Source organism: Paenirhodobacter sp. (assembly GCF_041916475.1).
Lineage (GTDB): Bacteria > Pseudomonadota > Alphaproteobacteria > Rhodobacterales > Rhodobacteraceae > Rhodobacter.
Window position 1 is genome coordinate 1 of the sequence record NZ_JAYRZN010000031.1, and the last position, 40,649, is coordinate 40,649.

Here is a 40,649-nt window from a genome sequence, read left to right on the forward strand (position 1 = left end):
CATCGGTTCAAGCCCGATGGCGAAGGCCGATTTGCAGCGTGCTGCCGATCGCCCCGCCCACCTCTTATGAACATCTGGCGAGGCGGGCCGATCCGGCGCTTTGTGAGAACGGCGGTGCGAAATTCGACCACGGTAGCGGCGGCATGATGCTGCTGCGGGCGGCTTAAAAGTCGTCCAGTTTTCCCTTTCTGCGGTTGCAGGGAGGGCGTGGGGATCTACAGCGTGGAGCTATATCTGAGAGTTCGTCAGGCTTGTGCGGAGGGCATGAGCCAGCGGGAAGCGGCGCGTGTATTCAACGTGTCGCGGGACACGGTTCGGAAGATGATGTCATTTTCGGTTCCGCCGGGCTATCGACGGACGGTCGAAGTCCGGCGCCCCAAACTCGATCCTTTCATTCCGATTATCGAGGGGTGGCTGGAGGCGGACCGGACCATGCCGCGCAAGCAGCGGCATACGGCGAAGCGGGTGTTCGACCGGCTTCGCGATGAGTGTGGCTTCACCGGCGGCTATACGATCATCAAGGGCTATATTCGTGATCTGGAACGTCGCGGTCAGGACGTATTCGTGCCGCTGTCGCATCCGCCGGGCCACGCTCAGGCCGATTTCGGCGAAGCCCTGGTCCGGATCGGCGGGGTCGAGCAGAAGGCACACTTCTTCGTGCTGGACCTCCCGCACAGCGATGGCTGCTACGTCCGGGCCTATCCCGCAGCGGTGGCCGAGGCCTGGGTGGATGGCCACATCCATGCCTTCGCGTTCTTCGGCGCGGTTCCCCAGTTTGTGTTCTACGACAACGACCGGTGCCTGGTGGCGAAGATCCTGCCGGATGGAACCAGAAAGCGCGCCTCGCTGTTCAGCGGGTTCCTGTCTCACTACCTGATCCGGGATCGCTATGGTCGGCCTGGCAAGGGCAACGACAAAGGGAATGTCGAAGGCTTGGTGGGCTACTCGCGGCGCAACTTCATGGTGCCAATGCCGGAGGTCGCCACCTGGGAGGCCTTCAACCTTTGGCTGGAGGAACAATGTCGCAAGCGTCAGCGCGCAGTCCTGCGCGGCGAAAGCGAAACGATCGGCGATAGGCTGCAGCGCGACCTTGCTGCGATGCGCCCACTTCCGGCGGCGCCATTCGATGCCTGCGATCAGGACAACGGCCGGGTCTCATCGCAATCGCTGGTGCGCTACAAGACCAACGACTACAACGACTACTCGGTGCCGGTAGCATACGGCCATCAGGATGTCTGGATCCGGGGCTATATCCATGAGGTGGTGATCGGCTGCCGGGGCGAGGTGATCGCCCGTCACCCCCGGTGCTGGGATCGCGATGAACTGGTCTTCAACCCGATCCATTACCTTCCGCTGATCGAGCAGAAGATCAACGCGTTGGATCAGGCGGCCCCGCTGCAGTGCTGGGACCTGCCGGAGGAGTTCGCCACCTTGCGCCGCCTTATGGAGGCGCGGATGAACCGGCAGGGTCGGCGCGAATATGTTCAGGTCCTGCGGCTGTTGGAGGCCTTCGATCTGGCAGACGTGCAGGCGGCAGTGCTTCAGGCTCTTCGGATGGGGGCGCTCAGCTTCGATGCCGTTAAGCATCTGCTGCTGTGCCGGGTGGAACATCGGCCTCCCCGGCTGGACCTCGATTGCTATCCCTACCTGCCGAAGGCGACGGTCGAGAAGACCAGGGCCGGGTCTTACATGCGGCTGCTGTCGGGTGATGCGGAGGATGCGGCATGAGTGATGCCCCGGAAATCCTGCTCGCTCATCACCTCAAGGCGCTGAAGCTGCCGACATTCCTGCGTGAGCATCAGAAGCTGGCCCGCCAATGCGCGGCGGAAGGGCTGGACCATGTCCGATACCTGGCACGGCTTGTCGAACTGGAACTGGTCGACCGGGAACGGCGAGTGGTCGAGCGCCGCATCAAGGCTGCGAAGTTCCCGCCCGTCAAAAGCCTCGACAGCTTCGACTTCGCGGCCATCCCGAAGCTGAACAAGATGCAGGTGCTTGAACTGGCCCGGTGCGAATGGATCGAACGGCGCGAGAATGTCATTGCCCTCGGCCCCTCCGGCACCGGCAAGACCCATGTCGCCCTCGGCATCGGGCTGGCCGCTTGTGAGAAGGGCCTCTCGGTTGGCTTCACCACCGCCGCAGCGCTGGTCAGCGAGATGATGGAGGCCCGCGATGAGCGCCGTCTGCTGCGCTTCCAGAAGCAGATGGCCGGTTACAAGCTTCTCATCATCGACGAGCTCGGCTTCGTGCCCCTGTCGAAGATCGGCGCCGAGCTGCTGTTCGAACTGATCTCGCAGCGCTATGAGCGCGGATCGACCCTCATCACAAGCAATCTGCCCTTCGATGAATGGACCGAGACATTCGGCTCGGAGCGCCTGACCGGCGCGCTTCTCGACCGGCTGACCCACCACGTCAGCATCCTCGAGATGAACGGCGAAAGCTACCGCCTCGCCAGCAGCACTGCCCTCAAGCGGCGCTGATCAATATCCAGACATCTTACAACTACCGGCCCTGACGGGCCAGCGCGCCATGGCGCGCATCCTCACAAACGGGCCTGGTTTTGCACCGCCGTCATGGCCGACTTTTGCACCGCCGTTGACAGCGGGCCCATCGAGATAGCCGCATCAAGGCGACATTTCTTACCGAGATCCAGGCCATCTCAACGGCCAAGGCCGCCTCAGCGGAATGCGACCCTGCGCGAGAAAACCGGGCCAAGTTTCGAACCTGAACGGGTGCGATTGATCTTGCCGAAATACACCGACACTTCCGCCACCAACGACAGACGAATATGCCCGCGCGACCCGGCGTCTGGAGAGTGCAAGGATCTGCCCCACTCACACCGCGCAGGCAGATCAAGCGCCTTGGGCCTTCGTCTCAGCTTGCTTCAGGCCAATCCGGAGAGACCGGGCGGGCGTCGGTATTCGGCCCCCTCCTCATGATGGACGCCAACAGCATGGGCCACCAATGCTCCCGCAGGGTGCATGTCTCCGAACCGACGACGCCCCCGAGACCAGCACGAGCGTTCCGAACCGGGTCACGAACGTGCCGGAGAGAGGTAGCATGCGGGGCTGTTACTTCCAAAGCGACCTATTAACAAAACCGCGACAGGTCGCACCGGCCAGGATGACCAGGACATGCGCCTCTAAAGATCCATCCGGTCCGCGGTGCAGCGTGGGCCGGACAGATCGAATCCTCTTGATCACTGCGCCGCGATTCGCGCGGCTGCCTGCTGGCGGGAATTGTGCACCACCACGCGCGGCGACAGCGCCAGCGCCGCCTGAAGCCGCACCATATCCACCCCGTCTCCGGAAACCGCCTGCGCCCGCAGCCGCGCCTGCGCCGCGCTCAGCCGTGCGAGCGCAATATCACGCTGATCCGCGCGATAGGCACATTCAATCGGCAGGGTTTCTTCGAATGAAGCAAGCTCGCATTCCAGCGTCCGCACGGACAGACGCAGATCTTCGCACTCGGGCTGTGCCGCGATCTCCGCACGGCCTCCGGCCACAGCGCCACGCAGCGCCGCGATGCGCGATTGCGCCATCGCTTCGGCCAACTCACAAAAGGCGATCTCGCGGCAAGCGCGCTCGATCTGGCGGAGATCCGCCTCCGCTCCCGAGCGGGGCTCTTCCCGCCCGATCGCAATCACATTGCCCGCACGTTTCCAGTTCGCAGTCTGCACCATGACGACATTCCTTCCATCGAACACAGGAGGAACATGCCAGAACACGGTGAACAAGGAGTGAACAAAACCGGACCTTACCGCGAAATCCGGCAGAATTCAGGCGGTTTCGCGGAGGATTTTGCACATCGGCTCGAACATTTCCGCATTCGACGCGATGACCGCACCAGATTCGAAGATGTCCCGGCCCTCGCGCACCGGCCCGAAGAAGCCGCCGGCCTCCTTGACGAGAATCAGCCCCGCAGCCATGTCCCACGGCTTGATTCCGCGCTCCCAATATCCTTCGTACTTGCCAGCCGCCACATAGGCAAGGTCCAAGGAGGCCGCGCCCCAGCGCCGCACCCCCGCACAAACCGGCATCAGCCGCGCCAGATCTTGCAGCGTCGCGGGCAGGGTCGACTTGCCGCCGAAGGGCACGCCGGTAGCGAAGATCGACTCGATCATCCGGTTGCGCCCCGACACCCGCAGCCGGGTCTCGTTCATATAGGCACCCGCGCCCTTCTCGGCCCAGTAGAGCTCGTCCTTGGCCGCGTCGAAGACCACACCGGCGACGATTTCGCCTTTGTGTTCCAATGCGATCGACACCGCCCAATGGGGCAGGCCGTGCAGGAAGTTCGTGGTGCCGTCGAGCGGATCGACGATCCAGCGCCGGGTCGGGTCCTCGCCCGCGTCCTCGCCGGTTTCCTCGCCGAGCCAGCCATAAGACGGGCGCGCGCCGCGCAGCTCTTCCTTGATGATCCGCTCGGCCTCGCGATCGGCCTTGGACACGAAGTCCCCCGGCCCTTTGGACGAGACCTGAAGGTTCTCGACCTCGCGGAAGTCCTTGACCAGCGCACGCCCCGCCTTGCGGGCGGCCTTGATCATCAGATTGAGGTTCGCGCTGCCTTGCATCTCTTCCGCTCCATGATTCAGGCCCGTGCCTTACACGCGCAAGGCCCGGAATCCAAGGGGTCAGACGCCCTGGACGAACTCCTTGCGCTTCGGCAGCAGCACCGTGAGGATGCCGATGACGGGCAGGAAGGAGCAGATGATGTAGACGGTGCGGATCCCGTACCAGTCGGCGAAGACGCCGAGGAAGGCCGCGGCGATGCCGCCCATGCCGAAGCTGAGCCCGAAGAAGATCCCGGCGACCATGCCCACCCGCCCCGGCACCAGCTCCTGCGCGAAGACCACGATCGCAGGGAAGGCCGAGGCGAGGATCAGCCCGATCAGCACCGTCAGCACGCCCGAGGCCGCAAAGCCCACATGCGGCAACGCCAGGGTGAAGGGCAGGATGCCCAGGATGGAGATCCAGATCACCGTCATCGGGCCCCAGCGGTCCGAAATCGGCCCGCCCAGCACCGTACCCGCAGCCACCGCCCCCAGGAACAGGAACAGCATGATCTGCGCCGTGCCGGTATCCACGCCGAAAGTCTCGATCTGATAGAAGGTGTAATAGGAGGACATGGAGGCGAGATAGATGTTCTTGGTGAACATCAGCAGCGTCAGCACCACCAGCGAGAAGATCACCCGGCCGCGGCTGAGGGGCAGGGTCTTGTCCATCGGCTTGCGCGCCCGCGCGGTGAGCACGCCTTTGTACCAGCCGCTGACCCGGTACAGCACGACCCCCGCGACCACCGCCAGAATGCCGAACAACGCCACAGAGCTCCGCCCGAGGGGCAGCACGATGAAGGCCGCCAGCAGCGGCCCGATCGCCGTGCCGAAATTGCCGCCGACCTGAAAGACCGATTGCGCCATCCCGAACCGCCCGCCCGAGGCCAGACGCGCGACGCGGCTGGATTCCGGGTGGAAGATCGCCGAGCCGAAGCCGATCAGCACCGCACCCAGCACAACCATGTGATAGCTGGGCGCGAACGCGAGCCCCAGCAGCCCCGTCAGCGTCAGCGCCGAGGCGACCGGCAGCGTCCGCGGCATCGGGTGCTTGTCGGTATAGATCCCGATCACCGGCTGCAGCAGCGACGCCGTACCCTGGAACGCCAGCGTCAGCAGCCCGACATGCCAGTAATCCAGCCCGAAATCCGCCTTCAGCATCGGATAGATCGCCGAAAGCAGCGATTGCATCACATCGTTCAGCATGTGGCACAGGCTGACGGCGATCAGGATCGGATAGACTGTGGCACTGGCCGAGGCCCGCGCGGTCTGGGGAATGGCGGTCATTGTATCGGTCCCGGAAGTTTGTTCCGGTCTAGACCTGCCACCCAGCTCCGTCACGCATTGAATTGTGCCGATACATCTAGGCGCGCTGCAGCAGCAGCGGCTCCGTCCGCGCCAGCTGCAGGAAATGCGCCATGTAGGGCGCGCCCACATCCTCCGTCCGGGTCGCGGCATACATCTTCTTGCGCAGCCCGCCCTGTGTCACCGGGCGGGTGATGTAGTCGGGCTGGTACTTCACCTCGCGCAGCACCCAGTCGGGCAGCACCGCAACCCCGCGCCCCGCCGCGACCAGAAGCAGGATCACCGCCGTCAGCTCCACCTGCCGATGCACCCGCGGCTCCACCCGCGCGGGCGTCAGCATCAGCGAGAACACGTCCGACCGCGCCCGGTCGATCGGATAGGTGATCAGCGTCTGATCGGCGAAATCCTCGGCCACCACGAAGGGCTTCGTCGCCAGCGGGCTCGCCGTGGAGGCGATGAAGGTGGGCGAATAGTCGAACAGCGGGTTGAACACGATGCCATCCATCTGGTTCGGATCGGAGGAGATCACCAGATCCACCTCCTCACGCGCGAGCGCCGGCAGCGCGTTGAAGGCCAGCCCCGCGCGGATATCGATATCCACCTCCGGCCAGGTGCGGCGGAACTTCTCCAGCACCGGGAACAGCCAGTCGAAACACGCATGGCATTCGATGGCGATATGCAGCCGCCCCGCCCGCCCCTCGCGCAGCGCCTCGAACTCCGCCTCCACCGTATCGATCTCGGGCAGGATCCGCTCGGCCAGCCGCAGAAGCTTCATCCCCGCCGCCGACAGCCGCAGAGGCTTCGAGCGGCGCACGAACAGCTCCACCCCCGCCTGCTCCTCCAGCCCCTTCACCTGATGGCTCAGCGCCGATTGCGTGATATGCAGGATGTCGGCCGCCCGCGCGAGCCCGCCGGCATCGTGGATCGCCTTGATCGTCCGCAGGTGCCGGAATTCCAGATGCATCTTGTGGCCCGCCTCATGACCTTCTTGAGGAATATGAATTTGTCTCACATCGCCAAATCTGGCACAAGGAGCGCCGAAAGGAACCGCCATGACCAGACCGACCGATCATACGCCAGATGCGACACGGCCGACCGTCAGCTTCGAATTCTTCCCGCCGCAGACGCTGGAAGCCTCGTTCCGGCTGTGGGAAACCGTGCAGGCGCTGGCGCCGCTGAAGCCGGGCTTCGTCTCCGTCACCTATGGTGCGGGCGGGACCACGCGCAAGCTCACCCATGACGCCGTCACCACCATCGGCAAGAACTACGGGCTGAACGTCGCCGCGCATCTGACCTGCGTCGATGCGACCCGGGCCGAGACGCTGGAGATCATCGAAACCTATGCTCAGGCCGGGGTGACGGAGATCGTGGCCCTGCGCGGCGACCCGCCGAAGGGCGCGGCCGGGTTTCAGGCCCATCCGGAGGGCTTCGCCTCCTCGGTGGAGCTGATCGAGGCGCTGGCCCGCGACGGCCGCTTCACCATCCGCTGCGGCGCCTATCCGGAGCCGCATCCCGAAGCCGCCGATACGCTGGCCGACGTGCGCTGGCTGAAGCGCAAGACGGATGCCGGGGCCAGCTCCGCGATCACGCAGTTCTTCTTCGAGGCGGAGACCTTCCTGCGCTTCCGCGACGCCTGCGCGGCCGAGGGCATCTCGGCCCGGCTTATCCCCGGCATCCTGCCGATCCAGTCCTGGAAAGGCGCGCGCGCCTTCGCGCAGCGCTGCGGCGCACAGATCCCGGCCTGGGTCGAGGACCGCTTCGCCGCCGCCATCGCCGACGGGCGCGAACAGGAGCTGTCGGTCGAGATCTGCGCCGAGCTGTGCAGCCGGCTGATGGCCGAGGGCGTAGAGGATCTGCACTTCTACACCCTCAACCGCCCGCAGCTGACACAGGCCGTCTGTGCGCGGCTCGGGGTCGCGGCGGCGCTGGTCTCCGCCGCCTGAGGCAAAGTGACGTGACGGAATCATCAAAAGGAGGCCCCGGCCCCCTTTTCGCTTTCCTGCCCGCCGATAGTCTGCCGCCAAAGGGAGAGAAACGATGAAAGAGCCGATGTTTGCCCAGAGCCCCGCGGATTTCCCGGCCCTTGCCGCCGTGCGCGAGATGTCGGGGCTCGACTACATGCGCAAGATGATGGCGGGCGAAGTCCCGACCACCACGTTTGCCGCCAGCGCCAATTACAAGATCACCAAGGTCGAGGAGGGGCTGGTGGAGGTCACCGGCACGCCGCTCTTTGCCCATACCAATGCCTTTGGCGGGGTGCATGGCGGCTGGTACGGGGTGCTGCTCGATACCTGCCTGACCTGCGCGATCATCACCGGCCTGCCCAGGGGCCAGTATCAGACGACGCTCGAATACAAGGTCAACATGGTCCGGGCGATCCCGGTGGGGATGGAAGTCACCGGGATCGGGCGGCTCGAGCACCTTGGCCGCTCAACGGGTATCTCCCGCGGCGAGATCCGCGGCACCGCCGATGGCCGTGTCTATGCCCTCGGAACCGCCACCTGTTTCCTCATGGGCGGGGCGGACTGAGCGGCGCAGCATCCGCGCCGCGCGGGCCGCCAGCCGCGGCCGGATCGTGAGCCACCATTCCAGCCCATGCGCGACCGCGCCCGGGTCGATGCTCTCGGACGGGTCCCGGCCGATGACCCGCGGCGCCCGGGCCAGGAAGAACTTGCCAAACCCGCTCCAGCTGCCAATCGAGGGCCCGTGCGGATTGCACGGAAAGGCCGTGCGCCACCCCTCCGGCAGCCGCAGCCCAACCGATTGCGCCGCCCCAAGCATCCACACCAGCGGCACGTTCGCCAGCGGCCGGGCCTCTTCATGCGCGCCCAGCTGCCCGCCCAGGTCCCCGTGCGTGCCGCGAAACCAGACCTGCTGGATCCGCCCCGCGCCGGTGCCTCGGCTGTCCCACAGGAGCGGCTCGAACTTCGAGCGCGTTTCCTGCAGCGCCAGGGCGTGAAACCCGTGCTCGACCGAACGGCCGAGCTTGTGGTCGTGAAAGCGGTAGCGCGGCTCGCTGAGCATCCAGATCAGCGGGAACTGAAACCCGAGCGCGCGCACGGTATCGAAGGCACCCACCATCCGGATCGGCACGGCGGCATGGCAGAACCTCTCCCGGAAGGCAGGGACGGCCGCGCCGCCCGCCTCATAATGCCGCCAGGCGAGGGTGACGTTGCGCTCCGTCGCATGCATCGTGCGCAACAGGCCAACCCGCTCGATCATCCCCGCCAGAGACCGCGCCGCGAAGGCCCCGCGCGAATAGCCGATCAGATAGATCCGGTCTCCCGGCCGGTAGCGCGTCGCGAGCCAGCCATAGGCGCGCTCGATCTGCGCATTCACGCCCCAGCCGAACCACAGATCGTGCAGATCGCGCCATTCCTGGAATTGCAGTCCGGCCCCGTAGTAGTGCGAGCCGCGCGGCACATGCAGCCGGAGGAACTCGTAGATCAGGCCGATGGATGTCATCCCGCCCGGGGTCAGCGATCCCAGCGTGCCATCGAGAAGGATCACATGGTCCACCGGCCCGCGCTGGCGGCGCACCGGCGGGGCCGCCTCGGGCAGATGCCGGCTTCCGCGCCAGGCCGCGATCAGCTTCTCGAACACACCATGCATGACCCCGCACTCCGCCCCCGGGCGCCCTGACGGGCCACCCGAAATGACAAGACCTTGCCCCAGTGTAGGGCAAGGTCCGTGACAAACGGTTTACGTTTACGCGATGTTCCGGGGAAAAATCCCCCGTGCTCAGTTCTTCAGCGAGAGAGCGGTCACGATTTCCATCTGACCGAAGCCGTTGAAACGGGTGTTGGTCGCCGAGGAATAGGCGCCCATCCCCTCGAAGGCGATGAAATCGCCCTCGGCCAGATCGCCCGGCAGTGCCAGCTCGCCCGGCAGACGGTCGACCGAATCGCAGGTCGGGCCGAAAACGATCCGCTCCACCGGAGCGCCGGTGCGGCGGATGCCCTCGGGCGAATAGACCGCGATGCGGTCGATGTTACCGACCAGCGGCAGCTCCGCGAGGCCGCCATAGACGCCATCGTTCAGGAACACATGGGTGCCGTCGCGCAGCGCCTTGACCCGGGTGACATGGGTGAAGGCATCGCCCACCAGGCCCCGGCCCGGCTCACAGACGAGCTGCGGACGCTCCGCGCCGAAGGCTTCGGTCGCGACACGGTCGATCAGCGCGAAGATGTCTTCGAGCACCGGCGCCGAGCCCTGCTTGCGGTGGTTCGGGAAGCCGCCGCCGACGTTCAGCCGGTGCGCGTGCACGCCCGCCGTCTGGCAGATCTCGGCCGCGGTGCGGATATAGGCGTCCCATGCCATCGGGTCGGTGCATTGCGTGCCCGGGTGGAAGGTCAGCGACGGGATGAACCCGGCCTCCGCCGCCCGCGCCAGCAGCTTTGCTGCCAGCTCGGCCGTCGCGCCGAATTTCGCACCGAAGTTATAGGCCGCGCCATTCACCGGCAGCTTGAACCGCACCGAGATTTCGCAATTCTCGGTCGGCACCATCTCGATGAGCTTTTCCAGCTCGGAAACCGAATCCACCGACCAGGTCTTCACCTCGGCCTTGACCGCATGGGCGATCTCGTCGCGCCCGCGCACCGGGTTGTGGTAATGCAGCGCGGCGCCCGGGGCCAGACGGCGGATCATGTCGATCTCGTAGGGCGAGGCGACGTCGAAGCCGCGGATACCGGCGGCCACGAGGTTCTGGATCACCATTTCGTCCGGGTTGGACTTCACCGCATAGGTGACGAGCCCGGGGAAGCCCAGCAGGAAGCGGCGTGCCGTCGCCTGCAGGATCGAGGGCGCAAACACCAGAACCGGGTGGTCGGGTTGCTTCGTGCGGATGATTTCGGACGGATTCGCCCAGATAGTCTTCGACAGTCCCATCGGCTTGCTCCTCGCCAACAGAATTGCAGCCACCTCTTGCCCCGGCTTTACGGGTCGGGAGACGCTTACAGCGTTTCAACCAACCAGGCCAGGTGCGTATGAGCCGCCCTTTTCCTGTCTCACTTCAGTTTGCGCCATATGGGGCACATTTTCACCGAGCAAAAGTATAGAAATGCCTCGAACAGTCGTTATAATGACGAAACGGCCGGTCAAATAGTAAGGTGCGCGGATGGACGAACTCGACAAGGGGATTCTGGGCCTGCTTTCGGCCGATGCGCGGATTTCAGTGGCCACGCTGGCGCGCCGGCTGAAGGTCGCACGCTCGACGATTCAGGCCCGGCTGGAGCGGCTGGAAACAACGGGAATCATCGTCGGCTACACCGTGAAGCTCGGCGAGGCGGCGCGCGCCGGGCGGCTGCGAACCACCGTTCTGCTCACCATCGAGCCGCGCGCGCAGGCCGCGATCCTGACCCGGCTGAAGTCTATCCCCGAAGTGGAGCGGATCCACACCACCTCCGGCCGGGTCGATCTGCTGCTGCAGCTCGCCGCCGATTCGACACAACAGATTGATACGGTGCTCGATCAGATCGGCGAGATGCAGGGGGTCAAGAGCTCCGAAAGCCTGATCCACCTTTCGACCAAGGTCGATCGCGCCGTCTGAGCTATATCGCCTCGGCCCGCACCCAGACGCTGACGCTGCCGCCGTTCACCGTGAATTCCGCGCGGCCCTCGGCATCGGTGGTGATGCATTCCTCCCGGTGGCCCAGGAAATCCCGGAACGCGGCCTCGCCCTGCTCCGGCCCGAGCTCAACCGCCTGCGCCGCCGCTTCGCCGTTCGACAGCACCACGACGCAGCCCGGCGCCTCGGCCGTGCCATGGCGGATCACGCAGAGCCGGTGCGGATCTTCGGCCAGAACCGTTTGCGCCCCATTGGCGAACCGCGCCCGCGCCGCGATCAGCTGTGGCAGCTCCGCCACCGGCGCAATCTGCACGTCATGCTCCGCGCCATCGCCGCCGGTGTCGCGGTAGTCCGCGCCGAACAGGTCCGGATAGAACACACACGGCACCCCCTCCTCCCGCAGCAGGATCAGCGCATAGGCCAGCGGCTTGAACCAGGGCTCGACCGGCGCCTCCAGCGCCTGCAAGGGCTGGGTGTCGTGGTTGCCCACAAACGTCACCGCATGGTCCGGCACGGCCGCCGCCAGCGCCCCGTCATAGAGCCCGCGCAGGTCATACTCCGCGCCCGCCAGCCCCGCCGCGTGGAAGCTGTGCACGAGCCCCACATCGAACAGCATCAGCTGCTGATCCACCAGCTCCAGATAGGCCTCCAGCGCCGCCATCTCCGGGTGCCAGTATTCCGCGACGACGAACAGCTCCGGGTTCACCCGCGTGCGCATCGCACCCACCCAGTCGCGAAAGAACCAGGCCGGAATATGCTTCGCCGCATCGAGGCGGAAGCCCGCGCAGGGGATCTGCGCCGCGATCCATTCGCCCCAGCGGGTGAGCTCCGCCCGCACCGCCGGGTTGCGGAATTCCACGTCCGCGCCCATCAGATAGTCGAAATTACCCTTCTCGTCGTCGACCTCGACGTTCCAGCCCTCGCCCGCAACGTCATTCACCAGCTTGAAGACCCCGTCCTCCTGCGGGTCCTCGATCCGGTCCACCCCGCCGAAACAGGTCCTGTCCCAGATGAATTCGGAATAGGCCCCGGCGCGCCCGGGGAAGGTGAAGCGGGTATAGGCCTGCGCGTCGAAAGCCTCCTCCTCGATCCGGGTCCGGTCCTCCGGATCCACCCGGTGCACCTGCACCGCCTCGCAGGCATCGGCGCCCATCTTGTGATTGAACACCACATCGAGGATCACCCCGACGCCACTCTCCGCCAGCGCCCCGGCCGCGCGCTCCAGCGCCGCGCGATCGCCGTATTTCGTGGCCACCCCGCCCTTCTGGTCGAATTCGCCCAGATCGTAGAGATCGTAGGTATCGTATCCGACCGATTGCCCGCCCGAGGCGCCCTTATAGACCGGCGGCAGCCAGACATCGGTGATGCCCATCCGCGCCAGATCGGGCGCGCGCTCGGCCAGTTCGGCCCAAAGCCGGCCGCTGCCGGGCATGTACCAGTGGAAGAACTGCAGCAGGGTCCGGCCGGACATGGCGCCTCCGCGGAGATGGATCGGCGGTACAGGTTTGGCGGCGCAACGCCGCAGCGCGGAAAAAGTTGCATCGCCCCGGCATTTTCTCTGCCGGTGGACAAGGCCGCGCCGCTGGCGCAGCATGCGGCCTGCCTCCGCCGGACGGAATCCATGGACCCGAAGATCACTCATCTCTCCGAACGTTTCCTGCGCAAGACGCTGGACGAGCTCAGCGAGCGCGACCGCAGGATCCTCAGGCGCATCGCCGAACGCACCCCCGTCGCGCGCGACCTGTCGCAGCCCGGCACCGAATCGCTCGGCGCGCGCGTCGCCGACCGGGTCGCGACCTTCGGCGGCTCCTGGACCTTCATTTTCCTGTTCTTCGCGGTGCTGGTCGCCTGGGTCGCTCTGAACGGCTGGCTGCTGTCGCGCCCGCCGGATCCGTTCCCGTTCATCTTCCTGAACCTGGTGCTGTCGATGGTCGCGGCCTTCCAGGCGCCGATCATCATGATGTCGCAGAACCGCCAGGCGCTGAAGGACCGCGAGGCCGCCGCCAATGATTACGAGGTGAACCTGAAATCCGAGCTGGAAATCATGCGCCTTCACGAGAAGCTCGACGACCTGCGCATGGTCGCGCTGGAGCAGCGCTTCACCGATATCGAGGCGCGCCTCGACCGGATCGCCGACAGCCTGACCCCGCCTGCGCCAAAAGCGGAACCTGACATTCCGATTTGATTGAGGTCAAAGTGCCAGCCGCCGCGGGCGGCTAGGGTCGGATCGAAGCTCAAGGAAGGAGACACAGATGTCCAACACGCCGCATACGCTCGAAGAGGAATTCCCCTTCGCCATGGAAAAGCTGCGGGCGCTGAAGGCGTCGAACACGCGGTTCGCGAAGCTGCTGGAGGAATATGACACCGCGAACGACAAGGTTCACCGCGCCGAAACGCGCGTGGATACCGTCGATACGCTGGTCGAGAGCGACCTGCGCAAGCAGCGCGCCGTGCTGAAAGACCAGATCGCCCGGATGCTGGCCGAAGCCTGATCCGGCGCGCCCGAATACAGCCGAAAGCCCCGGAGTCCCCGGGGCTTTTTCATGCGATTTCGTAAGGCAGAAGGCCGCGCTTTGCCGGATCCACCGCCAGGCGCCGTTCCAGCGGCGGCACCGAACGCTGATGGCAATTCTTGCGCTCGCAGATCCGGCAGGAAATGCCGATCGGCTGATAGGCTCGCGGGTTCGACAGTTCCATATCGTCGGCATAGACGAGGCCGCGCGCATGGCTGACCTCGCAGCCGAGGCAGATGGCATAGCGGCGCACCGGCGCGGTAAAGCTGCCGCCGGGCTTCGATACATCCCGCGCCAGGCACAGATAGCGCGCGCCGTCCGGGGTTTCGGCCAGCTGACGCAGGAATTTCGTCGGCGTCTCAAAGGCCTGGTGCACGTTCCACAGCGGGCAGGACCCGCCGAAGCGGGCAAATTGCAGCCGGGTGGCGGAGTGACGCTTGGTGATGGTGCCGGCCTGATCCACGCGCACGAAGAAGAACGGAATCCCCTTGTAGCCCGGCCGCTGCAGCGTCGAGAGCCGATGCGCGACCTGCTCGATCGAAGCGCCGAACAGATCCGCCAGCCGCTCCAGATCGTGGCGGGTTTCCTGCGCGGCCTCCAGAAAGGCGCGGTAAGGCATCAGCGCCGCCCCGGCGAAATAGTTCGCGAGCCCGATCTTGGCGATGGCCCGCGAAGTCTCCGACTGGAACCGCGCGAGGTCCAGCGTTGCCTCCAGCAGGTCGTTCTGGGCAACGAGCGCCACCTGATGCAGCAGCTGGAACGCCTGGGTCGGGCGCAGCGCATGCGCCGAAATGCGCAGAACCGTCCCCTCCACCTGCCGCAGCATGGTGGTATCGGCGAATTCGACGGAGGTTCCGCGCGCCGAGAGCGCCTCCACCGCGCGCTGGATCGGGTCCACCCGCTTGCCCTGCGGGCAGGCGAAGCGTTCGGCGGCGCGATCGACGGCGTCGATGTAATTGTCGCAATAATGGAAGAAGTCGCGCACCTCTTCCCAAGGGCTGACGACGGTATGGTCTGCGGTCCGGCCCAGCGCCTCATCGAGCGAAGCCAGCCGCTCGTGTACCTGCCGGTAGGCGCGGTGCAGCTCCAGGAAGGAGCGCGCCAGCGCCGGCGCATTGGAGGCCGCGAGCCGCAGATCCGCCAGCGGAGGCGCGCCATCGGCGAATACCGGATCGGCCAGCGCCTCGCGCATGTCCGATACCAGCCGCTCGGCATCGCCCGCAGAGAGCTCGGTCACATCCAGCCCGAACTCCCCCGCCAGCGCCAGCACCACCGAGGCCGACACCGGGCGGTGATTGTTCTCCATCTGGTTCAGATAGGGCAGCGACACGCCCAGCCGGTCCGCGAAGGCCTTCTGCGTCAGGCCGAGCCGGCTGCGGGTCTCGCGCAGCTTCACGCCGGCATAGAGCTTTTGAGTCGCCATTCCCGCCTCCCTTTGCAGAACCGATTGCTAGCTTTGCAAACAGCATCCGTCAATTTCGGCCTCACCCGGCGCGGGATTTTCACAACCGGCGAATTTTTCCTCTTGCAGCCCAGGGCGCCATCCCCTAAATCCCCGCTCACCGAACCGGCAGCGCGGGCGTAGCTCAGGGGTAGAGCATTACCTTGCCAAGGTAAGGGTCGTGAGTTCGAATCTCATCGCCCGCTCCAGTTCGGCCATATCGCTGCATGCGGGCGTAGCTCAGGGGTAGAGCATTACCTTGCCAAGGTAAGGGTCGTGAGTTCGAATCTCATCGCCCGCTCCAGCGAACCAAACGGGACCGCCTCGGCGGTCCTTTTGTTTTGCGGATACCGTGGCGCCACGTCAGCCACCGCTTTGCATCCCCCCGCCCCCGCCCTATAAGGCAGACAAACGAGGGGACACCGATGCGCACAGCCACCATCACCCGCAAGACCGCCGAGACCGCCATTGCGGTCACCGTCAACCTCGACGGCACCGGGGTCTACCGCAACCAGACCGGCGTCGGCTTCTTCGACCATATGCTGGACCAGCTCTCGCGGCACTCCCTGATCGACATGGACGTGCGCGCCGAGGGCGACCTGCACATCGACGACCATCACACGGTGGAGGACACAGGCATCGCCATAGGCCAGGCGCTGGTGGCGGCCCTGGGCGACAAGACGGGCATCCGCCGCTACGGCCATTTCGCGCTGGCGATGGACGATACCCAGGTCGCCTGCGCGCTGGACCTGAGCGCCCGGCCCTATCTGGTCTGGAACCTGGAGTTCCCGACCCAGAAGATCGGCAGCTTCGATACCGAACTCGTGCGCGAATTCTTCCAGGCGCTATCTACCCATGGCGGCATCACCCTGCATGTGGACAAGGTCCACGGGCTGAACAGCCACCATATCGCCGAAGCGGCGTTCAAATCCGTCGCCCGGGCGTTGCGGATGGCGGTGGAGATCGACCCGCGCATGGCGGGCAGCCTGCCCTCCACCAAGGGGGCGCTCTGATGCTGACGGCCCTGGTCGATTACGAATCCGGCAACCTGCATTCGGCGCAGAAGGCCTTCGAGCGCATGGCGCGCGAGGGCAATCATGGCGATGTGGTGGTGACCTCGGATCCCGCCACCGTCGCCCGCGCGGACCGGGTGGTGCTGCCCGGAGATGGCGCCTTCCCCTCCTGCCGCGCCGCCCTCATCCGCCATCAGGGCCTGTTCGAGGCGATCGAGGAGGCCGTGATCGGCAAGGGCCGCCCCTTCCTCGGCATCTGCATCGGCATGCAGATGCTGGCCACGCGCGGGCTGGAGTTCCAGCCGACGGACGGCTTCGGCTGGATCCCGGGCGAAGTGCGGCGCATCGAGCCCGCCGACCCGGCGCTGAAGGTGCCGCATATGGGCTGGAACGATCTGGAGATCGACCGGCCGCACCCGGTGCTGGAGGGTACCAGCACGGGCGATCACGCCTATTTCGTGCATTCCTACCATTTCCGCGTGGGCCAGCCCGAGCACCTGCTCGCGCATGTGGATTACGCCGGGCCGATCACCGCGATCGTCGGGCGCGACAATATCGTCGGCACCCAGTTCCATCCGGAAAAGTCGCAGGCCACCGGGCTGCGGCTGATCTCGAACTTCCTCGGCTGGGCGCCCTAACGCAGGCGCGTCCAGTCCTGCCCGGCGCAGATCAGCCCGCCGAGCACACAGCCCGAGAGCTTCATCGCATCGCCTTTGAGGGCGATCTTGCCGACATAGGTCTTGCCGTTCGAGGGCCGCCAGACCTTGCCCGCATAGGTCCCGTCGCCCGCGGGCCGCATGTCGATGACGATCTGGCGGCCGATATTGGGGCTCTGGATCGGCGCGCCGCCCCGGAACGATTTCACGATCGTGCCGCAAAAGGCCGGGCCACAGGGCGCGATCTGCACCTGGGCATAGGCGCCTTCGTCGGGCTGCGTCTGCCACAGGCCCTCGATCGGGTCCGCGCAGGCCAGGGCCGGGGCCGCGAGCAGCGCCGCGGCCAGCAGGATATGTTTCATGATGTCCTCCCTTTCCGTGCACGTCACCATGGCGCTCCGAGTCGCCGCAAGGCTGACGTGGCGTCTTGCCCGGCAGGCCCCCGCATGGCATGACCGCCCGCGAAAACAGCGCCCCAACAGAGGGAGACAGCCATGATCCTCTACCCCGCGATCGACCTGAAGGACGGCCAGTGCGTGCGCCTGCTGCACGGCGAAATGGACAAGGCCACCGTCTTCGGCGACGACCCGGCGGCGCAGGCCGCGAAATTCGAGGCCGCGGGCTGCGAATGGATCCATCTGGTGGACCTGAACGGCGCCTTCGCGGGCCAGCCGGTGAATGCGGCGGCGGTGGAGGCGATCCTGTCGCGGATCTCCGTGCCCGCGCAGCTGGGCGGCGGCATCCGCGACATGGCCACCATCGAGCGGTGGCTCTCCAAAGGCCTTGCCCGCGTGATCCTGGGCACCGTGGCGGTGGAGAACCCCGCGCTGGTGCGCGAGGCCGCGCGCGCCTTCCCCGGGCAGGTGGCCGTGGGCATCGATGCGCGCGGCGGCCGCGTGGCGACGAAGGGCTGGGCCGAGGAGACCGATGTGATGGTCACCGACCTCGCGCGCAGCTTCGAGGACGCGGGCGTCGCAGCCATCATCTACACCGACATCCTGCGCGACGGCGCGATGCAGGGGCCAAACATCGAGGCCACCGAGGCACTGGCGCGCGCGGTGACGATCCCGGTCATCGCTTCGGGCGGCGTGTCGTCGCTGGCGGACCTGACCCGGCTGCGTGATACCGGCGTGATCGCCGGGGCGATCTCGGGCCGCGCGATCTATGACGGGGCGCTGGATCTGGGCGCAGCCCTCGCCGCGCTGAAGGGCTGACTCGCCCCGCCGCAAAGGTTAAGAAGGGCCAAAGGAGTCCGTCATGCTCAAGACCCGGATCATCCCCTGCCTCGACGTGGCCGATGGCCGCGTGGTGAAGGGGGTCAATTTCGTCAATCTGATCGACGCGGGCGACCCGGTCGAGGCCGCCAAGGCCTATGATGCGGCGGGCGCCGACGAGCTGTGCTTCCTCGACATCCACGCCACCCACGAGAACCGCGGCACCATGTACGATCTGGTCTCGCGCACGGCCGAGCAGTGCTTCATGCCGCTGACCGTGGGCGGCGGCGTGCGCAGCCATGAAGACGTGCGCAAGCTGCTGCTGGCAGGCGCCGACAAGGTCTCGTTCAACTCCGCCGCGGTAGCGGACCCCGATGTGGTGACCGAGGCCGCCGACCGCTTCGGCAGCCAGTGCATCGTCGTCGCGATCGACGCGAAAACGGTGGAGCCCGGACGCTGGGAGATTTTCACCCATGGCGGGCGCAAATCCACCGGCATCGACGCGGTCGATTTCGCCCGCAAGGTCGAGGCTCGCGGCGCGGGCGAGATCCTGCTCACCTCGATGGACCGCGACGGCACCCGCGCGGGCTTCAACCTGCCGCTGACCCGGGCCATCGCCGATGCGGTGGAAATCCCGGTGATCGCCTCGGGTGGGGTCGGCACGCTCGACCATCTGGTCGAAGGCGTGACCGAGGGCCATGCCTCGGCGGTGCTCGCGGCCTCCATCTTCCATTTCGGCACCTATACCATCCGGCAGGCCAAAGAGCACATGGCCGCCGCCGGCATCCCCGTGAGGCTCGCATGACCACGCTCGAACGGCTCGCCGCCACCATCGAATCGCGCAAGGACGCCGACCCCGACAGCAGCTGGACCGCGAAGCTGTTTGCCAAGGGGCCGGAGAAATGCGCCCAGAAGTTCGGCGAAGAGGCGATCGAGGCGGTGATGGCCGTGGCCAAGAACGACCGCGCCAACCTCGTCTATGAATCGGCCGACGTGCTCTATCATCTGCTGGTGATGCTCTCGGCGCGGGGGGTGACGCTGGCGGAGGTGCTGGCCGAGCTCGACCGCCGCGAGGGCACCTCGGGCATCGCCGAGAAGGCCGCCCGCGGATGAAGGGCTACTGGATCGGACATGTCACCGTCGACGACCCTGAGGCCTATCAGGCCTACCGCACCGCCAATGCCGCGGCCTTCGGCAAATACGGCGGCCGCTTCCTCGTGCGCGGCGGCGCGCAGGAGGTGGTCGAGGGCAGCCTGCGCCCACGCGCGGTGGTGATCGAATTTCCCTCCATCGAGGCCGCCCGCGCCTGCTACGACAGCCCCGAATACCAGCGCGCGCTCTCGCTGCGGCAGCCGGTTTCCTTTGCCGATCTGTGCATCGTCGAGGGCTGGGAATGAAGGGCTATTGGGTCGCCCATGTCAGCGTGCGCGATCCGGCGGGCTATCAGGCCTACCGCGCCGCGGCGGCGGGGCCGATCGCGGCCCATGGCGGGCGGTTCCTGGCCCTGGGCGGCGCGCAGGAGACGGTCGAGGGCAGCATGCGGCCACAGACGGTGATCGTCGAATTTCCCTCGCTCCAGGCGGCGCGCACCTGCTGGCACAGCCCGGCCTACCAGGAGACGGTCGCCCTGCGTGCGCCCCATGCCGAGGTCGATCTGAGCATCATCGCGGGTCTGTAAGGGCCCCGGGCTGCCGGCCACATACACGCCCAATAGCCAGCTTGTGATCCGCCCCACTACCGCGAGGCTTGCACGCCGCGCGCCAGCCCCTAGATTGCGCCCATGCTGAAATCGTTCCTCTCCCTCTTCTCCGACCCTGCGGCGCCCGCGCTGACCTCGGGCGATGCCGAATTCGCCATCGCGGTGCTGCTGGTGCGCCTGGCCCGCGCCGATGGCGACTACGAGGAAGCGGAGCGCACGCGGATCGACCGCGTTCTGGCGGCCCGGGACGGCCTCAGCCCCTGGGAGGCGGCGGATCTGCGCGGGCGCGCGGAAGAGGCGGAGAGCCTCGCGCCCGATACGGTGCGCTTCACCCGCGTCATCAAGGACCGCATCGCCTATGAAGACCGCATCGCAGTGATCGAGGCGCTCTGGGACGTGGCCTTCGCCGACCATGTCCGCGATGCGGAGGAGGATGCGCTGATCCGCCTGACCGCGAACCTGCTCGGCATCAACGACCGCGATTCGGCGCTGGCGCGTCAGCGGGTCGAGGCGCGGCGCGCCTGAGGAGCACCCACCTCCCCGCATAATGCCCTATTTTTGGGCAATATTTCCCGCTTGATCCAGCTTCCCCGTTGCAAAGCCCCGCGAATTCGCGCCAAGCTGGGCCATCGGAGCAAGAGAGCCATCGTGTCCATCACCCCAGCCGTCATCGAGATCCGCAATCTGCACAAGAGCTACGGGCAACTCGAAGTGCTCAAGGGCGTCTCCATCTGCGCCGAGAAGGGCAAGGTCGTCTCGCTGATCGGCTCTTCCGGCTCGGGCAAATCCACGCTCCTGCGCTGCTGCAACCTGCTGGAGGACAGCCAGGCGGGCGATGTCCTGTTTCGCGGCGAGGCGGTCAAATGGGCGGGTCAGGGCGCGCATCGCCACCCCGCCGACCGCGCCCAGGTGACGCGCTTCCGCACCAACCTTTCGATGGTGTTCCAGCAGTTCAACCTCTGGTCCCACATGACCATCTTGCAAAACGTCATGGAGGCGCCGCTCACGGTGCTGAAGCGCGACCCGAAGGAGGTCGAGGCGCTGGCGCGCAAGTTCCTGGACAAGGTCGGCATCGGCAACAAGGCGGATGCCTGGCCTGCGCAGCTCTCGGGCGGGCAGCAGCAGCGCGCGGCGATCGCGCGGGCCTTGTGCATGCAGCCCGAGGCGCTGCTGTTCGACGAGCCGACCTCCGCGCTCGATCCCGAGTTGCAGCAGGAGGTGGTCAAGGTGATCAAGGACCTGGCGAACGAGGAACGCACGATGATCCTCGTCACCCATGACATGCGGCTCGCGGCGGATGTGTCGGACCATGTCGTGTTCCTGCACCTCGGCCGGATCGAGGAAGAAGGCCCGCCCGAACAGCTGTTCGGCGCACCGAAGTCAGAACGGCTCAAGCAATTCCTGTCGGCCACGATCGCGGCCTGACGGGCAATCATCAACCAAACCAGACAGGGGTATCGAATGAAGAAGCTGATCCTGACCGGCGCCATGCTGGCGTTCTCGGCGGGTGTCGCCATGGCGCAGGACATGGTGCGTATGGGCACCGAAGGCGCCTACCCTCCCTACAACTTCATCAATGACAAGGGCGAGGTCGACGGCTTCGAGCGCGAGCTCGGCGACAAGCTCTGCGCGATGGAAAGCCTGAAGTGCACCTGGGTGAAGAACGAATGGGATTCGATCATCCCGAACCTGCTCTCGGGCAACTATGACACGATCATGGCCGGGATGAGCATCACCGACGAGCGCAAGAAGACCATCGACTTCACCCAGAACTACTTCCCCCCCGCGGCCTCGGCCTATGCTGCGCTGAAGGCGGATGCGGATCTGAAGGGCGTGGTCGCGGCGCAGGTCGGCACGATCCAGGCGGATTTCGTGGCCAAATCGGGCGCGACGCTACTGGAATTCGCCACGCTCGACGATACCGTCGCGGCGGTGAAGAACGGCGAGGCGGATGCGGTATTTGCCGACAAGGACGCCCTCTCGGCCTTCGTGACCGAGGACGGCCCGATGGTGTGGTCGGGCGAGGACGTGCCGCTGGGCGACGGGATCGGCATCGGCATGCGCAAGTCGGATTCGGCGCTGAAAGAAAAGCTGAACGCCGCGATCACCAAGCTGAAGGAATCGGGCGAGCTGAACACCATGATCAAGAAATGGTTCGGCGACGAAGCCAAGACCTTCTGATGTATCCGGGCGGGGGCTCCGGCCCCTGCCCGCCAGATCCCAGCGTGACATGTTCCAAAGCTGCGCCGACCCATCCCAACTCGAGGGCCTGAGCTGGCTCCTGTGCTACCTGACATCGGGCAAGCACCTGATGTTCTATGGCTCCTTCTTCGTGGTGATCCTGCTGATGCTGGTGGTTGCGCCGGTCGCGCTGCTGTTCGGCTTCGGCGGCGCGCTTGCGGCACGCTCCGCGCACTGGCCGCTGCGGATCTTCGGCAAGGGCTACACCTCCATGGTGCGCGGCGTGCCCGACATCATCTTCTTCCTGTTCGTGCCGGTGGCGATGGACCAGGGGCTGGAATGGCTGCGGCATCTGTATAAATGCCCGCCCTCGGATCAGCCGGTCTGGGCGAATGGCGAATTCAGCGTTTGCCCGGCGGCGAAACTGCCGCTCGCGACCGCGCCGGATTTCTATCATGAGGCCTATGGCTTCGCGCTCGCGGTGGTGGCCTTCGCCATCGTCTTCGGCGCCTTTGCAGCCAATGTGCTGCATGGCGCGATGAATGCCGTGCCGCGCGCGCAGCTGGAGACGGCCGAGGCCTATGGCATGACCGCATCACAGGTCCGCCGCCGGGTGCTGATCCCGCAGATGTGGACCTATGCCCTGCCCGGCCTGTCGAACCTGTGGATGATCCTGATCAAGGCGACGCCGCTGCTGTTCCTGCTCGGGATCGAGGACATCGTCTACTGGGCGCGCGAGCTCGGCGCCACCAAATCCCCCATCTTCGACTATCCGCACCCCGACTGGCGGCTGTGGTACTTTCTGGTGCTTCTGGCCTTCTATCTCGGCATGACCCGGATCTCGGAAATCGTGCTCGGCCGCCTGACGACGCGGCTCGCGCGCGGGCAGGCGACGATGGCGGGCGAAGCAATGCGAAAGGCGGGCGCATGAGCTGCATGCAGACCATCGCCGATTACGGCCTGCGCTCGCTGGGCTATGGCGAACGCCTGCTGCCGCGGGGCGATTTCACCCTGTGCCAGCATTTCACCCTGATCGGCTCCGGCCTGATCTGGAACCTGTATTTCGGCATTATCGCGCTCGCGCTCGGGTTCTTCTTCGCCACGGCTCTGGCGGTGGCCAAGGCATCCGGCCCGAAATGGCTGCGCAAGCCCGCCGAATGGTTCATCTTTGTGTTCCGCGGCTCGCCGCTGTTCATCCAGTTCTTCATCGCCTACGAGGCGCTGGTGCGGCTGCCGAAGGCGGGGATCACGCTCGGCGGGCTGCTGATCCCGACGGACTGGACCACCTCCGCCTGGGCGGGCGCGGCACTGGTACTGTTCCTCAACACCTCCGCCTATGCGGCGGAAATCTTCTATGGTGCGCTGCGGGCGGTGCCCAAGGGCGACCTGGAGGCGGCCGATGCCTATGGTATGGCCGGCTGGACGAAGTTCCGCCGGGTGGCCTGGCCCACGATGCTGCGCCTCGCCTGGCCCGCCTATACCAACGAGGCGATCTTCCTGTTTCATGCCACGACGCTGGTCTTTTTCTCGGGTTTCCCGGCCTTCCAGCAACGCGGCGATGCGCTTTACTACGCGAAATTCTTCGCGGACAAGACATTCAACCCATTCATCCCCTATCCGATCGCGGCGTTCTACTTCATTCTGCTGACACTCGCCCTGATCGGATTGTTCGGGGTGATCAACCGCCGCCTGAACCGCCACCTTCCTGGTGCGCGTCCCAAATTGAGGGTCAGGCCGCAAATCGTCAGGTGAGGAAATGGACTGGCTGAGAGAACACCCCGAGGTGCGCACCATTCGCGTGGCTGCGGCCGATCTGAACGGGGTGGCGCGGGGAAAACGCATCCCCGCACGTTTCGCGCAAAAAGTGCAGACCGAGGGCACGCGTTTTCCCTTCTCGGTGATGAACCTCGACATCTGGGGGGAGGATATCGAGGACAGCCCGCTGGTCTTTGAGACCGGCGATTGCGATGGCCTGCTGATGCCGACGGAGCGGGGCTTCATGCCGATGCCCTGGCTGGCATCGCCCACGGCCCTCTTGCCGATCTGGATGTTCCACATGGACGGGCGGCCCTATGCGGGCGATCCGCGTCAGGCGCTCGCGCGCGTGGTGGACCGCTACAAGGCGCATGGCCTGACCCCGGTCGTCGCGACGGAGCTGGAATTCTTCCTGATCGACGACAGCGGCAAGACGCTGCGGGTGCCGCCTTCGCCGCGCTCCGGCAAGCGGCGCACCGGTGGCGAAACGCTGAGCCTGCGGGCGCTGGATGCCTTCGATGGCTTCTTCTCCGCGCTCTATGCCGCCTGCGAGGAAATGGACATCCCCGCCGATACCGCCATCTCCGAAGCCGGGCCGGGGCAGTTCGAGATCAATCTGATGCACCAGGCGGATGCGCTGCGGGCCGCGGACGATGCCTGGCTGTTCAAGATGCTGGTGAAGGGACTGGCGCGCGAGCATGGCTTTGCCGCCTCGTTCATGGCCAAGCCCTACAACCTGTGGCCCGGCAACGGCATGCACACGCATTTCTCGATCCTGGATCAGGCCGGGGAGAACATCTTCAACGACGGCACCGAAAAGGGCTCCGACCGGCTGCGCCATGCGGTGGCGGGCTGCCTCGCGGCCCTGCCCGGCTCGACGCTGATCTTTGCGCCGCATGAGAACAGCTACGACCGGCTGGTGCCGAATGCCCATGCGCCCACGGGCATCGGCTGGGCCTATGAGAACCGCACGGCGGCGCTGCGGATCCCGTCCTCCGGCCCGGTGGCGCGGCGGATCGAGCACCGTGTGGCGGGGGGCGATGTGAACCCCTATCTGCTGCTCGCGGCGATCCTCGGCGCAGCGCTGGTGGGCATTGAGGACCGGATGATCCCCGACGATCCGATCGTGGGCAACGCCTATGCCCAGAGCCTGCCGCAGCTGCCGGCGACCTGGAACCTGGCGCTGAACACCTTCGCCAACTGCCCGCTGATCCCGCGGATTTTCGAGCGGGAGCTGATCGAGAATTTCCTGATGTGCAAGCGCCAGGAGATCCACTACATGGCCGAGCTCTCGGACGAGGAACAGACCGAGCTCTATCTCGACACGGTCTAGGCTTGTGGCCTCCCGCGCCCGGGGCTACCTTGGGCGCGGAAAACTTCACGAGACATTCATGCTGATCGGCATTCTGCAAACCGGCCAATCCCCCGAGGCACTCCGGGAGGGAAACGGCGACTATCCCGACATGTTCCAGCGCCTTCTGGCGGACCGCGGCCTGAGCTTCCGCACCTACAAGGTGGCGGAGATGGACTTCCCCGCCGACGTTCACGACTGCGACGGCTGGCTGATAACCGGCTCGCGCTTCGGCGTCTATGAGGAGCATCCGTTCATCGCGCCGCTGGAGGCCTTCATCCGCAAGACCATCGCCGCGGGCGTGCCGCTGGTGGGGATCTGCTTCGGCCACCAGATCATCGCCCAGGCGATGGGCGGCAAGGTGGAGAAATATGCCGGAGGCTGGGCCATCGGCGCGCAGGATTATGTGCTCGACGGCGCCCCGGTGACGCTCAACGCCTGGCATCAGGACCAAGTCGTGCGCCGCCCCGAGGGGGCCGAAGTCATCGCCTGCAACGATTTTTGCGAGAATGCCGCGCTGGTGTACGGCGACCGTGCCTTCACCGTGCAGGCCCACCCCGAATTCGACGATACCTTCATCCGCGGCATGCTGGAAAAGCGCGCCCCGGGGCTGGTCCCCGATCCGCTGATCGCGGCGGCGGCCGGACGGGTGGCGGAGGAGAAATCCTCGCCGCTGCTTGCCGCGAAAATCGCCGATTTCTTCCTCAAACCCCGAGGCTGAGATGTCCGACTGGAAAAACCTGATCCCGCAGGCCGCGCAGGATTATATCGCGGGGCGCCGCCTCGACGAGGTGGAATGCATCGTGGCCGATATCGCGGGCGTGGCCCGCGGCAAGGCGATGCCCGCCTCGAAATTCGAGCATCAGGACCGGTTCTTCCTGCCGAATTCGATTTTCCTGCAAACGATCACCGGCGAATGGACCGACAACCCGACGGGCGCCTTCACCGAGCCCGACATGATCCTGACGCCGGACTGGTCCACCGCCGCCGCCGCGCCCTGGACGGCGGATATCACGCTGATGGTGATCCATGACGTGAAGGACCAGCAGGGCAACCCGGTGACGGTGGCGCCGCGCAACGTGCTCAAGCGCATCCTCGCGCTGTTCGAGGCCGAGGGCTGGCGGCCGATCGTCGCGCCCGAGATGGAGTTCTTCCTCGTCGCGCGCAACCTCGACCCGAACCAGCCGATCATCCCGCCGATGGGCCGCTCCGGGCGCCGCGCCGCCGGCAAGCAGGCCTATTCGATGTCCGCCGTGGATGAATACGGCAAGGTGATCGACGACATCTACGATTTCGCCGAGGCGCAGGGCTTCGAGATCGACGGCATCCTGCAGGAAGGCGGCGCGGGCCAGGTGGAGATCAACCTCGCCCATGGCGACCCGGTGCACCTCGCCGACCAGATCTTCTACTTCAAGCGGCTGATCCGCGAGGCGGCACTGCGCCACGACTGCTTCGCCACCTTCATGGCCAAGCCGATCGAAGGTGAGCCCGGATCGGCGATGCATATCCACCAGTCGGTCGTGGATGTGCGTACCGGCAAGAACATCTTCTCGGATGCCGATGGCAACGAAACCCCCGCCTTCCTGCATGCGATCGCGGGGCTGCAGACGCACCTGCCCGCGGTCACCGCGCTGCTGGCCCCCTATGTGAACAGCTACCGCCGCTACGTCCCGGATTTCGCGGCGCCGATCAACCTGGAATGGGGCCGCGACAACCGCACCACCGGGCTCCGGGTGCCGATCTCCGGCCCCGCCGCGCGGCGGGTGGAGAACCGGCTCGCAGGGATGGACTGCAACCCCTATCTCGGGCTCGCGGCCTCGCTCGCCTGCATCTATCTCGGCCTGAAGGCGCAGGAGATGCCGCGCCCGGAATGCATCGGCGACGCCTATATCGGCGACAGCGACCTGCCGTTCAACCTCGGCGATGCGCTGGATCTTTTCGCGGACTCGACGCCGGTGCGCGATGTGCTCGGCCCCGAGTTCTGCACCGTCTACGAGGCGGTGAAACGCAACGAATACAAGGAGTTCCTCCAGGTCATCAGCCCGTGGGAACGTGAGCATCTGCTCCTGAACGTATGAACCTTCTGTTCGCCAACGACCGCGCAGGGGAGTTTCCCGACAGCTTCTATGCCGCCACCCGCGACGCGGCGCCGCTTCGCCCCGCACTGAAAGGCGCGCACCGGGCGGATGTGTGCATCATCGGCGCGGGCTATACCGGCCTTTCGGCCGCGCTGCATCTGGCCGAAGCCGGGCGCCGGGTCGTGGTACTGGAGGCGCATCGGGTGGGCTTCGGCGCCTCCGGGCGCAATGGCGGGCAGATCGGCTCCGGCCAGCGGTTGGAGGTGACGGAGCTCGAGCATATGGCCGGGCGCGAGACCGCCCGGCGCCTGTGGGACATGGCCGAGGAGGCGAAAGCGCTCACCTATGCGCTGGCCGCGCGCGCGGGTGTGCCCACGGCCCTCGGCATCGCCCATTGCGCGCTGCATCCGGGCGAAGTGCGCCATGCCCGTGCGCAGGCCGAGCATCTGGCGGCGCATTACGGCTATGATCAGATCACCCCGCTGGACAGGGCGGGCCTGCAGGCGCTGGTGCCCTCGCCGCTTTATCTGGGCGGAGACATAGACCGTGGCGCGGGCCATGTGCATCCGCTGAACCTCTGCCTCGGCCTGGCGCGCCTCGCCGAAGAAGCGGGCGCGATCATTCTGGAGCGCTCCCCCGTCACCCATATCGAACATGGGGCCGAGGGCGCGCACAGCTGGATCGCGACGGAGGCGGGGCATATCGAGGCCGAACATCTGATCCTGGCCGCGAACGGCTACCTGGACCATCTCGAGCCTTCGGTGGCGGCCCGGGTGATGCCGATCAATAATTATATCGTGGCCACAGAGCCCTTGGGTGCCCGCGCGCAGGAGGTTCTCACCGAGAACATCGCCGCGAATGATACCAAATTCGTGGTGAATTACTGGCGCCTGCACGAGGACCGGCTGCTGTTCGGCGGCGGCGAGACCGTCAGCTACCGCTTCCCGCGCGATATTGCCGGGCTGGTGCGCAAGCCGCTGGAAACCGTCTATCCGCAGCTGAAGGGCGTGCGGCTGACGCATGCCTGGGGTGGCACGCTGGCCATCACCATGAACCGGATGCCCTGCTTCCGCCGGCCCGCGCCGAACTGCCTCTCGGCCTCAGGCTATTCGGGCCATGGCGTGGCGATGGCGACGCTCGCGGGCAAGCTGATGGCGCAGGCGATCGAGGCCACCGGCGACGGGTTCGACGCCATGGCGGCCCTCCCCTGCCACATGTTCCCGGGCGGCAGCCACTTCCGCTGGCCGCTTCTGGCGCTCGGGATGGGCTGGTACAGCCTGCGCGACCGTCTCGGGTTCTAAAGGCCCAGCCGGGGGATTTCGATCTTCGGGCAATGGTCCATCACCACCGCCTTCCCGGCGGCTTTCGCGGCCGCGGCGCCCTCGGGGCTGATCACGCCAAGTTGCATCCACACCGTGCGCAGCTGCGGCAGATGCGCCAGTGCTTCGGCCACGATGCCCGGCACCGCCTCCGGGGCGCGGAAGATATCCACCATATCCACCGGGATCGATTCGGGAATCGCCGCCAGATCGGGGTAAACCGTCTCTCCCAGCAGCTCCTGCCCGGCGAGGCCGGGGTTCACCGGGATCACCCGGTAGCCCCGCGCCTGTAGGAATTGTGCCACACCATGGGAGGGACGTTCGGGCTTGTTGGAGATTCCGACGACGGCAATCACCCTGGTCTCTTGCAATATCCGGCGAATTTCGGCATCAGTCATCGCGTTCCTCCCTGACCCGCTCAGTGTGCAGAAAAATGCGCCCGAGCCAAGAGGCCGGGCGCACAGTGGCGGAACGAGGGACAGTGAACTGAAGCGCAGCGGTTCCAAGGCTGTGCCTCTGTTATTATATCTAGAGACGTAACGGCACAATTAAAGGGCGATTTGAGAAAAATCGCATTTTTGTGACATCAGCGGTTGACCGTCGCGTAAAGCGACACCGCCGCGGCATTCGAGACATTCAGCGAGCCGAACCCGCCCGCGAACGGGATTCGCACCAGAAAATCGCATGTTTCCCGGGTCTTCTCGCGCAGCCCGGGCCCTTCGGCGCCCAGCACGAGGCCCACCGGGCGGCTCCCCGCCTGCGCCAGCCCTTCGGCCAGCGTCATCTCCGCTTCGCCCGCCAGCCCCAGCAGGACATAGCCCATCTCCTGCAATTCGCGCATCGCATCGGCCAGATTCGTGATCCGCAGATAGGGTTGCCGCTCCAGCGCCCCCGAAGCGGTCTTGGCCAGGGCCCCGGTCTCGGGCGCGGAATGGCGCAGCGGCGCAACCACGGCGCGCGCGCCGAATACTTCGGCCGAGCGCAGCACCGCGCCGACGTTGTGCGGATCCGTCACTCGGTCCAGCAGCACCACCAGCGGCGCCCCCGCCCCCGTCAGCGCGACATCGCCGAGCTTGCCCCAATCCAGCGGCTTGACCTCCAGCGCGGCGCCCTGATGCACGGAATCCTGCGCCAGCGGCACATGGCTGTCGAACTTGCGCGGATCGACGATCTCGGGCGCGATCCCCGAAGCCGCGATCGCCTCCACCAGCTTGTCGGTCGCGTTTTTCGTGAGCACCAGCCGCAGCTTGGTCCGCGCCGGATTCACCAGCGCATCGCGCACGGCATGCAGACCGAACAGCCAGACGGTCTCTGCCGCCGCTGCCCGTTTCGTGCGTTCCTTGTCGATCACCCAGGCCGGTTTTTTCATGGCTGTCCCCTCTCGATACCCCTGACTGCCCTGCGCACACGGCTTTGGCAAGTACCGCTTTGCCGGGAGAAAAAACCTGCTTGACGCCCCCCGCCCCCCCGGATATTCAGCCCGCGTCGGGTGACGAGCTGCAAGGTGCGGCAGCGGACTGTAACTCCGCCGGGGAGACCCACGCCTGGTTCGATTCCAGGGTCACCCACCACTTACCAACGTAAGTCATTGTTTATCCTTGATTTACTTTGGAGGTGGTGGGGTCACCGATCAACCTACCGGCCATCTCAAAAGTGATTGGATGATACTGGATGTGACGGATTCGGACAGTACGCCCGACCTGAACCTAGTATGTGAAGGTCAAGCCTCCCCGACCAGAGCGCTGGACCTTCCCTTGTGCATGGTCTTGCTCCACCTGCCATCATGGCCTCGGAGATACCTTGCCTGTTCGTCCTGAGCAGAGAGGATGCTGATATCTGCGTGGCTCGTGTCGACCATGAGAGTGAAGCCAATCAGTTTTGTCCCGCCCGGCACCTGTTCGGCGAACAGACGAAACAGTTCGGCCTTGTGGTGTGCGATCTGCTCGTCGCGGGTCATCACATTGACCACCGCAACGGCGGGCGAAGCCAGCATTGGTGCCGCGAGCGCAGCGGTCAGGATATCACGCCGCTTCATTGCGCACACCCTTCCGATCACGGGGCAAGCGGTCGATATCTTCGACCAGCTTCTTGAGGGCCTCCTCGGAAGCGTTCGCCAGCGCGGAAACGTGGTCCAGATTGTGATTGCGGCCACCATCAGCCATGCCGAAATCCATCTCGCACAGGATGCTTTGCATGATCTTGACCAAATGCAGGACCTGCCCGGCGCGCCATGTGCAATCATCAACATCGAGAATCATGCCGCCACCTCCGTCAGCTTCTCAACCCGGCGCAGGGCGGTGCGAACGTAGGAACGTGCCTCGCGCTCGGCCTGAGTGTAGCCGGCGCGTCGCTCGGTGGCGCCGAGCGCCAAGGACAGGCAGTCGTGGATCTCATTGAGGACGCTGATCGGCAAGCCGGTAGCGGTCCCGCGAGCGGGTCTGTGTAGCATTTGCACTGTCTCCAAGTTAGGATATAGTAACAGTGTTACCATACAGGGGTGGACATGATCGAGCAAGAAAAAAGTAACACGGTTACCATTGATGCGACGCAATGCCGAATGGCACGAGCCGCCCTTGGGCTTGGCGTTCGTGATTTGGCGATAGCCGCTGACATGTCACCCAACACCATCGCGCGGCTTGAACGTAGCGAAGTCCTAAAGCCTGCCACCCTCGCCGCGATCCGCGCGGCCCTCGAAATAAGGGGCATACAGTTCCTTGAGGGTGGGCAGGTTGCGACTGGGCCGGGCGTAGCGATAAGCGAAAGGAAGGGCTGAAGGCTATGGGCAACACCGATGATGAACCTGTGACAGAAAACGAATGGGACAGGCGACGCAAAGCACCCGCCCACTTTTGGGCCAAGGCCCACAACGCTCGCTATAGTGCCCGTGTCTTGCAGAGCCTTGACGAGCACGTCGCGGTAGAACTGGCAGCACAATCAGCCTATCGCGGCACACCAAGCCAAGCGCTGTGGGAAGCCTTCATCAGGGAGGCATCGATAGCTCTGGAACTTATACTGAAGGCCCTGATTTGCGCCCAATGCGGAAAACCACCGCGGACCACACATGACGTGTACGCCCTTTGGTCAGAAGCGCGCCTGCCCAGTCTCAAAAATGATGATTGGCAGCGGCTCGCAGAGATGACCGAAGTTCTTAATTGGGCCGGGCGCTATGCCGCGCCAACTGGCGACAAGAAAATGGATGAGGCGCGAGTGAGATACACCAAGCACGAGCACCGCATTCCGCTTGGGGCGACCTATATCATTGAGCCAGCCCCGCTCAAATGGAGCGACTTCGACGCGCTGTATCAGATCGTGTTGGAACAATTTCTTCAGGTTTTTGAGCTAGCCCTACCTCGGGATAAGCACCCAGACCCAGAGATCGGCGTTTGCCCGCAATCAGTGTGCGCAAGATCCAGCTTCGCGCCCCGGTCGGCGTGATCTGCAACAACAGCCCCGACACCCCGCCCACAGCCACCGTAAAATTGCCGCCCTGGCCCGGATGCCGAAGGCGTTTAATTTCGATGGGGGAGAGTTCGGGAACCATCTTGGGCATTTTGTGAATCCATCCTACCGGCCAAAAACGATAGTAATGGGGCGTTACGGAACGCAACGGAACAATACAGGAAACAAGCATATACCATTGATACAGAAAGAAAGATTTTCCACATACATACAGGTTTACACCCGTCTCTGGTGGCAGGGTCACCCACCACTACAGCATACCGCGCGCATCTGCGCGATGGATGCGAGACGTACAATCTCCTGAAAGCTCATGCGGGAAATGCCTCGAAAAGCCATATCCCACGCACCCCTGCCCTAACACCAAAACCGCGGCGCCGCCCTCAGCAGATACACAGTTGCCTGGCGTTGGCAGCCTGTGGGTGCGCAATGGCTGCGGGAAATAATACCGCGCTCCCGTTCCCACCCGGCCAGATCGCCGCGCCGGGGCACCCTCGCTCGTGCGGCGCGATCATCCGCAGCGCGCGACGATTGCCTCGGCGAGCTGCGTATCGACAGCCATCACGTTCACATAGCCCCCGCGCAGCGCGGCGATGGTCGGCTCCAGCTTGTGCAGCCCGCTGACGACCAGCATCCCCTTCATCTGCCGCAGCGTCTGATGATCCGCCCCGATCAGCCGGTCATCCAGCTCCCCCAGAACCGGTGCGCCATCGCGGTCGATGAAGCGCCCCGCGATGATCCCGATCGCACCGCGCGCGACATAGGCATCCATGTCCGCGCCGGTCGCAATCTTGAACTGAACGACATGGCTGTCGTGGGTGCAGGGGCTGAGCGAATACAGCGCCTTGTTGCACAGGCGCAGGTTCGACAGCTGCTCCGCGATGATCGGCTCGGCCTGCAGCATCCGCGCGAGTTCCGCAGAGGAGCAGACCGCGGGCGCGTTCAGGTTCACGCATTCTGCCCCCAGCCTGCGGGCGATTTCGGTCGAGCAGCTCTCGGATGTGGGCAGGAGCGGGTTCGCCATGGAGCCGATCAGCTGCCGGATCGTCAGCCCCTGCATCGGCCAGACCGGCACGCTTTCGGAGACGAACCACACGGTCTGCCCCCAGCTCACGCCCAGCTGATCGCCCGGGGCCACGAAATCCGGCACCATCTGCGCCGCCGCCTCGCAGACCATCCGCGTCAGCACCTCGCCGCCCTGCCCCTCGTCGGGAACCACCAGCGCGGCTTCGAGGCCAAAGATCTCGCTCAGCGCATCGGCCAGCGCATTGATCCGGAAATGCTCCCCCGAAATCTTCACACAGACGATCTCGCGGTCCTTGGCCTGCTTCAGATAGCTGATGACCGTGGGCCGCGAGAGGTTCAGCCGCTTGGCGATATCGCCCTGGGTGAGGTTCTTGATGTAGTAGAGCCAGGCAACCTCTGCGATGGTCCGGGTGGAAGGTTGATGGCCCCGGGACATGCGGTTTCTCCTGGCTCAGGCTGCGGCGATTTTCAGAACAGTTTCGGTAATCTGGAGATCACTGTCCAGATCACGATCCGAGATCTTCCCGGCGCTCCGGAGATCGGCATGATAGCCACGCACCGCCTCTGCGGGCGCCACGGCACCGTCGGCCACCCGGCGCATCCAGGAGATGAAGGCCAGCTGATCCTCGGCCATGTTGATCTTGCGCCCGAACAGGGCGAGGCGGCCGCCATGGCGCTCGGCCTGCGCCACCAGCTCGAACGTGTCGCGGTGCGTGCCGCCGCCGCCGCCCAGCACACCCACGACCATGGAAGGGTCGTGGGCGGCCAGCTCCTCGAGCGCCGCAGGCCCATTATATGCGACCTTGAGGAACTCCGGACGCTCCGTGCGGGTCAGCCCCGCCAGCGCGCGCGTGATGCAATCATTGACGAAAGCGCCGAGATCGGCCTCGGCAATGCCGATATCGATATTCGGGTTGAACACCTCGAGGAAGTGCCGCACGCCCTCGGCTTCGGCCTCTGCCCGGAACGCGGCATAGGCCGCCAGCGCGGCGGCATCGGCGGCGGCATCGTTCATGAAGGTGATCGAATAGAGGCACAGCGGCGCCGGCGCATGGCGCAGGCTCGCGCTGCGGAACGGCAGCGAAGCGGTCTCGCGGTAGCGCCCGCCGCGGATCACGCCCCAGACATCGGTCGTGTCATTGCCGCGGAAGGCGGGCATCACCGCCGAGCCGGTGAAGGCGCCGGATCCGGCCAGCAGATCGATGTTGCCGGCCGATCCGAGCATGATATCCACCACGTCCTGCGCGATCAGCGCGCGCATCTGATCGAGGAATTCGGCCCGGGTCCGGTTGCCGCTCACCCGGCCGCCGGCATCGCGCCGCCGTCCGGTGGTCAGGATACCGCCCGACATGTCGGCGTCCTTGGCATCGGCGATCATGAAATCCCCGGTCCTGTAATCCCCCGCGCGGATGCGGGCGATCTTCTCGGCGTAGCGGGTGTGGGAAAAGGCGGTCATGTCAGGCGTCCTTGGCAAGCAGAGACCGGCCGGTGGCACGGTCAAATACATGGAGATGCTCCGGGGCGATGGCGAAGCTGATCGCGTCGCCGATCGAGAGCCGCCGGAAGTCCTTGGTCACAAGCGAAAGCTCGCGGCCGTCCACTTCGGCGATCACCTGGCCCTCGCTGCCCATGTTCTCGATCAGCTGCACCCTGCCGGTGATGGCGCCGGGCGCATCGGCCGCGACCAGGTCCATCCGCGAGGGGCGCAGCCCGAGCTCGACCTCCTGCCCTTCCTTCAGCCGGAACCGGCCCGGCGGCAGCGGGATCTGCACCGATCCGGCCACGGCCGCGCCGTTCTGCACCCGGCCCAGCAGGAAGTTCATCGCGGGCGAGCCGATGAAATCGGCCACGAAGCGGGTCGCCGGACGGTCGAAGATTTCGTCCGGGGTGCCCTGCTGCTCGATCGCCCCCGCCCGCATCAGCACGATCCGGTCAGCAATGGTCATCGCCTCCAGCTGGTCGTGGGTCACGAAGATCGTGGTCGTGCGCAGGGTGTTGTGCATCCGGCGGATTTCGGTGCGCAGCTTCTCGCGCAGCTTCGCGTCGAGGTTCGAGAGCGGCTCGTCGAACAGGAACACCTTCGGCGTCTTGATCATCGCGCGCGCCATCGCCACGCGCTGCTGCTGGCCCCCGGACATCGCCTTGGGCTTGCGCTCCAGCAGCGGCTCCAGCCCGAGGATCGAGACCACCTGGTGCAGCCGGCGCTCGATCTCCGCCTTGTCCACCCCCGCGCGGCGCAGCCCGAAGGTGATGTTCTCCCGCACCGACATGTGGGGATAGAGCGCGTAGCTCTGGAATACCATCGCGACCCCGCGCTGCCCGGGATGGCGGTGGGTGACATCCTCGCCCCCGATCGCGACCGTACCGGAACTCACATCCTCGAGCCCCGCGATCATCCGCAGCATCGTCGATTTTCCGCAGCCCGACGGGCCCAGGAAGACCACGAATTCATGATCCGGAATCGCGAGGTTCAGATCTTCGATCACCGGATGGCCGCCATAGCTCTTGGTGATGTTGGAACAGGTGATAGTGGCCATCTGTCAGCCTTTCGCACGTCCGCCCGCGCGGACCATTGAGTTGATCATGCCCATCAGCAGGCCGATGAAGACGAGGGGCGGCAGCACCAGAACGACCGTCGCCGCATTGATCACCCCCCAGGGGATTTCCTTGCCAAGCGAGGTGATCGAGGCCGCCACCACCGGCAGGGTCGCGTTCTTCGCAGCCAGCGTCAGCGCCAGCAGCAGCTCGTTCCAGACCAGCACGAAGGTGAAGACCAGCGCGCCGAACAGGGAGGGCGCGGCAATCGGCAGCGAGAACCGCCAGAACACCTCGGCATCGGTGCAGCCCTCCATCTGCGCGGCCTCCTCGATCTCGCGCGGGACGCGCTCGAAGGCCGGCACGGAGAGCCAGATCATGGTGGAGATCGTCGTCACCAGATAGACGAGGATCAGGCCGAACAGCGTGTCGTAGAGGCCCAGGTCCAGGTAGATCGCGATGAAGGGGATCGCGATGGCCACCGGCGGCATGAAGCGCAGCGACAGCACGAAAAACTGCGCATCATCGCCCCATTTCCGTGCGTGCCGCGCCAGCGTATGCGCCGCCGGAATGCCCAGCACCGCGCCGATGCCCACGGCCGCAGTGACCACGATCACCGAATTCAGAAGCCCGTCGCGGATGATCGGGTTGCTCAGGATGAAGCGGAAGTTCTCCAGCGTCGGCGTGAACACGAGCCGCGGCGTGGGGGTGACGATGTCGCGCAGCTCCTTGAACGCGCCGAGCGCCGTCCACAGGATCGGCATCAGCGCCACCAGCACCAGAAGCGCCAGCACGAGCCGCGCAGTGTAACGTAAGATCAGCGAGCCCATTTCTTCCCCGCGCGCATGACAATGGTGAAAGCGACCGTGGTGACGATCAGCAGCAGGATCGACATCGCCGAGGCATAGGAGACCCGGCCGCCGAGGTTGATCCCGGTCTGATAGGCATAGAGGTCGAGCGTTTCGGTGGCGGTGCCCGGCCCGCCGCCGGTCATGACGAAGATGAGATCGAAGGAGCGCAGCGATTCCACCGCCTTGACCAGAACGAGGCTGATCAGCGGCGCCTTCAGCATCGGCAGCGTCACATAGGCGTGGATCTGCCAGACCCGGGCATTGTCCAGCATCGCCGCCTCGATCGGGTCGCGCGGCAGGGTCTCCAGCAGCTTGATCAGGATCACCGCGAAGAACAGGCCCCATTGCCAGATATCGACCGCCGCCACCGAAAACAGCGCGATCTTCGGATTGGCCAGGAATTCCACCGGCCCGATGCCGAACAGCCCCGCGACCCAGTTCGCGAGCCCCAGCGTCGGCGAATAGAGGAACCGCCAGATGAACGCGGCCGCCACCCGCGGCAGCAGCACCGGCGCGAGGAAGGCGAAACAGATCAGGTTGCGCGCCAGCGGCCGCTTCACCGTCTCGAACACCAGCACCGCGAGCAGCACCGCCAGCGCCAGCGTGCCGGCGACCGTGACCAGCTCCCACAGCGCGGAGATTTCCAGCGCATTGAAGAAACGCTTGTCCCGGAACAGGCGCAGGTAATTGTAAAGCCCGACGAATTCATAATCGGGGGAGCGCAGCGTCCGGTTCATCACCGAAAACCACAGCGCTCCGGCGGTGGAGACCACCGCCAACACCCCCAGCACGATCAGCGCCGGGGCGAGCGTCAGCAGGACGAAGCCTTTTCTGGACATGGGAATACTCCGGTCAGGGGCGGACCCGGCGCGTGGCCGGATCCGCTGCTGCGGTCATTTGAGCCGCGCGAGGGCGTCCTCGGCCGTGAAGGCGGCCTCGTCGAGCGCGCCCTGGATGTCGTCGCGCGTGCCGGTGAAGATCTCTTCCAGCGCGAGGCCCAGCGTATCGCCGATTTCGGGCCAGGCGGGGCTGGCCATGATCAGCAGGCTGGTGCGCGGGCCGGTGGCGAGGAGCGCGTCGATATATTCCTTCGGCACCGCCTTCTGATAGGCTGCGCTCTGCATGGTGGAGATGCGCCCGATATCCGAAGCGATGCCCTGCGCGAGCCGCTTTTGCTCCATCTCCTTCGACGTGGCCCATCCGACGAAATCGCCCGCGACGGCCTTCATGCAATCATCCTTGGCGCCGACCTTCGACACCGCCCAGCCATGGGCCCAGCCTGCCGAGGGCAGCGGCTCGGGCGGGGAGATGTAGCCCACCTTGCCCGCGACCACGGATTTCTGCGGATCCTCCATCCAGGGGCCGAACACGTCGCTTTCGATCAGGAAGGCCACCTGGCCGCCGCGGAACGCTTCGACCGCATCGGACCAGTTGAACGTGCCGACGCCGGGCGGGCCATAAGACATCAGCTCCTTGTAGAGCGCCGTCGCCTTCACCCCGATTTCGGAATTGAACGCGGGGGCTTCGCCCTCCAGCCATTCGCCGCCCAGGCCCCGGAAGAACGGGGTCCAGCGCCAGACGTTCATCCCCGATCCACGCTGGCCGCGCGCGGCCCAGCCATGCAGGTTCGGCTCGGCCCCATCGGCCGCCTTCACCGCGGCCACCAGCTCATCGAGCGTCTTGGGCACGGCAATGCCCTTGGCCTCCAGCACGTCCTTGCGATACATCAGCACGTCGCCGCCGCCGACGAAGGGCGCGAAATACTGCACGCCACCCACGGTCGCGACATTCTTCAGATCGACCCGGAAATCATTGAGGTCGTAGTCCGCCGGCACCACATCGGCGAGCGGATAGACCCAGTCCGCCGAGACATATTCGGCCAGGTTCGCCTCGTCGATATAGAGCACCTGATAGGCCCCGGCGCCGGTCGAGGCATCGAGCCGCGCCTTCGCGCGCCGCTCGTTCTCGCCCAAGAGCGTGATCTTCACCTCGGTGCCCCATTTCTGGTCGAATTCGGCCAGCTGCCCGTCCAGCATCGTGACCGAGGGCATCCCCTGCCCGACCACGTTCAGCACCGGCACCTTGCCCTTGCAGGCCGCGACATCGGCCACCGCGGCGAGCGGCAGAAGGGCTGCGCATACGCTGCCTGCCAGAAGGCGGTTCATGGTCTTCATGGTCTCTCTCCCTGTAATGACGCCAACTCCGGTACTCCTCATCCGGGGGTCAGCGCATGGTTGCGATCAGCTCCATCATCCCCCGGTCGAGCCGGAGGAAATCGTCGTAGCGGCCCGCGTAGAACGCGTGGCGCGCGGGATCGGGGGCATGGGTGCGGGCGATGCGGCTCATCGCGCGGGTCGCCTGCGTCAGGCCCGGATAGAGCCCGCCCGCTACCGCCGCGCAGATCCCCGCGCCAAGCGCGCCCACCTCATCTGCCGCGATCACCTCGACCGGCCGGCCGCAGACATCGGCAAAGATCTGCGCCCAGGCGGGCGAGCGCGCCGCCCCGCCGGTCAGGCGGATCGCCGCGGGCCAGGCGCCGGTGCCATGCGGCAGGATCTGTTCGGCATGGCGGCGGTGCTGGAACGCGACCCCCTCGCAGATCGCGCGCAGCATGCTGGCTTCGTCATCGGTGCTCCCGAGGCCGACGAAGGCGCCGCGCCGCGGCCGCGGGCCATGCACATAGGGCAGAAAATGGCAGCGCCGCGCCTGCACCGGGCAGTCTTCGATGCGCGCCACCGCCTCCGAAACCGTCAGCCGCCCCGCCAGCGCCCGGTCCAGGTACCAGCCCAGATTCGCCGCCGAGGACGGGCTGCCCTCAGCCACAAGCCGGGTCGCCCCGTCGCGGTAGATCATGTTCAGGATCGGCGCGGGCGCCGCGCTGGCGCCATCCACCTCCATCCCGTTGATCGCCCAGGTCCCGGCGATCATCACCAGCCGGTCATGGGTCGTCACCCCCGCGCCGAGCGCGCAGGCCGCGACATCCATCATCCCTCCGGCGACCGGCAGGCCCACCGGCAAGCCCGTCTGCGCCGCGGCCTCGGCGCTCACCCGGACGCCTGCTGCCGCGCTTCCGACGATGGGCGGCAGCTTCGCGCGCAGCTCCGGATGACCGAAAGCCTCCAGCACCGGCGTGGAATAGCTGCCGCGCCCGAGATCCATCAGCCCGCCGCCGCTCGCATCCGTGGGGTCGGTCTGCATCTCGCCGGTCAGGCGCAGCCGGATGAAATCCTTGCAGGCGAGCCCCCAGGCAGAGCGCGCCATCACCTCCGGCTCGTCGCGCGCGAGGCCCACCAGCTGCAGCAGCGTCTGCCCGCCCCAGGGCCGGTGACCGTTCAGCGCAGAGATCTCGTCGAGGCGGCCCTCCGCCTCCAGCGCATCGACGATCGGCTGCGCCCGATGATCGACAGAGACGATTCCCGGGCGGGTCGGCCGCCCGGCGGCATCGACCATGAAGATGCCATTGCCAAAACCGGTGCACCCGGCCGCCAAAAGCCGCCCCGGCGCCACACCGCAGACCACCGCCCGGATCGCGCGCGCCGTCGCCTCCCAGAAGGCCTCCGGGTCGCGCTCCACGCGGCCATCCGGATGGTGCACGGTCGTCACATCGGCATGACGCTGCGCGACGGCCCGCCCGTCCGCATCGAACAGCACCACCTTTACCGCCGTACCCCCCGCGTCGATCGCGAGGACCAGCGGCCCCTCCTGCGCAGTCATCCTCTCCCGCCTCCCTATTGCCGCCAGAGAATGCGCGGGTCGCGCGCCGCCGCATCCACCTGTCGCTCCGCCCAATCGGACGGATGGCCCAGCTCCTCCGCCATCACCAGCGCAATCTCCCGCAGCGCGGCCTCCGTCAGACGGCCGGTCATCACCAGCCCGGTGCGGCGCAGGATCATGTCCTCCAGCGTCAGCGCCATGCGCTGGCGTACGAGCCAGACCACCTCCCGCCGCGAAAACCCGGGCGCCGCAATGAGATCCGCATCCGCGCCCGCCGCGCAGAACCGCGCCACCTCCGCCGCAATCGCCCCGTATCTGCGCAGCAGCACCTCGGCGCGCGCGCCCCCCACAGCCGCCCGGGCGGCTGCGGCAGCCGCGTCCGGCCCGGCAGCGCCGGGATAGGGGCGCCCGGCCGTCGTTGCCGCCC

47 protein-coding genes, 3 tRNA genes and 1 pseudogene are annotated in these 40,649 nt (G+C 66.0%); 28 read left to right on the forward strand and 23 right to left on the reverse strand.

Annotated features, from left to right (window positions below):
• The first annotated feature begins 222 nt into the window (after nucleotides 1–222).
• Both istA and istB read left to right on the forward strand, forming a co-directional pair.
• On the forward strand, nucleotides 223–1,728 hold the full coding sequence (istA, locus tag ACOMG5_RS13100) for an IS21 family transposase (RefSeq protein ID WP_420344292.1): 1,506 nt from the start codon (nucleotides 223–225) through the stop codon (nucleotides 1,726–1,728).
• Nucleotides 1,725–2,480 carry an IS21-like element helper ATPase IstB gene (istB, locus tag ACOMG5_RS13105; protein ID WP_420344246.1) on the forward strand — a complete coding sequence of 252 codons (756 nt, stop codon included), beginning with the start codon at nucleotides 1,725–1,727 and terminating at the stop codon, nucleotides 2,478–2,480. Before istA ends, istB begins: the two co-directional genes overlap by 4 nt.
• A 719-nt stretch (nucleotides 2,481–3,199) precedes the next feature.
• Here istB and ACOMG5_RS13110 read toward each other — a convergent pair.
• The 4 genes from ACOMG5_RS13110 to ACOMG5_RS13125 form a co-directional block, all read right to left on the reverse strand.
• Nucleotides 3,200–3,736, reverse strand: a complete 537-nt coding sequence (locus tag ACOMG5_RS13110; protein ID WP_420344247.1) for a hypothetical protein — start codon at nucleotides 3,734–3,736, stop codon at nucleotides 3,200–3,202.
• 42 nt (nucleotides 3,737–3,778) lie between these two features.
• The gene (locus ACOMG5_RS13115; RefSeq protein ID WP_420344248.1) at nucleotides 3,779–4,570 is read right to left on the reverse strand and encodes an inositol monophosphatase family protein; all 792 of its coding nucleotides are present in this window, start codon (nucleotides 4,568–4,570) and stop codon (nucleotides 3,779–3,781) included.
• A gap of 60 nt (nucleotides 4,571–4,630) precedes the next feature.
• Nucleotides 4,631–5,836: an MFS transporter gene (locus ACOMG5_RS13120; protein WP_420344249.1), complete on the reverse strand. Its 1,206-nt coding sequence runs from the start codon at nucleotides 5,834–5,836 to the stop codon at nucleotides 4,631–4,633.
• A 76-nt stretch (nucleotides 5,837–5,912) separates the two neighbouring features.
• Nucleotides 5,913–6,818: a LysR family transcriptional regulator gene (locus ACOMG5_RS13125; RefSeq protein WP_420344250.1), complete on the reverse strand. Its 906-nt coding sequence runs from the start codon at nucleotides 6,816–6,818 to the stop codon at nucleotides 5,913–5,915.
• 88 nt (nucleotides 6,819–6,906) lie between these two features.
• On the opposite strand from ACOMG5_RS13125, the gene metF reads away from it, so the two are divergent.
• Together metF and ACOMG5_RS13135 are read left to right on the forward strand one after the other, a co-directional pair.
• Nucleotides 6,907–7,797, forward strand: coding sequence for a methylenetetrahydrofolate reductase [NAD(P)H] (gene metF / locus ACOMG5_RS13130; protein WP_420344251.1), 891 nt, complete (start codon nucleotides 6,907–6,909; stop codon nucleotides 7,795–7,797).
• A 94-nt stretch (nucleotides 7,798–7,891) separates the two neighbouring features.
• Nucleotides 7,892–8,383: a PaaI family thioesterase gene (locus ACOMG5_RS13135; RefSeq protein ID WP_420344252.1), complete on the forward strand. Its 492-nt coding sequence runs from the start codon at nucleotides 7,892–7,894 to the stop codon at nucleotides 8,381–8,383.
• Here ACOMG5_RS13135 and ACOMG5_RS13140 read toward each other — a convergent pair.
• Nucleotides 8,285–9,466, reverse strand: coding sequence for a DUF2235 domain-containing protein (locus ACOMG5_RS13140; protein WP_420344253.1), 1,182 nt, complete (start codon nucleotides 9,464–9,466; stop codon nucleotides 8,285–8,287). The genes ACOMG5_RS13135 and ACOMG5_RS13140 overlap by 99 nt on opposite strands.
• Before the next feature lie 129 nt (nucleotides 9,467–9,595).
• Nucleotides 9,596–10,741 (reverse strand): type III PLP-dependent enzyme, encoded by a 1,146-nt coding sequence (locus tag ACOMG5_RS13145; protein ID WP_420344254.1) that lies wholly within the window; start codon nucleotides 10,739–10,741, stop codon nucleotides 9,596–9,598.
• Nucleotides 10,742–10,970: 229 nt separating this feature from the next.
• Here ACOMG5_RS13145 and ACOMG5_RS13150 point away from each other — a divergent pair, with 229 nt between their 5' ends.
• Nucleotides 10,971–11,402 carry an Lrp/AsnC family transcriptional regulator gene (locus ACOMG5_RS13150; protein WP_420344255.1) on the forward strand — a complete coding sequence of 144 codons (432 nt, stop codon included), beginning with the start codon at nucleotides 10,971–10,973 and terminating at the stop codon, nucleotides 11,400–11,402.
• A 1-nt stretch (nucleotide 11,403) separates the two neighbouring features.
• Here the strand turns inward: ACOMG5_RS13150 and amyA are convergent, their stop codons facing one another.
• Nucleotides 11,404–12,891: an alpha-amylase gene (gene amyA / locus ACOMG5_RS13155; protein ID WP_420344256.1), complete on the reverse strand. Its 1,488-nt coding sequence runs from the start codon at nucleotides 12,889–12,891 to the stop codon at nucleotides 11,404–11,406.
• A 150-nt stretch (nucleotides 12,892–13,041) separates the two neighbouring features.
• Here amyA and ACOMG5_RS13160 point away from each other — a divergent pair, with 150 nt between their 5' ends.
• Nucleotides 13,042–13,605 (forward strand): DUF1003 domain-containing protein, encoded by a 564-nt coding sequence (locus tag ACOMG5_RS13160; RefSeq protein ID WP_420344257.1) that lies wholly within the window; start codon nucleotides 13,042–13,044, stop codon nucleotides 13,603–13,605.
• Nucleotides 13,606–13,672: 67 nt separating this feature from the next.
• The gene (locus tag ACOMG5_RS13165; protein WP_420344258.1) at nucleotides 13,673–13,912 is read left to right on the forward strand and encodes a YdcH family protein; all 240 of its coding nucleotides are present in this window, start codon (nucleotides 13,673–13,675) and stop codon (nucleotides 13,910–13,912) included.
• Nucleotides 13,913–13,961: 49 nt separating this feature from the next.
• Here ACOMG5_RS13165 and ACOMG5_RS13170 read toward each other — a convergent pair whose 3' ends face one another.
• Nucleotides 13,962–15,356, reverse strand: coding sequence for a short-chain fatty acyl-CoA regulator family protein (locus ACOMG5_RS13170; RefSeq protein ID WP_420344259.1), 1,395 nt, complete (start codon nucleotides 15,354–15,356; stop codon nucleotides 13,962–13,964).
• A 152-nt stretch (nucleotides 15,357–15,508) separates the two neighbouring features.
• On the opposite strand from ACOMG5_RS13170, the gene ACOMG5_RS13175 reads away from it, so the two are divergent.
• The 4 genes from ACOMG5_RS13175 (at nucleotide 15,509) to hisH (ending at nucleotide 17,025) form a co-directional block, all read left to right on the forward strand.
• Nucleotides 15,509–15,583: transfer RNA gene (locus ACOMG5_RS13175), tRNA-Gly, on the forward strand.
• Nucleotides 15,584–15,603: 20 nt separating this feature from the next.
• Nucleotides 15,604–15,678: transfer RNA gene (locus tag ACOMG5_RS13180), tRNA-Gly, on the forward strand.
• A 121-nt stretch (nucleotides 15,679–15,799) separates the two neighbouring features.
• Entirely contained in the window at nucleotides 15,800–16,387 is a 588-nt protein-coding gene (gene hisB / locus ACOMG5_RS13185; RefSeq protein WP_420344260.1) for an imidazoleglycerol-phosphate dehydratase HisB, read from the forward strand.
• Complete coding sequence (gene hisH / locus ACOMG5_RS13190) at nucleotides 16,387–17,025, forward strand: imidazole glycerol phosphate synthase subunit HisH (RefSeq protein ID WP_420344261.1); 639 nt, start codon at nucleotides 16,387–16,389, stop codon at nucleotides 17,023–17,025. Before hisB ends, hisH begins: the two co-directional genes overlap by 1 nt.
• Here hisH and ACOMG5_RS13195 read toward each other — a convergent pair.
• A complete protein-coding gene (locus tag ACOMG5_RS13195; protein ID WP_420344262.1) occupies nucleotides 17,022–17,405 on the reverse strand; it encodes a DUF2147 domain-containing protein in 384 nt (127 codons plus the stop codon). The two genes, hisH and ACOMG5_RS13195, sit on opposite strands and share 4 nt — an antisense overlap.
• A gap of 132 nt (nucleotides 17,406–17,537) precedes the next feature.
• Between ACOMG5_RS13195 and hisA the strand changes: the two genes are divergently transcribed.
• The 14 genes from hisA to ACOMG5_RS13265 all read left to right on the forward strand — a co-directional run bounded on the left by hisA (nucleotide 17,538) and on the right by ACOMG5_RS13265 (nucleotide 28,622).
• Entirely contained in the window at nucleotides 17,538–18,257 is a 720-nt protein-coding gene (gene hisA, locus ACOMG5_RS13200; protein ID WP_420344263.1) for a 1-(5-phosphoribosyl)-5-[(5-phosphoribosylamino)methylideneamino]imidazole-4-carboxamide isomerase, read from the forward strand.
• A gap of 43 nt (nucleotides 18,258–18,300) precedes the next feature.
• Nucleotides 18,301–19,062 (forward strand): imidazole glycerol phosphate synthase subunit HisF, encoded by a 762-nt coding sequence (gene hisF, locus ACOMG5_RS13205; RefSeq protein WP_420344264.1) that lies wholly within the window; start codon nucleotides 18,301–18,303, stop codon nucleotides 19,060–19,062.
• Nucleotides 19,059–19,370, forward strand: coding sequence for a phosphoribosyl-ATP diphosphatase (locus ACOMG5_RS13210; protein WP_420344265.1), 312 nt, complete (start codon nucleotides 19,059–19,061; stop codon nucleotides 19,368–19,370). The genes hisF and ACOMG5_RS13210 overlap by 4 nt, the downstream gene beginning before the upstream one ends.
• Entirely contained in the window at nucleotides 19,367–19,654 is a 288-nt protein-coding gene (locus ACOMG5_RS13215; RefSeq protein WP_420344266.1) for a DUF1330 domain-containing protein, read from the forward strand. Before ACOMG5_RS13210 ends, ACOMG5_RS13215 begins: the two co-directional genes overlap by 4 nt.
• Nucleotides 19,651–19,935 carry a DUF1330 domain-containing protein gene (locus ACOMG5_RS13220; RefSeq protein WP_420344267.1) on the forward strand — a complete coding sequence of 95 codons (285 nt, stop codon included), beginning with the start codon at nucleotides 19,651–19,653 and terminating at the stop codon, nucleotides 19,933–19,935. The genes ACOMG5_RS13215 and ACOMG5_RS13220 overlap by 4 nt, the downstream gene beginning before the upstream one ends.
• Nucleotides 19,936–20,037: 102 nt before the next feature.
• Nucleotides 20,038–20,481 carry a TerB family tellurite resistance protein gene (locus ACOMG5_RS13225; protein ID WP_420344268.1) on the forward strand — a complete coding sequence of 148 codons (444 nt, stop codon included), beginning with the start codon at nucleotides 20,038–20,040 and terminating at the stop codon, nucleotides 20,479–20,481.
• A gap of 123 nt (nucleotides 20,482–20,604) precedes the next feature.
• On the forward strand, nucleotides 20,605–21,381 hold the full coding sequence (locus ACOMG5_RS13230; protein ID WP_420344269.1) for an ABC transporter ATP-binding protein: 777 nt from the start codon (nucleotides 20,605–20,607) through the stop codon (nucleotides 21,379–21,381).
• Between the two features lie 36 nt (nucleotides 21,382–21,417).
• Nucleotides 21,418–22,137, forward strand: a complete 720-nt coding sequence (locus tag ACOMG5_RS13235) for a transporter substrate-binding domain-containing protein (protein ID WP_420344270.1) — start codon at nucleotides 21,418–21,420, stop codon at nucleotides 22,135–22,137.
• Nucleotides 22,138–22,186: 49 nt separating this feature from the next.
• On the forward strand, nucleotides 22,187–23,068 hold the full coding sequence (locus ACOMG5_RS13240; RefSeq protein WP_420344271.1) for an ABC transporter permease: 882 nt from the start codon (nucleotides 22,187–22,189) through the stop codon (nucleotides 23,066–23,068).
• A complete protein-coding gene (locus tag ACOMG5_RS13245) occupies nucleotides 23,065–23,889 on the forward strand; it encodes an ABC transporter permease (RefSeq protein WP_420344272.1) in 825 nt (274 codons plus the stop codon). Before ACOMG5_RS13240 ends, ACOMG5_RS13245 begins: the two co-directional genes overlap by 4 nt.
• 4 nt (nucleotides 23,890–23,893) lie before the next feature.
• On the forward strand, nucleotides 23,894–25,225 hold the full coding sequence (locus ACOMG5_RS13250; protein ID WP_420344273.1) for a glutamine synthetase family protein: 1,332 nt from the start codon (nucleotides 23,894–23,896) through the stop codon (nucleotides 25,223–25,225).
• Nucleotides 25,226–25,283: 58 nt separating this feature from the next.
• The gene (locus tag ACOMG5_RS13255; protein ID WP_420344274.1) at nucleotides 25,284–25,964 is read left to right on the forward strand and encodes a type 1 glutamine amidotransferase; all 681 of its coding nucleotides are present in this window, start codon (nucleotides 25,284–25,286) and stop codon (nucleotides 25,962–25,964) included.
• Nucleotide 25,965: 1 nt separating this feature from the next.
• Nucleotides 25,966–27,321, forward strand: coding sequence for a glutamine synthetase family protein (locus ACOMG5_RS13260; RefSeq protein WP_420344275.1), 1,356 nt, complete (start codon nucleotides 25,966–25,968; stop codon nucleotides 27,319–27,321).
• On the forward strand, nucleotides 27,318–28,622 hold the full coding sequence (locus ACOMG5_RS13265) for an NAD(P)/FAD-dependent oxidoreductase (RefSeq protein WP_420344276.1): 1,305 nt from the start codon (nucleotides 27,318–27,320) through the stop codon (nucleotides 28,620–28,622). The genes ACOMG5_RS13260 and ACOMG5_RS13265 overlap by 4 nt, the downstream gene beginning before the upstream one ends.
• On the opposite strand, the gene ACOMG5_RS13270 is transcribed toward ACOMG5_RS13265, so the two are convergent.
• Together ACOMG5_RS13270 and rlmB are read right to left on the reverse strand one after the other, a co-directional pair.
• Nucleotides 28,619–29,038 (reverse strand): CoA-binding protein, encoded by a 420-nt coding sequence (locus ACOMG5_RS13270; protein WP_420344277.1) that lies wholly within the window; start codon nucleotides 29,036–29,038, stop codon nucleotides 28,619–28,621. The genes ACOMG5_RS13265 and ACOMG5_RS13270 overlap by 4 nt on opposite strands.
• Nucleotides 29,039–29,226: 188 nt before the next feature.
• Nucleotides 29,227–30,009 carry a 23S rRNA (guanosine(2251)-2'-O)-methyltransferase RlmB gene (gene rlmB, locus ACOMG5_RS13275; RefSeq protein WP_420344278.1) on the reverse strand — a complete coding sequence of 261 codons (783 nt, stop codon included), beginning with the start codon at nucleotides 30,007–30,009 and terminating at the stop codon, nucleotides 29,227–29,229.
• Nucleotides 30,010–30,127: 118 nt separating this feature from the next.
• Between rlmB and ACOMG5_RS13280 the strand changes: the two genes are divergently transcribed.
• Nucleotides 30,128–30,211 (forward strand) — tRNA-Tyr (locus ACOMG5_RS13280).
• Nucleotides 30,212–30,360: 149 nt separating this feature from the next.
• On the opposite strand, the gene ACOMG5_RS13285 is transcribed toward ACOMG5_RS13280, so the two are convergent.
• The 3 genes from ACOMG5_RS13285 to ACOMG5_RS13295 are packed head-to-tail and all read right to left on the reverse strand — an operon-like array spanning nucleotide 30,361 to nucleotide 31,053.
• The gene (locus tag ACOMG5_RS13285) at nucleotides 30,361–30,675 is read right to left on the reverse strand and encodes a hypothetical protein (protein ID WP_420344279.1); all 315 of its coding nucleotides are present in this window, start codon (nucleotides 30,673–30,675) and stop codon (nucleotides 30,361–30,363) included.
• Complete coding sequence (locus ACOMG5_RS13290; RefSeq protein ID WP_420344280.1) at nucleotides 30,662–30,898, reverse strand: hypothetical protein; 237 nt, start codon at nucleotides 30,896–30,898, stop codon at nucleotides 30,662–30,664. Before ACOMG5_RS13290 ends, ACOMG5_RS13285 begins: the two co-directional genes overlap by 14 nt.
• Nucleotides 30,895–31,053: a hypothetical protein gene (locus ACOMG5_RS13295; RefSeq protein WP_420344281.1), complete on the reverse strand. Its 159-nt coding sequence runs from the start codon at nucleotides 31,051–31,053 to the stop codon at nucleotides 30,895–30,897. The genes ACOMG5_RS13290 and ACOMG5_RS13295 overlap by 4 nt, the downstream gene beginning before the upstream one ends.
• 90 nt (nucleotides 31,054–31,143) lie before the next feature.
• Between ACOMG5_RS13295 and ACOMG5_RS13300 the strand changes: the two genes are divergently transcribed.
• Together ACOMG5_RS13300 and ACOMG5_RS13305 are read left to right on the forward strand one after the other, a co-directional pair.
• Nucleotides 31,144–31,413 (forward strand): helix-turn-helix domain-containing protein, encoded by a 270-nt coding sequence (locus ACOMG5_RS13300; RefSeq protein ID WP_420344282.1) that lies wholly within the window; start codon nucleotides 31,144–31,146, stop codon nucleotides 31,411–31,413.
• 5 nt (nucleotides 31,414–31,418) lie between these two features.
• Nucleotides 31,419–32,075 (forward strand): HEPN domain-containing protein, encoded by a 657-nt coding sequence (locus ACOMG5_RS13305; RefSeq protein ID WP_420344283.1) that lies wholly within the window; start codon nucleotides 31,419–31,421, stop codon nucleotides 32,073–32,075.
• Here ACOMG5_RS13305 and ACOMG5_RS13310 read toward each other — a convergent pair.
• From ACOMG5_RS13310 to ACOMG5_RS13350, 9 genes and pseudogenes are all read right to left on the reverse strand, one after another.
• Nucleotides 32,035–32,271: pseudogene (locus tag ACOMG5_RS13310) on the reverse strand (hypothetical protein); the annotation flags it as partial. The gene ACOMG5_RS13305 and the pseudogene ACOMG5_RS13310 sit on opposite strands and share 41 nt — an antisense overlap.
• A 336-nt stretch (nucleotides 32,272–32,607) precedes the next feature.
• Complete coding sequence (locus tag ACOMG5_RS13315; RefSeq protein WP_420344284.1) at nucleotides 32,608–33,558, reverse strand: sugar-binding transcriptional regulator; 951 nt, start codon at nucleotides 33,556–33,558, stop codon at nucleotides 32,608–32,610.
• Nucleotides 33,559–33,573: 15 nt separating this feature from the next.
• Complete coding sequence (locus ACOMG5_RS13320; protein ID WP_420344285.1) at nucleotides 33,574–34,578, reverse strand: hypothetical protein; 1,005 nt, start codon at nucleotides 34,576–34,578, stop codon at nucleotides 33,574–33,576.
• A gap of 1 nt (nucleotide 34,579) precedes the next feature.
• Nucleotides 34,580–35,659 carry an ABC transporter ATP-binding protein gene (locus ACOMG5_RS13325; RefSeq protein WP_420344286.1) on the reverse strand — a complete coding sequence of 360 codons (1,080 nt, stop codon included), beginning with the start codon at nucleotides 35,657–35,659 and terminating at the stop codon, nucleotides 34,580–34,582.
• A gap of 3 nt (nucleotides 35,660–35,662) precedes the next feature.
• Nucleotides 35,663–36,487: a carbohydrate ABC transporter permease gene (locus tag ACOMG5_RS13330; protein WP_420344287.1), complete on the reverse strand. Its 825-nt coding sequence runs from the start codon at nucleotides 36,485–36,487 to the stop codon at nucleotides 35,663–35,665.
• Entirely contained in the window at nucleotides 36,475–37,347 is an 873-nt protein-coding gene (locus tag ACOMG5_RS13335) for a carbohydrate ABC transporter permease (RefSeq protein WP_420344288.1), read from the reverse strand. The genes ACOMG5_RS13330 and ACOMG5_RS13335 overlap by 13 nt, the downstream gene beginning before the upstream one ends.
• Before the next feature lie 54 nt (nucleotides 37,348–37,401).
• A complete protein-coding gene (locus ACOMG5_RS13340; protein WP_420344289.1) occupies nucleotides 37,402–38,682 on the reverse strand; it encodes an extracellular solute-binding protein in 1,281 nt (426 codons plus the stop codon).
• A 49-nt stretch (nucleotides 38,683–38,731) separates the two neighbouring features.
• Nucleotides 38,732–40,222 carry an FGGY-family carbohydrate kinase gene (locus ACOMG5_RS13345; RefSeq protein WP_420344290.1) on the reverse strand — a complete coding sequence of 497 codons (1,491 nt, stop codon included), beginning with the start codon at nucleotides 40,220–40,222 and terminating at the stop codon, nucleotides 38,732–38,734.
• A gap of 14 nt (nucleotides 40,223–40,236) precedes the next feature.
• Nucleotides 40,237–40,649, reverse strand: a 413-nt coding sequence (locus ACOMG5_RS13350; protein ID WP_420344291.1) for a glycerol-3-phosphate dehydrogenase C-terminal domain-containing protein, incomplete at its 5' end; no start/stop codon positions are given.

What these genes read in the sequence shown, in the direction of transcription:
- ACOMG5_RS13215 (WP_420344266.1), top strand. Translation starts at nt 19,367, where the DNA reads ATGAAGGGCTACTGGATCGGACATGTCACCGTCGACGACCCTGAGGCC.
- ACOMG5_RS13330 (WP_420344287.1), bottom strand. Translation starts at nt 36,487, where the DNA reads ATGGGCTCGCTGATCTTACGTTACACTGCGCGGCTCGTGCTGGCGCTT.
- ACOMG5_RS13250 (WP_420344273.1), top strand. Translation starts at nt 23,894, where the DNA reads ATGGACTGGCTGAGAGAACACCCCGAGGTGCGCACCATTCGCGTGGCT.
- ACOMG5_RS13220 (WP_420344267.1), top strand. Translation starts at nt 19,651, where the DNA reads ATGAAGGGCTATTGGGTCGCCCATGTCAGCGTGCGCGATCCGGCGGGC.
- ACOMG5_RS13150 (WP_420344255.1), top strand. Translation starts at nt 10,971, where the DNA reads ATGGACGAACTCGACAAGGGGATTCTGGGCCTGCTTTCGGCCGATGCG.
- ACOMG5_RS13165 (WP_420344258.1), top strand. Translation starts at nt 13,673, where the DNA reads ATGTCCAACACGCCGCATACGCTCGAAGAGGAATTCCCCTTCGCCATG.
- ACOMG5_RS13235 (WP_420344270.1), top strand. Translation starts at nt 21,418, where the DNA reads ATGAAGAAGCTGATCCTGACCGGCGCCATGCTGGCGTTCTCGGCGGGT.
- metF (WP_420344251.1), top strand. Translation starts at nt 6,907, where the DNA reads ATGACCAGACCGACCGATCATACGCCAGATGCGACACGGCCGACCGTC.
- ACOMG5_RS13145 (WP_420344254.1), bottom strand. Translation starts at nt 10,741, where the DNA reads ATGGGACTGTCGAAGACTATCTGGGCGAATCCGTCCGAAATCATCCGC.
- ACOMG5_RS13195 (WP_420344262.1), bottom strand. Translation starts at nt 17,405, where the DNA reads ATGAAACATATCCTGCTGGCCGCGGCGCTGCTCGCGGCCCCGGCCCTG.
- ACOMG5_RS13345 (WP_420344290.1), bottom strand. Translation starts at nt 40,222, where the DNA reads ATGACTGCGCAGGAGGGGCCGCTGGTCCTCGCGATCGACGCGGGGGGT.
- ACOMG5_RS13125 (WP_420344250.1), bottom strand. Translation starts at nt 6,818, where the DNA reads ATGCATCTGGAATTCCGGCACCTGCGGACGATCAAGGCGATCCACGAT.
- ACOMG5_RS13120 (WP_420344249.1), bottom strand. Translation starts at nt 5,836, where the DNA reads ATGACCGCCATTCCCCAGACCGCGCGGGCCTCGGCCAGTGCCACAGTC.
- ACOMG5_RS13270 (WP_420344277.1), bottom strand. Translation starts at nt 29,038, where the DNA reads ATGACTGATGCCGAAATTCGCCGGATATTGCAAGAGACCAGGGTGATT.
- amyA (WP_420344256.1), bottom strand. Translation starts at nt 12,891, where the DNA reads ATGTCCGGCCGGACCCTGCTGCAGTTCTTCCACTGGTACATGCCCGGC.
- ACOMG5_RS13300 (WP_420344282.1), top strand. Translation starts at nt 31,144, where the DNA reads ATGATCGAGCAAGAAAAAAGTAACACGGTTACCATTGATGCGACGCAA.
- ACOMG5_RS13245 (WP_420344272.1), top strand. Translation starts at nt 23,065, where the DNA reads ATGAGCTGCATGCAGACCATCGCCGATTACGGCCTGCGCTCGCTGGGC.
- ACOMG5_RS13255 (WP_420344274.1), top strand. Translation starts at nt 25,284, where the DNA reads ATGCTGATCGGCATTCTGCAAACCGGCCAATCCCCCGAGGCACTCCGG.
- ACOMG5_RS13290 (WP_420344280.1), bottom strand. Translation starts at nt 30,898, where the DNA reads ATGATTCTCGATGTTGATGATTGCACATGGCGCGCCGGGCAGGTCCTG.
- ACOMG5_RS13135 (WP_420344252.1), top strand. Translation starts at nt 7,892, where the DNA reads ATGAAAGAGCCGATGTTTGCCCAGAGCCCCGCGGATTTCCCGGCCCTT.
- istB (WP_420344246.1), top strand. Translation starts at nt 1,725, where the DNA reads ATGAGTGATGCCCCGGAAATCCTGCTCGCTCATCACCTCAAGGCGCTG.
- ACOMG5_RS13115 (WP_420344248.1), bottom strand. Translation starts at nt 4,570, where the DNA reads ATGCAAGGCAGCGCGAACCTCAATCTGATGATCAAGGCCGCCCGCAAG.
- ACOMG5_RS13140 (WP_420344253.1), bottom strand. Translation starts at nt 9,466, where the DNA reads ATGCATGGTGTGTTCGAGAAGCTGATCGCGGCCTGGCGCGGAAGCCGG.
- hisH (WP_420344261.1), top strand. Translation starts at nt 16,387, where the DNA reads ATGCTGACGGCCCTGGTCGATTACGAATCCGGCAACCTGCATTCGGCG.
- hisF (WP_420344264.1), top strand. Translation starts at nt 18,301, where the DNA reads ATGCTCAAGACCCGGATCATCCCCTGCCTCGACGTGGCCGATGGCCGC.
- ACOMG5_RS13160 (WP_420344257.1), top strand. Translation starts at nt 13,042, where the DNA reads ATGGACCCGAAGATCACTCATCTCTCCGAACGTTTCCTGCGCAAGACG.
- ACOMG5_RS13320 (WP_420344285.1), bottom strand. Translation starts at nt 34,578, where the DNA reads ATGACCGCCTTTTCCCACACCCGCTACGCCGAGAAGATCGCCCGCATC.
- hisB (WP_420344260.1), top strand. Translation starts at nt 15,800, where the DNA reads ATGCGCACAGCCACCATCACCCGCAAGACCGCCGAGACCGCCATTGCG.
- hisA (WP_420344263.1), top strand. Translation starts at nt 17,538, where the DNA reads ATGATCCTCTACCCCGCGATCGACCTGAAGGACGGCCAGTGCGTGCGC.
- ACOMG5_RS13240 (WP_420344271.1), top strand. Translation starts at nt 22,187, where the DNA reads ATGTTCCAAAGCTGCGCCGACCCATCCCAACTCGAGGGCCTGAGCTGG.
- ACOMG5_RS13335 (WP_420344288.1), bottom strand. Translation starts at nt 37,347, where the DNA reads ATGTCCAGAAAAGGCTTCGTCCTGCTGACGCTCGCCCCGGCGCTGATC.
- ACOMG5_RS13285 (WP_420344279.1), bottom strand. Translation starts at nt 30,675, where the DNA reads ATGAAGCGGCGTGATATCCTGACCGCTGCGCTCGCGGCACCAATGCTG.
- ACOMG5_RS13260 (WP_420344275.1), top strand. Translation starts at nt 25,966, where the DNA reads ATGTCCGACTGGAAAAACCTGATCCCGCAGGCCGCGCAGGATTATATC.
- ACOMG5_RS13225 (WP_420344268.1), top strand. Translation starts at nt 20,038, where the DNA reads ATGCTGAAATCGTTCCTCTCCCTCTTCTCCGACCCTGCGGCGCCCGCG.
- rlmB (WP_420344278.1), bottom strand. Translation starts at nt 30,009, where the DNA reads ATGAAAAAACCGGCCTGGGTGATCGACAAGGAACGCACGAAACGGGCA.
- ACOMG5_RS13265 (WP_420344276.1), top strand. Translation starts at nt 27,318, where the DNA reads ATGAACCTTCTGTTCGCCAACGACCGCGCAGGGGAGTTTCCCGACAGC.
- ACOMG5_RS13210 (WP_420344265.1), top strand. Translation starts at nt 19,059, where the DNA reads ATGACCACGCTCGAACGGCTCGCCGCCACCATCGAATCGCGCAAGGAC.
- ACOMG5_RS13325 (WP_420344286.1), bottom strand. Translation starts at nt 35,659, where the DNA reads ATGGCCACTATCACCTGTTCCAACATCACCAAGAGCTATGGCGGCCAT.
- ACOMG5_RS13340 (WP_420344289.1), bottom strand. Translation starts at nt 38,682, where the DNA reads ATGAAGACCATGAACCGCCTTCTGGCAGGCAGCGTATGCGCAGCCCTT.
- ACOMG5_RS13315 (WP_420344284.1), bottom strand. Translation starts at nt 33,558, where the DNA reads ATGTCCCGGGGCCATCAACCTTCCACCCGGACCATCGCAGAGGTTGCC.
- ACOMG5_RS13305 (WP_420344283.1), top strand. Translation starts at nt 31,419, where the DNA reads ATGGGCAACACCGATGATGAACCTGTGACAGAAAACGAATGGGACAGG.
- ACOMG5_RS13170 (WP_420344259.1), bottom strand. Translation starts at nt 15,356, where the DNA reads ATGGCGACTCAAAAGCTCTATGCCGGCGTGAAGCTGCGCGAGACCCGC.